The 49,641-nt window shown below is 45.2% G+C and carries 46 protein-coding genes, 1 tRNA gene, 1 pseudogene and 1 riboswitch (1 of these 49 cut by a window edge); of the genes and pseudogenes, 26 read left to right on the top strand and 22 right to left on the bottom strand.

Going from position 1 to position 49,641, the window contains the following annotated elements; genetic code table 11:
• Nucleotides 1-80: 80 nt before the first annotated feature.
• The 3 genes from BCT11_RS22300 to sodB all read right to left on the bottom strand — a co-directional run bounded on the left by BCT11_RS22300 (nt 81) and on the right by sodB (nt 2,203).
• A complete protein-coding gene (locus BCT11_RS22300) occupies nt 81-824 on the bottom strand; it encodes an SDR family oxidoreductase (protein WP_042601271.1) in 744 nt (247 codons plus the stop codon).
• Between the two features lie 134 nt (nt 825-958).
• Entirely contained in the window at nt 959-1,462 is a 504-nt protein-coding gene (locus BCT11_RS22295; protein WP_102389317.1) for a VC2046/SO_2500 family protein, read from the bottom strand.
• Nucleotides 1,463-1,618: 156 nt separating this feature from the next.
• Nucleotides 1,619-2,203 carry a superoxide dismutase [Fe] gene (sodB, locus tag BCT11_RS22290; protein ID WP_102389316.1) on the bottom strand — a complete coding sequence of 195 codons (585 nt, stop codon included), beginning with the start codon at nt 2,201-2,203 and terminating at the stop codon, nt 1,619-1,621.
• 242 nt (nt 2,204-2,445) lie between these two features.
• Between sodB and BCT11_RS22285 the strand changes: the two genes are divergently transcribed.
• On the top strand, nt 2,446-2,781 hold the full coding sequence (locus BCT11_RS22285) for a Grx4 family monothiol glutaredoxin (RefSeq protein ID WP_038869223.1): 336 nt from the start codon (nt 2,446-2,448) through the stop codon (nt 2,779-2,781).
• 75 nt (nt 2,782-2,856) lie between these two features.
• The gene (locus BCT11_RS22280; RefSeq protein ID WP_039974569.1) at nt 2,857-3,486 is read left to right on the top strand and encodes a DsbA family protein; all 630 of its coding nucleotides are present in this window, start codon (nt 2,857-2,859) and stop codon (nt 3,484-3,486) included.
• A gap of 106 nt (nt 3,487-3,592) precedes the next feature.
• Here BCT11_RS22280 and BCT11_RS22275 read toward each other — a convergent pair whose 3' ends face one another.
• The gene (locus BCT11_RS22275) at nt 3,593-4,918 is read right to left on the bottom strand and encodes a Na+/H+ antiporter family protein (protein ID WP_102389315.1); all 1,326 of its coding nucleotides are present in this window, start codon (nt 4,916-4,918) and stop codon (nt 3,593-3,595) included.
• Between the two features lie 28 nt (nt 4,919-4,946).
• On the bottom strand, nt 4,947-5,591 hold the full coding sequence (gene rnt / locus BCT11_RS22270) for a ribonuclease T (RefSeq protein WP_038869335.1): 645 nt from the start codon (nt 5,589-5,591) through the stop codon (nt 4,947-4,949).
• Between the two features lie 307 nt (nt 5,592-5,898).
• On the opposite strand from rnt, the gene BCT11_RS22265 reads away from it, so the two are divergent.
• Nucleotides 5,899-6,780, top strand: coding sequence for an OmpA family protein (locus BCT11_RS22265; protein ID WP_038881582.1), 882 nt, complete (start codon nt 5,899-5,901; stop codon nt 6,778-6,780).
• A 112-nt stretch (nt 6,781-6,892) separates the two neighbouring features.
• Here the strand turns inward: BCT11_RS22265 and BCT11_RS22260 are convergent.
• The 11 genes and pseudogenes from BCT11_RS22260 to BCT11_RS22210 form a co-directional block, all read right to left on the bottom strand.
• Nucleotides 6,893-7,329 (bottom strand): annotated as a pseudogene (locus BCT11_RS22260) (DUF2753 domain-containing protein).
• A gap of 140 nt (nt 7,330-7,469) precedes the next feature.
• Complete coding sequence (gloA, locus tag BCT11_RS22255) at nt 7,470-7,886, bottom strand: lactoylglutathione lyase (protein WP_020196364.1); 417 nt, start codon at nt 7,884-7,886, stop codon at nt 7,470-7,472.
• A gap of 31 nt (nt 7,887-7,917) precedes the next feature.
• Nucleotides 7,918-8,559 (bottom strand): endonuclease III, encoded by a 642-nt coding sequence (gene nth / locus BCT11_RS22250; RefSeq protein ID WP_038881585.1) that lies wholly within the window; start codon nt 8,557-8,559, stop codon nt 7,918-7,920.
• A 79-nt stretch (nt 8,560-8,638) separates the two neighbouring features.
• Nucleotides 8,639-9,331 carry an electron transport complex subunit E gene (locus BCT11_RS22245; RefSeq protein ID WP_102389314.1) on the bottom strand — a complete coding sequence of 231 codons (693 nt, stop codon included), beginning with the start codon at nt 9,329-9,331 and terminating at the stop codon, nt 8,639-8,641.
• Complete coding sequence (rsxG, locus tag BCT11_RS22240; protein WP_102389313.1) at nt 9,324-9,962, bottom strand: electron transport complex subunit RsxG; 639 nt, start codon at nt 9,960-9,962, stop codon at nt 9,324-9,326. Before rsxG ends, BCT11_RS22245 begins: the two co-directional genes overlap by 8 nt.
• A gap of 7 nt (nt 9,963-9,969) precedes the next feature.
• On the bottom strand, nt 9,970-11,016 hold the full coding sequence (gene rsxD, locus BCT11_RS22235; RefSeq protein ID WP_038869340.1) for an electron transport complex subunit RsxD: 1,047 nt from the start codon (nt 11,014-11,016) through the stop codon (nt 9,970-9,972).
• A complete protein-coding gene (gene rsxC / locus BCT11_RS22230) occupies nt 11,016-13,631 on the bottom strand; it encodes an electron transport complex subunit RsxC (protein ID WP_102389312.1) in 2,616 nt (871 codons plus the stop codon). Before rsxC ends, rsxD begins: the two co-directional genes overlap by 1 nt.
• Before the next feature lie 8 nt (nt 13,632-13,639).
• The gene (gene rsxB, locus BCT11_RS22225; protein WP_005439677.1) at nt 13,640-14,233 is read right to left on the bottom strand and encodes an electron transport complex subunit RsxB; all 594 of its coding nucleotides are present in this window, start codon (nt 14,231-14,233) and stop codon (nt 13,640-13,642) included.
• 3 nt (nt 14,234-14,236) lie between these two features.
• Nucleotides 14,237-14,815: an electron transport complex subunit RsxA gene (rsxA, locus tag BCT11_RS22220; RefSeq protein WP_005425202.1), complete on the bottom strand. Its 579-nt coding sequence runs from the start codon at nt 14,813-14,815 to the stop codon at nt 14,237-14,239.
• 312 nt (nt 14,816-15,127) lie between these two features.
• Nucleotides 15,128-17,425 carry a formate C-acetyltransferase gene (gene pflB, locus BCT11_RS22215; RefSeq protein ID WP_102389311.1) on the bottom strand — a complete coding sequence of 766 codons (2,298 nt, stop codon included), beginning with the start codon at nt 17,423-17,425 and terminating at the stop codon, nt 15,128-15,130.
• Between the two features lie 354 nt (nt 17,426-17,779).
• Nucleotides 17,780-17,855: transfer RNA gene (locus tag BCT11_RS22210), tRNA-Asn, on the bottom strand.
• 559 nt (nt 17,856-18,414) lie between these two features.
• Here BCT11_RS22210 and uvrB point away from each other — a divergent pair.
• The 3 genes from uvrB (at nt 18,415) to luxU (ending at nt 22,503) form a co-directional block, all read left to right on the top strand.
• On the top strand, nt 18,415-20,445 hold the full coding sequence (gene uvrB, locus BCT11_RS22205; RefSeq protein WP_102389310.1) for an excinuclease ABC subunit UvrB: 2,031 nt from the start codon (nt 18,415-18,417) through the stop codon (nt 20,443-20,445).
• A 313-nt stretch (nt 20,446-20,758) separates the two neighbouring features.
• Nucleotides 20,759-22,162 carry a quorum-sensing sigma-54 dependent transcriptional regulator LuxO gene (luxO, locus tag BCT11_RS22200; protein WP_038869346.1) on the top strand — a complete coding sequence of 468 codons (1,404 nt, stop codon included), beginning with the start codon at nt 20,759-20,761 and terminating at the stop codon, nt 22,160-22,162.
• Nucleotides 22,159-22,503 (top strand): quorum-sensing phosphorelay protein LuxU, encoded by a 345-nt coding sequence (luxU, locus tag BCT11_RS22195; RefSeq protein ID WP_080869631.1) that lies wholly within the window; start codon nt 22,159-22,161, stop codon nt 22,501-22,503. The genes luxO and luxU overlap by 4 nt, the downstream gene beginning before the upstream one ends.
• Before the next feature lie 98 nt (nt 22,504-22,601).
• Here luxU and BCT11_RS22190 read toward each other — a convergent pair whose 3' ends face one another.
• Nucleotides 22,602-23,495, bottom strand: a complete 894-nt coding sequence (locus tag BCT11_RS22190; RefSeq protein WP_038869348.1) for a YvcK family protein — start codon at nt 23,493-23,495, stop codon at nt 22,602-22,604.
• A gap of 173 nt (nt 23,496-23,668) precedes the next feature.
• A riboswitch (molybdenum cofactor riboswitch) is annotated at nt 23,669-23,820 on the top strand.
• Between BCT11_RS22190 and moaA the strand changes: the two genes are divergently transcribed.
• From moaA to BCT11_RS22125, 13 genes are all read left to right on the top strand, one after another.
• Entirely contained in the window at nt 23,809-24,798 is a 990-nt protein-coding gene (moaA, locus tag BCT11_RS22185; protein ID WP_038869349.1) for a GTP 3',8-cyclase MoaA, read from the top strand. Its footprint overlaps the riboswitch before it by 12 nt.
• Nucleotides 24,799-24,894: 96 nt before the next feature.
• Complete coding sequence (moaB, locus tag BCT11_RS22180; RefSeq protein WP_038869350.1) at nt 24,895-25,407, top strand: molybdenum cofactor biosynthesis protein B; 513 nt, start codon at nt 24,895-24,897, stop codon at nt 25,405-25,407.
• Nucleotides 25,408-25,433: 26 nt separating this feature from the next.
• Nucleotides 25,434-25,913 (top strand): cyclic pyranopterin monophosphate synthase MoaC, encoded by a 480-nt coding sequence (moaC, locus tag BCT11_RS22175; RefSeq protein WP_038869352.1) that lies wholly within the window; start codon nt 25,434-25,436, stop codon nt 25,911-25,913.
• Complete coding sequence (gene moaD / locus BCT11_RS22170) at nt 25,910-26,167, top strand: molybdopterin synthase sulfur carrier subunit (protein WP_038869356.1); 258 nt, start codon at nt 25,910-25,912, stop codon at nt 26,165-26,167. Before moaC ends, moaD begins: the two co-directional genes overlap by 4 nt.
• Before the next feature lies 1 nt (nt 26,168).
• Nucleotides 26,169-26,624, top strand: a complete 456-nt coding sequence (gene moaE / locus BCT11_RS22165) for a molybdopterin synthase catalytic subunit MoaE (RefSeq protein WP_042604462.1) — start codon at nt 26,169-26,171, stop codon at nt 26,622-26,624.
• A gap of 561 nt (nt 26,625-27,185) precedes the next feature.
• Nucleotides 27,186-28,817 (top strand): ABC transporter substrate-binding protein, encoded by a 1,632-nt coding sequence (locus BCT11_RS22160; RefSeq protein ID WP_038869516.1) that lies wholly within the window; start codon nt 27,186-27,188, stop codon nt 28,815-28,817.
• 106 nt (nt 28,818-28,923) lie between these two features.
• A complete protein-coding gene (gene oppB / locus BCT11_RS22155; RefSeq protein WP_038869362.1) occupies nt 28,924-29,844 on the top strand; it encodes an oligopeptide ABC transporter permease OppB in 921 nt (306 codons plus the stop codon).
• Nucleotides 29,845-29,859: 15 nt separating this feature from the next.
• Nucleotides 29,860-30,762 (top strand): oligopeptide ABC transporter permease OppC, encoded by a 903-nt coding sequence (gene oppC, locus BCT11_RS22150; RefSeq protein ID WP_038869373.1) that lies wholly within the window; start codon nt 29,860-29,862, stop codon nt 30,760-30,762.
• 30 nt (nt 30,763-30,792) lie between these two features.
• Nucleotides 30,793-31,764, top strand: coding sequence for an ABC transporter ATP-binding protein (locus tag BCT11_RS22145; RefSeq protein WP_038869383.1), 972 nt, complete (start codon nt 30,793-30,795; stop codon nt 31,762-31,764).
• Nucleotides 31,761-32,753 carry a murein tripeptide/oligopeptide ABC transporter ATP binding protein OppF gene (gene oppF / locus BCT11_RS22140; RefSeq protein WP_038869392.1) on the top strand — a complete coding sequence of 331 codons (993 nt, stop codon included), beginning with the start codon at nt 31,761-31,763 and terminating at the stop codon, nt 32,751-32,753. The genes BCT11_RS22145 and oppF overlap by 4 nt, the downstream gene beginning before the upstream one ends.
• 184 nt (nt 32,754-32,937) lie before the next feature.
• Complete coding sequence (locus BCT11_RS22135) at nt 32,938-33,882, top strand: glutathione S-transferase family protein (protein WP_102389309.1); 945 nt, start codon at nt 32,938-32,940, stop codon at nt 33,880-33,882.
• A gap of 136 nt (nt 33,883-34,018) precedes the next feature.
• The gene (locus BCT11_RS22130) at nt 34,019-35,290 is read left to right on the top strand and encodes an MgtC/SapB family protein (protein WP_042604464.1); all 1,272 of its coding nucleotides are present in this window, start codon (nt 34,019-34,021) and stop codon (nt 35,288-35,290) included.
• Nucleotides 35,291-35,450: 160 nt separating this feature from the next.
• Nucleotides 35,451-36,071: a hypothetical protein gene (locus tag BCT11_RS22125; protein ID WP_039974574.1), complete on the top strand. Its 621-nt coding sequence runs from the start codon at nt 35,451-35,453 to the stop codon at nt 36,069-36,071.
• Nucleotides 36,072-36,131: 60 nt separating this feature from the next.
• Here BCT11_RS22125 and pta read toward each other — a convergent pair whose 3' ends face one another.
• Together pta and BCT11_RS22115 are read right to left on the bottom strand one after the other, a co-directional pair.
• Nucleotides 36,132-38,297 carry a phosphate acetyltransferase gene (gene pta, locus BCT11_RS22120; RefSeq protein WP_042604465.1) on the bottom strand — a complete coding sequence of 722 codons (2,166 nt, stop codon included), beginning with the start codon at nt 38,295-38,297 and terminating at the stop codon, nt 36,132-36,134.
• A gap of 135 nt (nt 38,298-38,432) precedes the next feature.
• On the bottom strand, nt 38,433-39,629 hold the full coding sequence (locus BCT11_RS22115; protein WP_038869402.1) for an acetate kinase: 1,197 nt from the start codon (nt 39,627-39,629) through the stop codon (nt 38,433-38,435).
• A 344-nt stretch (nt 39,630-39,973) separates the two neighbouring features.
• Here BCT11_RS22115 and yfbV point away from each other — a divergent pair, with 344 nt between their 5' ends.
• From yfbV to BCT11_RS22085, 6 genes are all read left to right on the top strand, one after another.
• Complete coding sequence (yfbV, locus tag BCT11_RS22110) at nt 39,974-40,426, top strand: terminus macrodomain insulation protein YfbV (protein ID WP_038869403.1); 453 nt, start codon at nt 39,974-39,976, stop codon at nt 40,424-40,426.
• A 319-nt stretch (nt 40,427-40,745) separates the two neighbouring features.
• A complete protein-coding gene (locus tag BCT11_RS22105) occupies nt 40,746-41,711 on the top strand; it encodes an ABC transporter substrate-binding protein (RefSeq protein WP_038869404.1) in 966 nt (321 codons plus the stop codon).
• 54 nt (nt 41,712-41,765) lie between these two features.
• Complete coding sequence (locus BCT11_RS22100) at nt 41,766-42,701, top strand: ABC transporter permease (protein ID WP_102389308.1); 936 nt, start codon at nt 41,766-41,768, stop codon at nt 42,699-42,701.
• Complete coding sequence (locus BCT11_RS22095) at nt 42,698-43,492, top strand: ABC transporter ATP-binding protein (protein WP_038869408.1); 795 nt, start codon at nt 42,698-42,700, stop codon at nt 43,490-43,492. Before BCT11_RS22100 ends, BCT11_RS22095 begins: the two co-directional genes overlap by 4 nt.
• A gap of 139 nt (nt 43,493-43,631) precedes the next feature.
• Complete coding sequence (gene malZ, locus BCT11_RS22090; RefSeq protein WP_039974577.1) at nt 43,632-45,458, top strand: maltodextrin glucosidase; 1,827 nt, start codon at nt 43,632-43,634, stop codon at nt 45,456-45,458.
• Between the two features lie 113 nt (nt 45,459-45,571).
• Nucleotides 45,572-47,032, top strand: coding sequence for a sensor domain-containing diguanylate cyclase (locus BCT11_RS22085; RefSeq protein WP_102389307.1), 1,461 nt, complete (start codon nt 45,572-45,574; stop codon nt 47,030-47,032).
• A gap of 76 nt (nt 47,033-47,108) precedes the next feature.
• Here BCT11_RS22085 and dusC read toward each other — a convergent pair whose 3' ends face one another.
• Nucleotides 47,109-48,068, bottom strand: a complete 960-nt coding sequence (gene dusC, locus BCT11_RS22080; RefSeq protein WP_102389306.1) for a tRNA dihydrouridine(16) synthase DusC — start codon at nt 48,066-48,068, stop codon at nt 47,109-47,111.
• Nucleotides 48,069-48,255: 187 nt separating this feature from the next.
• Between dusC and BCT11_RS22075 the strand changes: the two genes are divergently transcribed.
• Nucleotides 48,256-48,864, top strand: coding sequence for an SEC-C metal-binding domain-containing protein (locus BCT11_RS22075; RefSeq protein WP_063344667.1), 609 nt, complete (start codon nt 48,256-48,258; stop codon nt 48,862-48,864).
• A gap of 79 nt (nt 48,865-48,943) precedes the next feature.
• Here BCT11_RS22075 and dsbB read toward each other — a convergent pair whose 3' ends face one another.
• Nucleotides 48,944-49,480: a disulfide bond formation protein DsbB gene (dsbB, locus tag BCT11_RS22070; RefSeq protein WP_038881615.1), complete on the bottom strand. Its 537-nt coding sequence runs from the start codon at nt 49,478-49,480 to the stop codon at nt 48,944-48,946.
• A gap of 86 nt (nt 49,481-49,566) precedes the next feature.
• Nucleotides 49,567-49,641, bottom strand: the final stretch of a protein-coding gene (gene nhaB, locus BCT11_RS22065; protein ID WP_102389305.1) for a Na(+)/H(+) antiporter NhaB. Its footprint extends 1,512 nt past the window's final position; the window shows 75 of its 1,587 coding nt (coding positions 1,513-1,587); its start codon lies off the right edge, out of view; its stop codon occupies nt 49,567-49,569.

Here is a 49,641-nt window from a genome sequence, read left to right as displayed (position 1 = left end):
AAGCCGCGATGAACCTTTTTTTATGCTTTTCAAATTATGAGAAGTTCTGCTCGAAGAGGTGTTTTGGTTAGGAGGTTTACTCAGACTTCGGTCGTTACGACTCGACCGCTAAAGTACTCGTTAGCAACAATATAAGCCGTATTCCTCACTAGCTCGTCTTGAATTTGCGCCCAATGTCGTTCATCTACATCTTCACTCGTATGATTTACTGAAGGGATGACACCACCAACCCGGATGTTGAAAGGGGTCAGTTCTTTTGCCCAGCTGTGCGTAAAACCAGAGACTAATGCCGCCATGCTTTCCACACCCGTAAGATCTTCATGATTATCATGAGAAATGACATTGACGATTACGCCTTTCTTTTCTCTGGAGCGGAAGCGCTCTGCGCTCACTTGACCATAGGTATAAAGAAAGCGAGCCGCAGATGAAAGATGATCGATATAAGTACTCATTGGTTCTGGAGCCATCAAACTTGGCATTGGTGAACTGGTCCAACAATTGACGATGACATCTGGTGTCGCACCAAGCTGAGATTCTATTTGGTCAAACAATAAATTGATGGACGTGGTGTTATCACTGCACACATTAATGGCGTACACCTTATCTGAAAAGGCGCTAATTTGCTCATAACTGGCTCTCAAGGCCGTTGGATTCTGGTCGCAAAGAACAATCGTTGCCCCTAAGTGGGCAAAGTGACTAGAGCATGTTCTGCCGAGGATAGTTCCTGCGGAAGTGACGAGAATGATTGATTCTTTAATATCCATAGCACCTACACTGTCATTTCTTGTGTTAAACAATACATCAGTGGTTTGTGCTAACAGCATGGATGAATTTTTATGAGCTCAGTGTGAAAAGCTTCAAAGTAACGCTTTTGAACCGCAACTATTGTTTGGGAATTTGTAAGGCGTCACATTTCTGACGTGTGCAAAATGCAATCTGTTGGGGTGAACACGGAGCGTTAAGCTTGCGCTTGGATTTGATACTGACGCTGTACCGTCACTAATTGATTGTAAAGCCCTGCGTCAGGAATCAGTGTTTTGTTACGTTCGCCTAAACTACGGCGCTCATGACCGGAAAGGTTGTGATAGACGTTTTCCGGTAGGTTGAACGTGTCTTGAGGCAAATAGGTTAGTGCATCAGGTTTAAGGTAGTGGCTTAGCTTAGCAGACGGTAAACCCGCATCATGAAACTGCTTTGCTTGCTCTGCTGCAAGTTCGTAGCTGCTGCTATCAGAACGAAGTGCTTGAGGTTGAGATAACCCGAACTGTTGGCGAAGAATGTCATCACTCGTGAGTACTTCTTGGACTTCTTCAACCGGAACCACATCGCGAACATCATTAGAGAACATAGACAGAATCAGCGAGAAATCAGCGCGACGACCTTCGTGTACGGCATGGTTAATACCATTCCCGAACTGAAGTTCGTTGATGATTGCTGCTTTGTCTAAAGTATGGATTTGCATGATGTTCCTCGCTTGATGCACTTTTAACGGCAACAACGGAAAGAACTTTAGGAAAAAGAGGGGATTAATTGAATAAACTGGTTTTAGGAGCAATAAAAAAGCCCGCAATAATGCGAGCTTTTAAATATGACTAAATTGAACTTAGGGGGAAGTAAATTACTTCGTTAGGTTCTCGGCTACGAAGTCCCAGTTTACAAGAGCCCAGAAGCCGTTCATGTAATCAGGACGTACGTTGCGGTAATCGATGTAGTAAGCGTGTTCCCATAGGTCAACAGTTAGAAGTGGAGTAGTACCTTCTTCTGTTAGAGGAGTCGCTGCGTTAGACGTGTTAACGATCTCTAGAGAACCGTCAGCTTTCTTAACTAGCCAAGTCCATGAAGAACCGAAGTTATTGATTGCTGAATCAGTGAATTTTGCTTTGAATTCTTCGAAAGAACCGAATGCTGCGTTGATCGCGTCAGCAACTGCACCTGTTGGTTCGCCGCCTGCGTTTGGCGCTAGACAGTGCCAGTAGAACGTGTGGTTCCAGATCTGTGCTGCGTTGTTGAATACGCCACCAGTAGAAGTCTTGATGATTTCTTCTAGTGTTTTGCCTTCGAAATCAGTACCAGGGATAAGACCGTTTAGCTTAACTACGTAAGTGTTGTGGTGTTTACCGTGGTGGAAATCTAGAGTTTCAGCAGAGATGTGTGGTTCTAGTGCGTCTTTCGCGTAAGGTAGAGCTGGTAGTTCAAATGCCATTGCTCAATTCTCCATAGATATGAAAGGGTTACCTTTCGATTGCTTCCAGTGTTTTTATTTATATGTAGTCTTTACGACTGACTTGAAAAGTATTTTAGCAAGTTTTTACTTTATTAAAACCCCGATATGAAAATATTTTAAGATAAAACCCACAAAGACTTACTAATTATATGGTTTTTATTCTGTGGTTATTGAGTAAAATGTGGCAATAATTAAAGTTCACATCCATGAATGAGGAAGCGATGGAAACTATCGATAAAATCAAACAGCAGATCTCTGAAAACACAATCTTGCTGTACATGAAAGGTTCACCGAAACTGCCTAGCTGTGGTTTCTCTTCTCAAGCTGCACAGGCGCTAATGGCTTGTGGCGAGAAGTTCGCTTACGTAGACATTCTACAAAACCCAGACATCCGTGCTGAGCTACCAAAATACGCTCAATGGCCAACATTCCCACAACTATGGATTGAAGGCGAACTGATCGGTGGTTGTGACATCATTTTGGAAATGTTCCAGAAAGGTGAGCTTCAGCCTCTTATCAAAGAAGCGGCAGCACGCGTTGAAGGTGACGCTGAGTAATTCGTAAATACTCAAATTTGGCGATAGAATACAAAGGAGCCGCATTGGCTCCTTTTTCTTTTTTAGGTTAGTGGAATGAACATAAAGCTTTACTACGTACATGACCCAATGTGCAGTTGGTGTTGGGGTTACAAACCAACCATTGAAAAATTGAAACAACAGCTGCCGGGTGTCATTCAGTTTGAGTATGTGGTGGGTGGCCTTGCGCCAGATACTAATCTGCCGATGCCTCCAGAAATGCAACAAAAGATCGAACAAATTTGGAAGCAGATCGAGCGCCAGCTTGGCACCAAGTTCAATTATGATTTCTGGACCTTGTGTACGCCAGTAAGAAGTACATACCAATCATGCCGTGCGGTTATCGCCGCGGGGTTCCAAGATTCTTATGAGCAAATGTTAGAAGCAATTCAGCATGCGTACTACCTGCGAGCTCTTCCTCCTCACGAAGAAGCAACGCACCTGCAATTGGCAAAAGAGATTGGTTTGAACGTTCAACAGTTCAAAAACGATATGGATGGCGCTTTGTTAGAAGGCGTGTTCCAAGATCAGTTGAGTCTTGCAAAAAGCCTTGGTGTGAACGGGTACCCAAGCTTGGTACTGCAAATCAACGATGCTTACTTCCCGATTGAAGTTGATTACCTATCGACTGAGGCGACGCTAAAGCTTATTCGAGAGCGCATCGTTGATAATATGCCCGCTCAATGATTGAATTGAAGCCTCTAAAGCGTTATTCGTAGGTATTCAAATTAACAAAAAGCCGCTCACTCGAGCGGCTTTTTCGTAACGAATTGTATCCATTCAAATGATGCGATTACAGCACCATTGCAGCAATCCAACCGAAGATGATCAGTGGAATGTTGTAGTGGATAAATGTCGGAACAACGGTTTCCCAAATGTGCTCGTGTTGGCCATCCGCATTTAGCCCCGATGTTGGACCTAACGTTGAATCAGAAGCTGGAGAGCCTGCATCACCTAGCGCAGCAGCAGTACCGACTAGTGCGATAGTTGCCATTGGTGAGAAGCCGAACGCTAGTGATAGCGGGACATAGATAGTTGCAAGGATTGGAATCGTAGAGAACGATGAACCAATGCCCATAGTGACCAATAGACCAACGATCAGCATAAGCAGAGCAGCTAGAGGTTTGTTATCGCCGATGCTTGTTGATAGTGATTGTACTAGTGTTTCAACGCCGCCAGTTTGCTTCATTACTGCCGCAAAACCTGCCGCTGCAATCATGATGAAGCCGATCATTGCCATCATGTGTACACCTTTAGTGAACACATCGTGCGTCTCTTTCCATGCGATAACACCACCGAAGGTGAATACCATAAAGCCAGCTAGTGCACCGATGATCATTGAGCCCGTGTATAGCTGTACGCTTAGCGCAGCAAGAATACCCAAGCCAGCAACCAAAATGTGTTTCTTATTTAGCTTCTCTTCAGATTCTTGAACAACGGTCAGTTCAGTTTCTTTGTATTCACGAGGTTTACGGTAGCTAAAGAAGATTGCCGTCAGAAGGCCAAACAACATACCTGCGCCCGGCAACAGCATTGCTGTCGGTACTTGGCTTGCCACGACATCTGTTAGACCATTGTCATGTAAGTTCTTCAATAGGATGTTGTTTAGGAAGATGCCACCAAAACCGATTGGTAGAATCATATAAGGCGTGATCAAACCGAAGGTAAGCACACAAGCGACCAAACGACGGTCCAGCTTCAGCTTAGCGAAAACGCCCAAAAGAGGTGGAATCAAAATTGGAATAAAGGCGATGTGTACCGGAATCACGTTTTGAGATGACATGGTGACAAGGACAAGCGCAACCAATACTGCGTATTTAAGACCAGTAGTCGACGCAGAGCTTTCTTTGCCATTTAGGCGCTTGATAACGCTTTTAGCAAGTAGGTCAGTAATCCCAGAGCGAGAAATAGCAACGGCAAATGTACCAAGCATTGCATAGCTTAATGCGATGGTTGCACCGCCGGCGAGTCCGCTTTCAAAGGCAGAAACAGTATCGGTAAGACTCATACCAGCAACAAGGCCACCAACGATGGCACTAAACGTGAGGGCAACCACCACGTTTACGCGCATCAATGCTAACACGAGCATGACGCACACAGATATAACGACAGGATTCATACTTTTCCTAATATGTTGTGTTTATTTATTATTCTTCGCTAACAAGCGGCCAACCGCCTAGGGCCTTCCATTTGTTTACGATGCCGCAGAATAGCTCTGCAGTTTTTTGTGTATCGTAAAGCGCAGAGTGTGCTTCACGATTGTCAAAGTCCATCCCTGCTGTTTTGCATGCTTTAGCCAGAACAGTTTGGCCATAAGCAAGTCCACTTAATGTCGCGGTATCAAAAGTGGCAAATGGATGGAAAGGGACTCTTTTTAGTTTGCAGCGTTCGTTGGCTGCATTAACAAAACTTAAGTCGAAAGCCGCGTTATGCGCCACCATGATTGCACGCGAGCAATCTTCTGCTTTTTGCTCTTTACGGATCAACTTATAAATTTCTTTCAGCGCTTCTTGCTCAGAGACAGCACCACGAAGTGGGCTAAAAGGGTCACGAATGCCGTTGAATTCTAGCGCTTCTTTTTCTAAATTCGCGCCTTCAAAAGGTTCGATATGAAAATGAATGGTGGAGGCAGGATGCAAATCGCCGTTTTCATCCATGCTCAACGTTACGGCACAGATTTCTAAAAGTGCATCAGTTTGAGCATTGAAACCTGCGGTCTCAACGTCAACTACCACTGGAAAATAACCACGAAAACGCTTTTTCAGGGTTAGAGCTTCATTTTCTATTGTCATGTTGGCTTATTTTTGTGTGACGAAGGCTGCATTATTGCAGATTCTATCGATGAGAAAAACCGCAATTTGGATAAATGTAGAATTCTGTTTCGTCCGTATTGGGTGAGACTTATAACTAAAAATAAGGGGGAAGGTCACCTGTTATTCTCGTGATGTTATTTCCCATTTTATGCGCTTGCCAAATCATCCCTTAAGTCCTTCTATCAAGTTGCTATTTTTATGTTGGCGGGATTTTTGCATTCTTTCACGTGTTTTTAATTCAGGCGAATAAGCGGCAATAGAGTGCCGTTTGAGAGATAGTACCTAGATGAATAAATGGCTTGTAACCAGTGGTGTCGCGTTATCTTTACTCAGTGCACATAGTTTTGCATCAATGGGTAAACGCTACGTTGCCACTCCGCAACAGTCACAATGGGAAATGGTGATGAATACGCCATTGGAATGCCAACTTGTGCATCCTATTCCTGGATTTGGTGACGCGGTATTTTCGTCTCGTGCGAGCAAAAAGATCAATTTGGATTTCGAACTGAAAATGCGCCGCCCAATGGGTGAAACACGCAACGTGAGTTTGATTTCAATGCCGCCTCCTTGGCGTCCGGGAGAGCATGCGGACCGAATCACTAATCTTAGGTTCTTTAAGCAGTTCGATGGTTACGTGGGTGGTCAAACGGCATGGGGCATTTTGTCTGAGCTAGAAAAAGGGCGCTATCCGACATTTAGCTACCAAGATTGGCAAAGTCGTGACCAACGTATTGAAGTTGCCTTGTCTTCGGTGCTTTTTCAGAGCAAATACAATGCCTTCAGTAACTGCATTGCCAACTTGTTGAAATACAGCTTTGAAGATATTGCCTTTACGATTCTTCATTACGAGCGGCAGGGCGATCAGCTAACAAAAGCGTCGAAGAAGCGTTTGGCTCAAATTGCTGATTATGTTCGTCACAACCAAGATATCGATTTAGTCCTTGTTGCAACCTACACAGATTCAACGGATGGCAAGAGTGCGAGTCAAAGTCTTTCAGAAAGAAGAGCAGAGTCACTTAGAGCGTATTTCGAATCTCTGGGTTTATCGGGTGATCGTATTCAAGTGCAGGGCTACGGCAAGCGTCGACCAATTGCTGATAATGGCTCACCAATTGGTAAAGATAAGAATCGCCGTGTGGTGATTTCGCTAGGACGAACTCAGGTTTAATTGAAATGCTAACCAAATAAAAACGCCAGAGTCAGACTCTGGCGTTTTTATATCACTGTGTTCTTGTTGAAAGTACTTATGCGCTTGTGTTGCTACCTTCATGTCACTTCAGCTAGTTTAAGCGAAATTTAGCAATGATTTCGCAATTCGTAGCCGTATCAATCTTTTCGACTTGTTTTGCAATCGCTGGATTCGGATGTCGTTTCATAAAATCAATCAGTGCTTTTGTACAGCAGCCAATCGAATCAATAAAGCTCGCGCAATCTTTGTTTGGGCACTGAGGAATCAGTGTGAGTACTTTTTCAGATGCGAGTTGCAGATATTTGAGTTCATACTCGGTATCGCCAGCCCAGCGCCAAAATTGAGCGAGGTTATGGCATGAAACCACTGAAATTAGTAAGCGTTCATCAGCTTCTATTTCCACGCATTCGCTAATATCTTCACTCAGGCTAAGGGCTTGCTGGTAATGAAGAATGCTGCGAACAGGGTCATCTAGTTGAAGAGCAGTATCGGCTAGAAGTGTGTGTGTTTTTCCCATTCACTGATCATTATCGTTTGTCCCACATATCGATGTTGCGAACAAATCTAAACGATAATTATTATCAAGTAAAGATATTTGTTTATAAATGAGCAGGCAGCTCTCAGATCTGCCTGTCATCTTTTACAGCATTTCAGAATGGGGGTTGGGTTTAGCCCTCTAAACCTGCTGATGCTTGCTTGTTTTGGATCAGCTCGATCATGTAGCCATCAGGGTCTTTCACGAAAGCGATGTGCGTTGTACCGCCTTTTACTGGGCCCGCTTCACGAGTGACATTGCCACCTGCTGCTTTGATTGCGTCACAAGTTGAGTAGATATCGTCTACGCCAATTGCGATATGGCCAAATGCAGAGCCTAAGTCGTACTCGGTTGTACCCCAGTTGTAAGTCAGCTCGATGACGGCACCTTGAGACTCATCACCGTAACCTAAGAATGCTAGCGTGTATTCGTACTCTTTATTTTCATTGGTACGAAGTAGCTGCATGCCCATTACTTCAGTGTAGAACTTGATAGATTTGTCTAGATCACCCACGCGTAGCATGGTGTGAAGAATTCGACCGTTTGACATTATTTGCTCCTAGCGATTGTTTCAGACGGGTTTATTCGTCTGGGTACACTTTTTCTTTGTATTCACAGAGATCTTCAATGATGCAGCTACCACAGCGCGGTTTTCTTGCCACACATGTGTAACGACCATGAAGGATCAGCCAGTGGTGTACATCAAGCTTAAACTCTTTTGGCACCACTTTTAGCAGTTTTTCTTCTACGTCATCGACGGTTTTACCCATCGCAAACTTTGTACGGTTAGAAACACGATAGATGTGTGTGTCCACCGCGATAGTTGGCCAACCGAAGGCGGTATTCAGTACCACGTTAGCGGTTTTACGACCGACACCCGGCAAAGCTTCTAGTGCTGCACGATCTTCTGGTACTTCACTGTTGTGCTTCTCTAGTAAGATCTTACAAGTCTTGATGGTGTTTTCGGCTTTTGAATTAAACAGACCGATGGTTTTGATGTATTCCTTTAAACCATCGACACCCAAATCAAGAATGCCTTGAGGCGTGTTCGCAACAGGATAGAGCTTGTCTGTTGCCTTGTTTACGCTTACGTCCGTCGCCTGCGCAGAAAGCAGTACGGCGATAAGCAACTCAAACGGTGTACTCCAGTTGAGCTCCGTCTGAGGATTGGGATTGTTTTCTCGGAGTCGTTCGAGAATTTCAATTCTTTTGACTTTGTTCATTGCTGACTTCCAAACCCGTCTTTGCGGTTTATGAAAAAGGCCCTACGAGTGGTAGAGCCTTGATTTTAGAATTCTTGTATTATGCGTTAGTTACGCGGGCGCGCTCAATGGCTGGTTTTTCTTCTTTCGGCTGACGTTCCTGAATTGAGCTGTCGATAACGTTTTTCAACGCAATCAAAAGTCCTACGCCGATAAACGCACCCGGCGGCAATAATGCCAGTAAGAAGCTGCTATCGAAGTGGAAAACTTGAATACGCAGTGCTGCAGCCCAGTCACCCAATAATAGGTCTGCACCATCGAACAAGGTGCCGTTACCGATAAGTTCACGCATAGCGCCAAGTACAACCAATACTGTCGTCATACCAAGCCCCATCCAGAAACCATCCAATGCTGCTGGCAATGGATCATTCTTCGATGCGTAAGCTTCCGCACGGCCGATGATAATACAGTTGGTTACGATCAATGGGATGAAGATGCCCAGTGATAGATACAATCCGTAGGCATAAGCGTTCATCAAGAGTTGAACACAAGTTACCAAGGCTGCGATGATCATAACGAAAACCGGAATACGGATTTCTTTTGGTACGTAGTTACGAATCAACGAAACGGTCACGTTCGAACCGACAAGCACTAACAAGGTCGCGATACCCAAACCAAGGGCGTTGGTTATAGTGGAAGAAACCGCAAGCAGAGGACACAAACCCAGAAGTTGCACTAGGGCAGGGTTGTTGCTCCACATGCCGTTTTTCATTAGCAGTTTATTTTCACTCATGGTTGCCTCTTGCGCAGTCTAGGGGCTGATTCAGAATCTCATCACGAGACTTATTTACGTAGTTTACTGTGTTTCTCACCGCTTTCACTACCGCACGAGGGGTAATCGTTGCGCCAGTAAACTGATCGAAATCGCCGCCATCTTTACGAACTCGCCAAGAATTCCAGTTACTTTCTGTCACTTGCTTACCAGTGAAGCTCAAGATCCAATCCGTAACGCGTAAATCAATTTTATCACCCAATCCCGGCGTTTCTTGATGGCTTAGGATACGAGTACCAAGGATTTTGCCTTGGTTATCGATGCCGGTGATGATTTTGATTTCACCGTTGTAGCCATCTGGTGCAATGGACTCAATCGCCATTGCCGTTGGTTGACCATCTTTGGTGGCAATGTAAGTTGGCATCGAGCGAACCGTACCTAGATCGGGCGCAGAGACCATAGTACATGCCGCAACAAGATTGTTGTCATGCATTTCTTCCGGAATCACTTGGTTAAGAACCGACAGCAATTGCTTTTGTTCCTGAAGCTTAATTTGATCTTTTGTTAGGTACTGAGTCAGTGCAACAAGACCGGTTGTTGCACAGGCAAAGATCGCCAATGTCAGACCATTTTTTCTAATAGCGGTTAACATGTTTACCTCAGTGACCGTAAGTTCTTGGTTTGGTGTAGTAGTCGATCAACGGTACACACATATTGGCAAGCAGAACGGCGAACGCAACGCCATCTGGGAAGCCACCCCAACTACGAATAATGAATACTAACGCGCCGATCAGAGCACCGAAAATCAAGCGACCTTTCACGGTCGTTGACGCTGAAACAGGGTCGGTTGCGATAAAGAATGCGCCTAACATCGTTGCACCTGAAAGTAGGTGGAAGATTGGTGACGCGGTTTCTCCCGGCATGATCAAGCTAAACACGGTACTAAACAGTACCAAGCTGCCTAGGAAACCAACTGGAATATACCATTGGATGATGCGCTTTTTGATCATCACTAGACCACCAACCAAGTAAGCTAGGTTTACCCATTGCCAACCGATACCCGCAAGTCCGCCAAACATTGGTTGTGATAGCACCTCACTTGGCGTTGCACCAGTATGAATACCAGTTTTGAATGCATCTAATGGGGTTGCCATTGTTACGCCATCCACACCAGCGCGAACTTGTTGCAGCGACAAACCATCAAAGTCATAGCCAGTGAAGATCAGAGACAATGCATCTGCAAAAGTCACATGCTCAGACATCAATGAAACAGGCGCGCTCCAGCTTGTCATTTGGACAGGGAAGGAGATAAGCAATACAACGTAAGCGACCATCGCTGGGTTAAATAGGTTTTGGCCAATACCACCGTATAAGTGCTTCGCAATAACGATGGCAAAAATCAAACCGATAACCATGATCCACCAAGGAGACCATGGTGGGATTGCCACAGCTAATAACCATGCTGTCACGATGGCACTGTTATCACGTAGTGCACGCATTGGAGAACGCTTACGCACAAGCATAACTAATGCTTCAAGTGACACTGCGACCGCGATAGCGAACACGAGTTGAATGATGGTACCCCAACCAAAGAAGTAGGTTTGAGCCACTAAGCCAGGAATAGCGCACAGCGCTACCCATTTCATCAAATCAGGCGTGCTGCGACGGCTGTGAGCGTGTGGTGAACTGGCAATAAAAAACGACATTACTCGTTCTCCTCAGTATTGTTCTTATTCGCTTCTTGCTGAGCTTTACGTGCTTTGGCGCGCGTAATGGCTGCGGCAACAGCAGCTTTCTTTGGATCCACTTCTGGCTCTTCAGAAGGCGTTTCTTCAACAGATTCTGTTTGCGCCTCTTGCTGCGCTTTACGTGCTTTAGCACGAGCAATAGCTGCGGCAACCGCGGCTTTCTTCGGATCCACTTCTGATTCTTCAGAAGGAGCTTCCGCTTCAACAGATTCTGTTTGCGATTCTTGCTGAGCTTTACGTGCTTTAGCGCGAGCAATGGCTGCTGCAACAGCGGCTTTCTTCGGATCCACTTCTGGCTCTTCAGAAGGCGTTTCTTCAACAGACTCTGTCTGTGCTTCCTGCTTCGCTTTACGTGCTTTAGCACGAGCAATAGCTGCGGCAACAGCAGCTTTCTTCGGATCCACGTCTGGTTCTTCAGAAGGTGTTTCTTCAACAGATTCTGTTTGTGCTTCCTGCTGAGCTTTACGTGCTTTGGCACGAGCAATGGCAGCGGCAACAGCAGCTTTCTTTGGATCTTCAGATTGTTCTGCTGGTGTCTCCGCTTCTGCAGATTCCGTAGAGTCTTCTTGCTGGGCTTTGCGCGCTTTTGCACGAGCAATGGCAGCAGCAACCGCGGCTTTCTTTGGATCTTCAGCTTGTAAAACAGGTGCTTCCGTTTCTACAGATTCGGTCGAATCTTCTTGCTGTGCTTTTTTCGCTTTAGCTCTGGCGATAGCTGCCGCGACGGCCGCTTTCTTGTCACCGGCTTCAGCAGGTGTTGATGCGTCTTCTTGTTGAGCTTTCTTCGCCTTAGCACGGGCAATCGCTGCTGCAACCGCTGACTTCTTATCGTCAGCATTATCTGTAGCTGCGTCGCCTTGTTCTTTTTGCGCTTTGCGTTCGCGAGCAAGGCGTTTGCGTTCTTCGCGTAGCTTCGCCATTTCTGAGTTATCAGGCTCGGCTGCGCCAGATTGAGCCGCTGCAGCTTGTTTCGCTTTTGCTTTGGCAATCGCGGCAGCAACCGCTGGTTTCACTGCTGGCTCGGCTTTCGCTTCAGTATTATCTTTTTGTGCTTTCACGCGAGCGATGGCTGCGGCAATCGCATCATCACCGCCAGAGGCTTTCATGTCTTTACGACGATCATCCGCGGCTTTCTTAAAGCGATTTTCACGTTCTGCTTTTTCGCGTTCCATACGCGCTTTCTTCTCTTCAAAGCGCAGCTTAGCTCGTTCAGCGGCTGCCGCTTCTTGAGCGCGTGTTCGGATTTCAGCTTTCGCTTGACGATAGTATTGAACCAGAGGGATTTCACTCGGACACACAAACGCACACGCGCCACATTCAATACAGTCTTTTAAGTTCAGCTCTTCCAGCTTTTCGTATTCTTGGCTTTTTGCATACCACTGAAGCTGCTGTGGCAATAGCGAGGCAGGGCACGCTTCCGCACATTGGCTACAACGGATACATTCCATTTCGTATTGGTCAGAAGCGATCTCACGACGCTTCGGTGCCAGAATACAGTTTGCTGTTTTAGTGATAGGAACCTGAGCGTGGGGTAGGGTAAAGCCCATCATTGGGCCACCCATGATCAGGCGCTGCAGTTTCTTATCTGATTTGTAGCCGAACTCGTCTAACAGTGCTTGTACTGGCGTACCAAGTAGCGTCCAAACGTTACGTGGTTGCTTGAAGGTCTTACCTGTCAGAGTCACGATGCGATTTACCACAGGTTCGCCATCGATCACTGCACGTTTAATTGAGTAGAGAGAACCAACGTTTTGAACCAGAATGCCAATATCAGCAGGGATAGCGCCGCTAGGAACTTCTTTGTTGGTTAAAATCTTGATGAGCTGCTTCTCACCACCAGAAGGGTATTTGGTTGGGATAACGCGAATTACGATGTCTTTGTTCATCGCCGCTTGTTCCAGCGCTTTGATTGCTGCTGGCTTGTTATCTTCAATACCAATGATGGTCAGTTTTGGCTTAAGGATATGCTCGACGATCTCGATCCCTTGGATCAGTTCGTCCGCATGCTCCTGCATGAGTTTGTCATCGGCGGTGATGTAAGGTTCACATTCAGCCGCGTTAACGATAAGAATTTCGGTACGCGCTATACCCGATTGGATCTTCTTAGCCGTCGGGAAGCCTGCGCCACCCATGCCCGAGATACCAGCAAGGCGAATCACATCGATTAACGCATCTGCAGATTCTTGGGTGTAATCGGCAACTGGCGTTTTCTCACACCAAGTATCGTTACCATCTGGCGTAATCACTGCGCACAGTTCGCTTAAACCCGATGGGTGAGCGACGGTTCGTGGCTCAATAGCTGTCACTTGCCCAGAAGTTGGAGCATGAACAGGAATAGTAAAACCACTGTCTGACGCCGTTAGCTGTTGACCTTTCAACACTGTGTCACCAACAGCGATCAATAGATTACCTGCTTTACCGATGTGTTGTTTCAGAGGTAGGACGATTTCCGACGGAATGGCTGCATGAACCAATTCAGTTTTGTTGGATTGCTTTTTGTTTTCTGCCGGATGCACGCCGCCTGGGAAATCCCATAGCGAACCAGTACGAATTTGTTCAATCAAAGACAACATACGAAACCTTATTTAATTGAATCAGTCACGTTCGCTGCATTGGCAGCATCCGTAATGTTAACTACTGGAATAGCGTTAAGCTTCCACTTCCAGCTCTCTGTGGTAGTTTCCACAGGAATCATTTCAATACAGTCAGTTGGACAAGGCGCAACGCACAAGTCACAACCGGTACACTCGTCTTTGATAACGGTATGAAGGGCTTTAGTACCACCAACAATCGCATCGACAGGACACGCTTGAATACACTTGGTACAACCGATACACATGTCTTCATGAATGAAAGCAACGGTTTTGACTTTGCTGTCGAGATCGTGTGCCGACTCTTCTGCTTCAACGCCCATTAGGTCCGCCAGTTTTTCAATGGTTGCTTGACCACCTGGAGGACATTTATTGATTTTATCGCCATTCGCGATTGCTTCTGCGTATGGACGACAACCCGGGTAGCCACATTGGCCACACTGAGTTTGAGGAAGAATAGAATCGATTTGATCGACAATCGGATCCGCTTCGACTTTGAAGCGAATCGATGCAAAACCAAGTATGGCCCCAAATACAGCGGCGAGGGCAGCAAGAGCGATGATCGCAATTAAAATCGTACTCATCGTTTACTTCACCAAACCTGTAAAGCCCATAAAGGCAAGAGACATCAGGCCTGCGGTGATCATCGCAATCGACGCGCCTTTAAATGGCACAGGTACGTCAGCAGCGGCAATACGTTCACGCATTGACGCAAATAGGATCAGTACCAAAGAGAAGCCAACCGCTGCGCCAAAACCATAAATGATCGATTCGATAAAGTTGTGGTTCTCGTTGATGTTAAGCAGAGCAACACCCAGAACCGCACAGTTCGTTGTGATCAGAGGTAGGAAGATACCCAACAGACGATACAGCGTCGGACTGGTTTTGTGCACGACCATTTCGGTGAACTGTACAACAACAGCGATCACCAAAATAAAGCTCATGGTTCGTAGATATTCGATGCCCAGTGGACGCAAAACATAGCTTTCCACCAAGTATGCACACACAGACGCGAGCGTTAGTACAAAAGTTGTAGCTAAGCCCATGCCAATTGCTGTTTCCAGTTTTTTAGACACGCCCATAAAAGGACACAAGCCTAAAAACTTCACCAGTACAAAGTTGTTCACCAGCACAGTGCCGACCAACAACAAAATATATTCGGTCATAGTTATTACGTTCTTAAAATCCGATCCCAATATTATCGTGTTTTGTGACACCAATAACAACCAGAGAACGGTGTGGTTTTATGCACCCGATGGAAAATTATACGTGTATGTGATGTGAGCGGATGAATTAATAAGAAATTGAAAAGTTTGGTGAATGGTTGTTAACAAAGAAAAACGCAATTACCGCCACTGATTTAACGCACGCGTTGTTGATGGTTTTGGTATCACTTCGTATGGTTTGCCAGAAACGACAAAAGCTCATCCCCCTAATGAGTTAGAGGCATGAGCTTCGATTATTTTACAATCTCGCGATTACAGTTTTTCTGTAAACGTTCGGCTGATCACGTCTTGTTGTTGCTCTCGAGTTAGCGAGTTAAAACGTACCGCGTAGCCGGACACTCGAATCGTCAACTGAGGGTATTTCTCTGGATGTTCAACCGCATCCAATAACATCTCTCGGTTCAGAACGTTGACGTTAAGGTGTTGACCACCTTCAATCGCAATGCCCTTGTTGCTTGCTTCGTGATGGAAGTAACCATCCATTAGCGCGGCTAGGTTTTTCTTCTGACTCAAGTCATCTTTACCCAGCGCGTTAGGCACAATTGAGAAGGTGTAAGAAATACCATCTTTCGCGTAAGCAAACGGCAGTTTAGATACCGATGCCAAAGACGCAACCGCTCCTTTTTCATCGCGACCGTGCATTGGGTTTGCACCCGGGCCAAAAGGCATACCTGCGCGACGGCCATCTGGTGTATTACCCGTTTTTTTGCCGTAAACCACGTTAGATGTGATTGTTAGGATCGATTGAGTTGGTACTGCTTCGCGGTAGGTGTGCATCTTCTGAATTTTCTTCATGAAGCGCTCAACCAGATCACAAGCGATGTCATCAACACGGGCATCGTTGTTACCAAATTTTGGATAATCACCTTCGATTTCAAAATCAACAGCGATGCCATCCTCATCACGAACAGGTTTCACGGTCGCGTATTTAATGGCCGCCAAAGAGTCAGCGACAACAGACAGGCCTGCAATACCACACGCCATAGTGCGGTGCACGTCGCGATCCATCAATGCCATCAGTGATGCTTCGTAGCTGTAACGGTCATGCGAGTAATGGATGATGTTCAACGCTGTGACGTATTGCGTTGCTAGCCATTCTAACATGTTGTCGAAGCGTGGCATCAAAGCGTCAAAGTCGAGAATTTCATCTTGAACTTTGTCCACTAGCGGACCAACTTGCGCTTTCGATTTTTCATCGATACCACCGTTGATGGTGTACAGAAGCGCTTTTGCAAGGTTGGCACGTGCGCCAAAGAACTGCATGTGCTGACCAACAATCTGCGGGCTCACACAACATGCAATCGCGTAGTCGTCATTGTCGAAATCAGGACGCATTAGATCGTCGTTTTCGTATTGAACAGAAGAGGTATCAATCGATACTTTTGCAGCGTATTGTTTGAACGCTTCAGGCAATTGCTCTGACCAAAGAATCGTCATGTTTGGTTCAGGAGCAGGACCCATAGTGTGGAGCGTATGTAAGTATCGGAATGTCGTTTTAGATACTAGTGTACGGCCATCAACCCCCATACCTGCCATTGCTTCTGTTGCCCAGATTGGGTCGCCAGAGAACAATGAATCGTATTCTGGTGTACGAAGGAAGCGAACCATGCGCAGTTTCATGATGAAGTGGTCGATCATCTCTTGCGCTTGCGATTCATCAATCAAGCCATTTGCGATATCACGTTCTAGGTAAACATCTAGGAAAGTTGATGTACGACCCAATGACATTGCTGCGCCATTTTGAGACTTAACTGCCGCCAAGTAACCAAAGTAGGTAAATTGAATCGCTTCTTGCGCTGTTTTTGCAGGTAGCGACATATCAATTCCGTATTTCAAACCCATTTGACGAATGTCTTCAAGTGCTTGAACTTGGTCTGCAATTTCTTCACGTAGACGAAGCGTTTTCTCAAGATCGCCACCGCGCTCTAGGAACGTTTGTGTCGAGTTGTATTGCTCTTTTTTGTCCGCTTTTAAGAAGTCGATACCGTAAAGGGCTATACGGCGGTAGTCACCAATGATACGACCACGGCCATAGGCATCAGGAAGGCCAGTGATGATGCCTGATTTACGACACGCTAGGATTTCTTTGGTGTAAAGGTCGAAACACGCTTTGTTGTGAGTTTTACGGTACTCAGTGAAGATCTTTTCGACTGTTGGAGCCAATTCGCGGCCATAAACTTCGCATGAGTTTTTCACCATGCGAATACCACCATTAGCGATGATTGCACGTTTTAGAGGCTGATCGGTTTGTAAGCCAACGATCTTTTCCAGATCTTTGTTGATGTAACCCGCATCGTGAGAAGTAATCGTTGATGGCAGATCGGTATCGAAATCAACAGGAGCGTGTGTGCGGCTTTCTTGTTTAATGCCTTCAAGCACTTGGTTCCATAATGCTGAAGTGGATGCGCTAACCTCGGCTAAGAAGGACTCGTCTCCCTCATAGGGTGTGTAGTTTTTTTGGATGAAGTCACGAGTGTTGACAGAGTTTTGCCACTCACCAGCAGCGAATCCAGCCCATGCGTCTAGCATATCAGTCGTCGGAATAGTCATAAGTAAATCCCTAAGTTATTGATAAATAGAATGGAGGCGACGAGTAGGACGGAACCATTCTTAACCCTGTCAATCGTATGGATTTAATCTGTATGAGTAAAATGAATGCTTTTCATTTTTTTAATGATTATTTTGCATTTATATAAAAATCAATGGATTAATTGTGTTTTAAGGCCAAAAAGAAGAAATAAATCTTTAAGAATAGAAAATAAGGCGGAATTTAAAAAGGGACGTTGCGCTAGAGTTAGTGAAGACGGTACTGGCAACGAGATGCTCTGAGGCGCTTATTGGTGCTGAGCCGTTGAATTTAGATACGAAAAAAGCCCAGTTTTTCAACTGGGCTTTTCGGGAATTTGGCTCCTCCTGCTGGGCTCGAACCAGCGACCTGCGGATTAACAGTCCGTCGCTCTACCAACTGAGCTAAGGAGGAATTGCTTTGCTTGAAAGCGGGACGCATCTTACCGAGCACCCACAAAGCTGTCAACACCCAAAAAACACATTTTGAGCAAAAAAGTTAGTTTTTACATCTTTACTTTTTTGTACTCCTTGCCAGTAAAGGGCTGGAGTTAGTTATCCACCAAAATTGTGGATAACTATGTTGATGAGATCTGAGTAAAGATCATTGTTATGCAACTGGGTGTGCTTTGTGTGAATTTTTACGCGAGAATATTCACTGATTAGTCAAGTAAAACAGTGATTTATTAAATTTACTATGAGATCAATCAAAGTGGATAAAATTTACACTTTTGGGGATAAAGGATGATTTTTGTGTTTTTTGGGGAAAACTTGTGGAAATTATGTCGTGATGAGTGCAGACGCTTCATCGACTAGGGCGAAAGACTATATCAGAACGTGTTAAATAAGGCTAGATCAAAGTAGAGAAAGCACAAAATTTAATAGTAATGAGCTATAAATCATAGATAGACGTAGATTTCATCTTTGAAGGTGTATATATATACAGCCAAAGTGCAGTAATTTTGAGGAAGGGTATGAGTAAAGTTTATGAACTGGTCTCTGATTATCAACCATCTGGTGATCAACCAACAGCCATCAAGCAGTTGCTAGAAGGGTTAGATTCCGGTCTTGCCCACCAAACACTCTTAGGTGTAACGGGGTCTGGTAAAACATTTACATTAGCGAATGTTATTGCAGAAGCGCAACGACCAGCGATTCTACTCGCACCCAATAAAACACTTGCTGCTCAGTTGTATGGTGAAATGAAGTCTTTCTTCCCCAATAACGCGGTGGAGTATTTTGTTTCGTACTATGACTACTACCAACCGGAAGCGTATGTTCCGACCACGGATACCTTCATAGAGAAAGACGCGTCAGTTAACGCGCACATTGAACAAATGCGTTTGTCCGCTACAAAAGCACTACTAGAACGTAAAGATGCCATTATTGTCGCGTCGGTATCGGCTATCTATGGTTTGGGTGACCCTGAATCGTATCTACAAATGATGTTGCACCTGCGTCGCGGTGATGTGATTGATCAGCGCGATATGCTACGCCGCCTTGCAGAGTTGCAATACTCACGCAATGACGTCGCATTTGAACGCGGTCAGTTCCGTGTTCGTGGTGAGGTGATTGACATCTTCCCAGCCGAGTCAGATCAAGATGCTGTACGCGTAGAGATGTTTGACGATGAAGTCGATTGCATCAGTGTATTCGACCCATTGACAGGTGTGGTCAAGCAGCGTGACTTACCGCGCTATACTATTTACCCGAAGACGCACTATGTTACGCCACGTGAGCGTATTCTTGATGCCATTGAAAGCATTAAAGACGAGCTTGAAGTACGTAAGAAGCAACTTCTGGATAACAACAAGCTTCTAGAAGAGCAACGCATCAGCCAACGAACTCAGTTCGATATTGAGATGATGAACGAGCTGGGTTTCTGTTCAGGTATCGAAAACTACTCTCGTTACTTGAGTGGTCGTGCCGAGGGTGAGCCGCCACCGACACTATTTGATTACTTGCCTCACGATGGTTTGTTGATCATCGACGAGTCGCACGTGACGGTTCCGCAAATCGGTGCCATGTATAAAGGCGACCGTTCGCGTAAAGAAACGCTGGTGGAATTTGGCTTCCGTTTACCTTCTGCTTTAGACAATCGTCCGATGAAATTTGAGGAATTTGAGTCGATCTCACCACAAACTATTTTCGTGTCGGCAACTCCAGGCAATTACGAATTAGAAAAATCTGCAGATGAAATTGCCGATCAAGTCGTGCGCCCAACGGGTCTGCTTGATCCTGAATTAGAAGTTCGCCCAGTGGCAACTCAGGTCGATGACTTGTTGTCTGAGATTCGAATTAGAGCGGCGAAAGACGAGCGTGTTTTGGTAACTACACTAACCAAACGTATGGCAGAAGACTTAACGGAATACCTGCATGAGCATGATGTTCGAGTGCGTTACCTTCACTCAGACATCGATACTGTCGAGCGAGTCGAGATCATTCGAGATCTGCGTTTGGGTGAGTTTGATGTGCTGGTTGGGATCAACTTGTTACGAGAAGGTCTTGATATGCCAGAGGTATCACTGGTGGCGATTCTTGATGCGGATAAAGAGGGCTTCTTACGTTCAGAGCGTTCTTTGATTCAGACCATTGGCCGTGCGGCACGAAATATCGAAGGTCGAGCGATTTTGTATGCAGACTCGATTACAAAATCGATGAAAAAAGCAATGGATGAAACGGATCGTCGTCGTGAGAAACAGAAAGCTTACAACGCAGAGATGGGTATTGAGCCTCAGCCTCTGAAACGCAATATCAAAGACATCATGGAATTGGGTGATATTACTAAATCTAAGCGCCAGCGTAATACCAAGCAGGTACCATTATCTAAGGTGGCAGAACCTTCGCAGTCTTACGACGTGATGTCACCACAGCAATTGGAAAAAGAGATCAGTCGTTTAGAAGCTGCGATGTACCAACATGCTCAAGATCTTGAGTTTGAATTGGCCGCACAAAAACGCGATGAGATAGAGAAACTACGAGCGCAGTTTATTGCCAATAGTTAACTCTTTAGGCCTATCAAAACCCGAGTGCATTTGTATTTGGGTTTTATATTTCCCCCAAAAAACAGACAAAAAAGAAGCCAATAGGCAGTCGGGTCTATTGGCTTGTTTTGTGAACATATCGTTCACTAACAACGTCAGTTGGCTAGGTGACCCGAGGGGTCATTAAACAAACAGCATGGTTTGTGCCATATTTTAACCTGTTGATATTCGGTTTAATTTGTTTAGAATACCCACAATCTAACGAATGTTTATTTGCAAAATGCAAAGCGTAATGCGATTATTATTTAAAACACAACAAAAAATCGGCTAGGCTATGCAACAAATAACAGAAGGTCAAAAGTCACGTTACCTATTAATGGTCGAAGATACCGCTTCCGTTGCGGCATTGTACCGTTCTTACCTAACGCCACTCGGCATTGATATCAATATTGTTGGAACAGGCAGAGATGCAATCGAAAGCCTGAATCACCGTATTCCGGATCTTATTCTTCTCGATCTTCGTCTGCCAGATATGACGGGGATGGACGTATTGCACGCGGTGAAGAAAAGTCACCCTGATGTGCCAATTATTTTCATGACTGCTCACGGTTCTATCGATACCGCGGTAGAGGCGATGCGTCATGGCTCTCAAGATTTCTTAATCAAACCCTGTGAGGCTGATCGGCTGCGCGTAACGGTAAATAACGCGATTCGTAAGGCAACGAAATTAAAGAATGAAGCCGACAACCCAGGTAACCAAAACTACCAAGGCTTCATCGGCAGTAGCCAAACCATGCAGCAGGTTTACCGCACCATTGACTCGGCAGCGAGCAGTAAAGCCAGTATCTTCATTACTGGTGAAAGTGGTACTGGTAAAGAGGTGTGTGCCGAGGCGATTCACGCAGCAAGTAAACGTGGCGATAAGCCGTTTATTGCGATCAACTGTGCTGCTATCCCTAAAGACTTGATCGAAAGTGAGTTGTTTGGCCACGTTAAAGGTGCGTTTACCGGAGCAGCAAATGACCGTCAAGGTGCAGCTGAACTGGCTGACGGCGGGACGTTGTTCCTTGATGAACTATGTGAAATGGACTTGGATTTACAAACCAAGTTATTGCGTTTCATCCAGACGGGTACGTTCCAAAAAGTAGGCTCTTCTAAGATGAAGAGTGTGGATGTTCGCTTTGTGTGTGCGACTAACCGCGACCCTTGGAAAGAAGTACAAGAAGGCCGTTTTCGTGAAGACTTGTATTACCGCCTTTACGTGATTCCTTTACATTTGCCGCCACTACGCGAACGTGGTGAAGACGTGATCGAAATTGCGTATTCTTTGCTGGGTTATATGTCTCACGAGGAAGGCAAGAGTTTTATTCGTTTTGCACAAGATGTGATTGAACGTTTCAACAGTTACGAATGGCCGGGTAACGTTCGTCAGTTGCAAAACGTGTTGCGTAATATCGTGGTACTGAACAACGGCAAAGAAATTACTCTGGACATGCTACCACCACCACTGAATCAACCGGTGGTTCGTCAATCGATTTCAAAATTTATTGAACCTGAAATCATGACGGTGTCAGACATTATGCCGCTTTGGATGACTGAAAAAATGGCCATCGAGCAGGCGATTCAGGCGTGTGATGGCAATATTCCACGCGCTGCGGGTTACTTAGATGTCAGCCCTTCAACCATATATCGCAAGTTGCAAGCTTGGAATAATAGGGAAGAAAAACAAAACGTATGAGCATGGATGTATTGAATCAGCAAAAAATCGACGAATTGGCCGCTGAAATTGGCCTAGATAACGTTCCTATTTTGCTGGATATTTTCCTCGGAGAAATGGATGTCTATATCACCAACTTGTCGCAATACCAAGGCAGTGAGCAACTGATCTATCTAAAGGAAATCAGTCATGCTCTAAAAAGCAGTGCCGCCAGTTTTGGGGCTGATCGCTTGTGTGATTTGGCCGTAGCGATTGATAAGAAAGCTAAATCAGGTGAGTTAGTAGAAGGGGGGGGAGACATTACTTCGATGTTAAACTTGCTTCACATTACTCGTGATGCGTATCGTTTATGGACGCAGTAGCCCTGTATTAAACCTTATAAAAACAAAGCCCTTCACGTCGGTGAAGGGCTTTGTCATTTTATACGCTCAGGTGCCTCAATTGTAGGTCACTTCTTGTGTTATTTTGCAACCAATTGGTTTTCAATCGCTAACTTAAGTTTGTCACGATCATGACGCCAGTCGCGGTTGGTAGACGCCAATGACTCGGTGACCACATTCCAGTTATCCAGAACCTCTTGATCGGTTTCCTCTGCAAGTACGACATCAATCTGTCTGCCTTGGCATGCTCGCTCACACCATTCCAGCTTTTGTTTCATCGTCATGCGACCCGCTGGACCATATTCTGGACTAAGGTTCGCCACAAAAATGACCTTTGCTTTTTGGTTCGCTGCGATTGCTTTCCCCAATTCAGGTAAGAGTAGCGGTGGCATGATACTCGTTAGGAAGCTACCAGGGCCGAGGATGATGGCGTCAGCTTCTGCAAGAGCGGTTACCGCCTCTTTTGTTGCTGGCACTTCTGGTGAAAGGTCTAATCGGCGAAGATCTTTATCCATTTCATCCACATTAGTTTCACCTGTTACCCATTGCCCATCTACAGACAAAGCAGTGAGGTCGGAAGGATGTTCAGACATAGGAAGAATGTTGACATCGACTTTCAACATATTGCGAATCAGATTGATCGCGTCTAAAGGGCGGACGGAGAGGTTATCCAATGCCGTGAGCATCAGGTTCCCCAAGTTGTGGCCATCTAATTCACCAGTCCCTTTAAAGCGGTACTCAAACATCATCGAGCTGATCGATGGCTCTGTGATCAACTGGTTGATACAGTTTCGTGTATCGCCCCAAGCTATTCCGCCTTGACAATGGCGGATACGGCCAGTTGATCCGCCGTTGTCAGTGGTTGCCACAATGCCCGTTGCATTGCTGCCAAAATCATTAAGTGCGGCCAGCATTCGACCTAAACCGTGACCACCGCCAACTGCGACCACTTTCTTATTGGTGTAGATATTCATTACGTTCTTCTAATAATCTTGTAAAAAGCGACTACAATTTATCTTAATGAGTGTCTTAACGGTACTCACTTAGCGGTAAATTGTGTTTCTAGAGAGTTTTTTATCACTCTGCTCTGGATTCCATTACAAATTTTAAGTATTTTACACGGCAAAGCTATCAGGGGGCTTTCCTCTGGTTGCCATAACTCCGAGCTCACTATGCTAAGTCTAAGTCTAAGTCTAAGTCTAAGGATAGGCGTTTTGAGCCAGTGACATACTGTCACAAGGGCATAATTGGAAATGGTTATGCCTCCCGTGTTTGGAAAGGTGTTCCGTGGCGCAACAATTCGAAGACAAATTTCATCGTAAGTTCTATTACTTGCGTCTGTCTGTGACCGACGTTTGTAATTTTAAATGTACCTATTGCCTTCCTGACGGCTACAAGCCATCGGGCAATAAAAACTCGTCTTTTTTATCTCTACCAGAGATCAATCGTGTCGTAAGAGCGTTTGCAGATTGTGGTACCTCAAAGGTACGCATCACTGGTGGTGAGCCGAGTTTACGCAAAGACTTTACTGACATTATCCACTCTGTCGCAACCACGCCGGGTATCAAAAAAGTCGCAACAACGACAAACGGTTACCGCATGGCGAAGCACGTTGCTGACTGGCGTGAAGCTGGCTTGACCAACATCAACGTAAGCGTGGATAGTTTAGACCCTCGCATGTTCCATCAAATCACGGGTGAAAATAAGTTCACTGAAGTGATGAATGGTATCGAACGTGCGTTTGAAGTGGGTTACGAGCAAGTCAAAGTTAACGTGGTACTAATGAAAGACCTCAACCATAACGAGCTGCCCGCATTCCTTAACTGGATTAAAGATCGTCCAATTCAACTGCGTTTTATCGAATTAATGCAGACTGGTGAAATGGATGATTTGTTTGCGAAACACCATGTTTCTGGTGTTGCTATTCGAAATCAATTAATTGCTAACGGTTGGTTACTCAAAGTTCGTTCTCATAATGATGGCCCTGCACAAGTGTTTGTTCATCCGGACTATAAGGGCGAAATCGGTCTTATCATGCCTTATGAAAAAGACTTCTGTGAGAGCTGTAACCGACTTCGCGTCTCTGCTAAAGGTAAACTGCACCTGTGTCTGTTCGGCGATCATGGCGTAGAGTTACGGGACCTATTAGAACGTGATGACCAAGAAAATGAATTGATTGAGCGTATTCAAGCCCAGCTGCAAACAAAATCGGTCAGTCACTTCTTGCATGACGGCAATACGGGTATGACGCCACATCTTGCGTCTATCGGCGGTTAAATTCAGATTTTACATTGGGAGCTGACGTGGCTTCCGATGACTTTTCCAGAATCGATACTTTGCGTATCAAAATCAAATTAAAGAATAGGTGAACAAATGGGTCACGCTGAAAGCAAATTTCAACCTGCAAATATTGCCGTTCTAACGGTATCTGACACGCGTACAGAAGAAAACGATACTTCAGGCGGCTATCTAGTTGAGCACGCAAAGGAAGCGGGTCATAACGTTGTTGATAAACAAATCGTTATCGATGATATGTACAAGATTCGTGCAATCGTTTCTCAATGGATTGCTGACGAAAACGTACAAGCAATTATGATCACTGGCGGTACAGGTTTTACTTCACGTGATAGTACTCCAGAAGCGCTTAAGCCACTATTTGACAAAGAAGTGGAAGGCTTTGGTGAATTGTTCCGTCAGGTGTCTTACGAAGAGATTGGTACATCAACCATTCAATCTCGCGCCATTGCGGGCTTTGCTAACCACACGGTTATCTTTGCAATGCCTGGTTCTACAGGTGCATGCCGCACGGGTTGGACGAAGATCATCAAGCAGCAGCTAGACGCGAGTCACCGCCCTTGTAACTTCATGCCACACCTATCTGTATAACCTTTCCTAAAAGCGAAGGAACAACAATGACCCAATTTACACATATCAATGCGTCTGGCGAAGCTAACATGGTCGACGTGTCTGCAAAAGCGGAAACCGTTCGTGAAGCGCGCGCAGAAGCATTTGTACACATGGCGCCAGAAACACTGCAACTGATAGTTTCAGGCCAACACCACAAAGGTGATGTGTTTGCAACCGCGCGTATTGCTGGTATTCAAGCGGCAAAGAAAACATGGGACCTGATCCCACTTTGTCACCCTTTATTGCTTTCTAAAGTTGAAGTCCAGCTAGAAGCGATTGAAGCGGAGAATAAAGTACGTATCGAATCAGTATGTAAGCTGGCGGGTAAGACAGGTGTGGAAATGGAAGCGCTTACTGCTGCTTCTGTTGCTGCACTGACAATTTATGATATGTGTAAAGCGGTGCAAAAAGACATGGTTATCGAGCAAGTCCGCTTATTAGAGAAAACGGGTGGCAAATCTGGGCATTTCAAGGCGGAATCATGATTAGAGTACTTTTCTTTGCTCAAACACGAGAGTTAGTTGGCATCGATGGTCTTGAGCTCGAAGGCGCGTTTGATAACGTTGAAGCGATTCGTGCACATTTAGTGGATGCTGGTGTAAATAAAGAGGGTAAATGGGACCTTGCGCTTGAGCCGGGTAAACTGCTTGCCGCAGTAAACCAGTCTATTGTTCCGCTAGACGCTGAAGTGAAGTCAGGTGACGAAGTTGCCTTCTTCCCACCAGTAACAGGGGGCTAAAATGGATCCTCGCGTTTTAGTGCAAGCTGAAGACTTCTCTGTTGATCAAGAATACCAGCGTCTATCAGAAGGGACAGCCTCTGGTGCTGTGGTCACTTTCATCGGTAAAGTTCGTGATATGAACTTAGGTGATAATGTCATTGGCCTTCATTTAGAACATTATCCTGGCATGACAGAGAAAAGCCTGATCGATATCTGTGACGAAGCCGAATCGCGTTGGCCGTTATTGGGCATCCGTGTAATTCATCGTGTTGGCGATCTCGACACTGGTGATCAAATCGTTTTTGTTGGTGTTTCTAGTGCCCATCGAGGTGCTGCCTTTGATGCTTGTGAGTTTGTTATGGACTATTTAAAGACCAAAGCACCTTTCTGGAAAAAAGAACGCACGACCAGTGAAAATCGCTGGATCGAGTCACGTGATACGGACCATCAAGCAGCGCAACGCTGGGAGAAGTAGAACTCTTATTTGTTCTACAGCTTAATCCTAAAAGGTCAGATGTATAGAGCAGCTGGCCTTTTTTCTTTTTTACTCTGCCAAGTTATCTCCAATCCAATTCTCCAGCGTGCGTAAAAGCCGTGTATTCCTCCATTTTTGCTCCCGGTGACCTTGTTCACAATAAAAAATATCAAACAAGATATATGCAATTATTAATTAGACTCAATGTGTCATAAATGTTAATTTTTGTTCATATATCTAGCATAAGATGCTATCAAAGAGTTTGATTTTAGAGTTATCGAAAGTTTAAGCTGCCAAATGGATGCTTGAATCCTTATTTCGCTAGGCAATACTTTTTGATTAGTATTTATTGCTAAATATGAGCACTAAATACAGAATTATTAGTTTTTTTGCTACATTTTTATGGCAAATTACTTTGAGGATTGCTAATGTGTGCCGCAGTCTTTGTAAGGTTTTAGACGTTTATGCTCAAAAAGTGCACTAAAAAGTTCTAAAATGCTGACCGTTCCAGTCCCTTGCAAAGAAGTCATGGATGCTAATGAAAAACTTGGAGTTTTACGCATGTATAAGAACAAAATCACTAAAGCCCTTCTTCTAGGTGCTGGTTTGGCAGTGGCTGCCACTTCAACTACCGCTTTCTCTGCTGATGTTCCAGCAGGCACTAAACTTGCTGACAAACAAGAACTCGTTCGTGGTAACGGTACTGAAGTTGCGACAATTGACCCGCATAAATCTCAAGGTGTTCCTGAATCTCATGTGATTCGTGATCTTCTTGAAGGCTTAGTGAATCAAAATGCAGATGGCGATACTATCCCAGGTGTTGCAGAAAGTTGGGAAACGACAGACAACAAAACGTTTACTTTCCACTTACGCAAAGATGCAAAATGGTCTAACGGCGACCCTGTAACAGCGCAAGATTTCGTATACAGCTGGCAGCGTGCTGTCGATCCAGCAACGGCTTCGCCTTACTCTTGGTACATGGAATACACCAAGATGAAAAATGCGAAAGACATCGTTGCAGGTAAAAAAGACAAGAGCGAGCTGGGTGTTAAAGCGACTGATGATCACACGCTTGTCGTTGAGCTAGACACTGCGGTTCCTTACTTCGTAATGATGGCTGGCCACACAACAATGAAGCCAGTGCACAAAGCAACAGTCGAAAAGTTTGGCGACCAATGGACAAAACCTGAAAACTTCGTAGGTAACGGTGCATACGTCGTAAACAAGTGGGTAGTGAACGAGCGTCTTGAACTTGTACGTAACGAACAGTACTGGGATAACGATAAGACCGTTATCAACAAAGTTACGTACCTTCCAATCGAGAACGGCGTTGCTGAAATGAACCGTTTCCTATCTGGTGAAATCGACTTCACGTCTAAACTGCCAACTGAGCACTTTAAGCGTTTGAAGAAAGAATACCCAGAGTCAGTATCGGTTGAAGGTAGCCTATGTACTTACTACTACTCATTCAATACGAAGAAAGAACCATTTAACGATGTTCGTGTACGTAAGGCGATCTCTTACGCGATTGACCGTAACATCGTAGCAAACGCAATTCTTGGCCAAGGCCAGAAACCTGCTTACTTCCTAACGCCTGAAATTACAGCGCACTTCAACCCTGAGCTACCAGCTTACGGTAAGATGACGCAAAAAGAGCGCAACGAAGAAGCGGCACGTCTACTTGCAGAAGCGGGCTACGGCAAAGACAACCCTCTTAAATTCTCTCTTCTATACAACACAGATGAGAACCACAAGAAACTGGCGGTAGCGCTAGGTTCAATGTGGAAGAAAACTCTTGGTCTAGACGTAACGCTAGAAAACCAAGAGTGGAAAACATACCTATCTACTAAAGACCAAGGTGATTTCGAAGTAGCACGCGCAGGTTGGTGTGGTGACTACAACGAAGCATCTTCATTCCTAACCCTTATGGTTAGCTCGAACACTACGGGTGGTCAGCACTGGGGTAATAAAGAGTACGATGCTCTGATCGACAAAGCGATTAAATCGACTTCAGAAGAAGAGCGTACAAAAATTTACCTAGAAGCTGAGCAGCTAATGGCGAAAGATATGCCTATCGCGCCTATCTACCAGTACGTTCGTTCTCGTCTACTAAATCCGCATGTTGGTGGTTTCCCAGCAAATAACGCGGAAGAAAAGATCTACTCAAAAGATCTTTACATCAAAGCAGACTAATAAAGTCGCTTCAAGACTATAAGAAAAAGGCCCACACGTCCTAATCACTGGACGTGCGGTGCCTATCATCAAATTTTTAACTGTCACAGACTGAAAGAGTGAGTTTATGCTTAAATTCATCGCAAAAAGGATATTTGAGGCGATCCCAACTATGTTGGTTTTGATCACCGTATCTTTCTTTCTCATGCGTTTCGCACCGGGTAACCCATTCTCGAGCGAGCGTCCATTACCGCCAGAAGTTATGGCGAACATCGAAGCTAAATACGGCCTAGATAAGCCAGTATTTGAGCAATATACGACTTATTTGACCAACGTTCTCCAAGGTGACTTTGGTCCTTCATTTAAATACTTAGACTACACAGTAAACGAGCTGATCTCGGTTGCTCTTCCTGTGTCAGCAAAGGTAGGTTTCATTGCCTTTATCTTTACTGTCATTCTTGGGGTAAGCATAGGGACGATCGCAGCCCTCAAACAAAATACTTGGGTGGATTATGTGATCATGTCGACCGCCATGCTCGGGGTGGTTATGCCCTCATTTGTATTGGCGCCCGCTTTAATCTATCTGTTCTCGTTGCACTGGAACTTATTCCCTGCCGGCGGTTGGAATGATGGCGGATGGCAATACCTCGTACTCCCAGTTATCGGTATGTCACTGCTCTATGTCGCGACGTTCGCTCGTATCACCCGTGGTTCGATGATAGAAACGTTGAACAGTAACTTTATTCGTACAGCACGTGCGAAAGGTCTAAGCTACCGTTACATCGTTATCAAACACGCGCTAAAACCAGCACTACTTCCTGTTGTGTCATATATGGGGCCTGCCTTCGTAGGTATCATCACAGGTTCGGTTGTTATCGAGACCATCTTTGGTCTACCTGGTATCGGCAAGTTATTCGTCAATGCTGCTTTCAACCGTGACTACTCGCTAGTAATGGGGGTAACCATCCTGATTGGTTTCCTATTCATTCTATTCAACGCCATCGTTGATATTCTACTAGCAATGATTGACCCGAAAATTCGCTACTAACAGGGAAGTATGGTTATGTTAACGAAAAAAGAGAATCTTGAAGCGGTCGAGAAATTTGCAGAGAATCTGGAAGTTGAAGGCCGTAGTTTGTGGCAAGACGCCCGTATCCGCTTTATGCGTAACAAAGCGGCAATGGTGAGCTTGTTCATTCTTACATTGATGACACTGGCGGTAATCTTTTTACCAATGATTGCCCCATACACATTTGATGATACTGACTGGTATGCGATGCACGTCGGTCCAAGTGCTGAACACTGGTTTGGCACGGACAGCTTAGGCCGTGACCTTTATGTGCGTACGCTGATTGGCGGTCGTATCTCTCTAATGGTTGGTGTTCTAGGTGCATTGGTTGCGGTTGTGATTGGTACGCTTTACGGTGCGGCTTCTGGTTTCATCGGCGGTAAAGTTGACCGTATCATGATGCGTATTCTTGAAATCCTATACGCGGTTCCGTTCATGTTCCTAGTTATCGTACTGGTAACATTCTTCGGTCGTAATATTGTTCTTATCTTCGTCGCTATCGGTGCTATTGCGTGGCTAGATATGGCTCGTATCGTACGTGGCCAAACGCTAAGTCTACGTAGTAAAGAGTTTATTGAAGCGGCACACGTTTGTGGTGTGAGTAATTGGAAAATCATCACTCGCCATATCGTTCCAAACGTACTGGGTATTGTCGCGGTTTACTCGACACTGCTTATCCCAAGCATGATTCTGACAGAATCATTCCTTTCATTCCTTGGTCTTGGTGTTCAAGAACCGATGACAAGTTGGGGCGCACTTCTACAAGAAGGTTCGCAAACAATGGAAGTAGCAATCTGGCAGCTGGCGTTCCCAGCAGCGTTCATGGTTGTGACTCTATTCTGCTTCAACTACGTCGGTGATGGCCTGCGCGATGCGCTGGATCCAAAAGACAGATAATTAAAAATAGAAAGAATAAAGGAAGCAATGATGAGTTTATTAGATGTCAAAGATCTGCGCGTAGAATTTACCACTCAAGATGGTATCGTGACCGCAGTAAACGATTTGAACTTCTCTCTAAACCAAGGTGAAACCCTAGGTATCGTAGGTGAGTCGGGTTCAGGTAAATCACAAACCGTATTCGCTATCATGGGTTTGCTAGCGAAGAACGGTATCATTTCTGGTAGCGCGAAGTTTGAAGGAAACGAGATCCTTAATCTGCCAGAAAAAGCACTGAACAAGGTTCGTGCAGAACAGATCGCGATGATCTTCCAAGACCCAATGACGTCTCTTAACCCATACATGAAAGTTAGTGATCAGCTGATGGAAGTTCTGATGCTACACAAAGGTATGGGCAAGGCAGAAGCGTTCGAAGAGTCTGTTCGTATGCTTGAAGCGGTAAAAATTCCAGAAGCTCGCAAGCGTATCACTATGTACCCACACGAGTTTTCAGGCGGTATGCGTCAGCGTGTAATGATCGCCATGGCGCTGCTGTGTCGTCCAAAACTGCTTATTGCGGATGAACCAACCACGGCATTGGACGTAACGGTTCAAGCGCAGATCATGGATCTGTTGAACGAGCTTAAATCCGAGTTCAATACCGCAATCATCATGATCACACACGATCTTGGTGTTGTAGCGGGCTCTTGTGACAAAGTACTCGTAATGTACGCTGGTCGAACTATGGAGTACGGCACAGTAAACGAAATCTTCTACAACCCAAGCCACCCGTATGCGGAAGGTCTGTTAAAAGCGATTCCTCGTCTAGATACAGAAGGCGAGATCCTGCCAACAATTCCAGGTAACCCGCCAAACTTACTGCGTCTGCCACCTGGTTGCCCTTACCAAGAGCGTTGCCACCGCGTGATGGATCGTTGTAAACGCGAAGCACCAATCTTGACACCATTTGGTGATGGTCGTCAGCGTGCATGTTTTTCTGAATGGGAGGCTTGGAGCAAATGAGTACAGATAAAAAACTAATTCTGGATGTGTCTGATCTGAAAGTTCACTTCAGCATTGCATCGAAATCAGCGTGGCCTTGGTCAAAGCCTTCGAGCCTAAAAGCGGTAGACGGCGTAAATGTTCGTCTGTACGAAGGCGAGACTCTTGGTGTAGTAGGTGAATCTGGTTGTGGTAAGTCTACGTTTGCTCGCGCGATCATTGGTCTTGTTGAAGCTACCGACGGTGAAGTGGTTTGGTTGGGTCAAGACCTGACGAAAATGAAAGACGTTCAACGCCGCGAAACGCGTAAAGAAATCCAAATGATTTTCCAAGATCCTTTGGCTTCTTTGAACCCGCGTATGACAGTGGGCGACATCATCGCTGAGCCGCTAGAGACATTCTACCCAGAACTGACTAAGCAAGAAGTGAAAGACCGCGTTAAAGAGATGATGGCGAAGGTAGGTCTATTACCTAACGTGATCAACCGTTACCCACACGAATTCTCAGGCGGTCAGTGTCAGCGTATCGGTATTGCTCGTGCTCTTATCCTAAAGCCTAAGATGATCATTTGTGACGAGCCAGTATCGGCACTTGATGTATCGATTCAGGCTCAGGTAGTTAACCTACTGAAAGAGCTACAAAAAGAGCTTGGTCTTTCTTTGGTATTTATCGCGCACGATTTGTCCGTTGTAAAGCACATCTCTGATCGTGTATTGGTTATGTATCTTGGTAATGCGGTTGAGCTCGGTGAATCAGACGCTTTGTTTGCCGATCCAAAGCACCCATACACTCGTGCCTTGATGTCAGCGGTTCCAATTCCTGATCCGGAGTTAGAGCGCAACAAAAAGATTCAAATGCTAGAAGGGGACTTACCGTCACCTATTAGCCCACCATCGGGTTGTGTTTTCCGCACTCGTTGCCCACAAGCGACGGATGAGTGCTCGAAGACTAAACCAAATATCCAAGGTTCTGATGTTCACGCAGTTTCCTGTTTGAACGTAGCGATATAATCTAATTCAGCCTGTGACGGGCTTAAGCGCGGCTCCTTTTATAGGGTCGCGCTTTTTTTATGCCTACGATTTTTGTTGGTTTAAGTTCATTCGAAATTCTTGAACAAGATGTACTAAGTGAACGGATTCTAAGCTCAGTATGAATCGCTAATATAGTAGAAGACAAGATATGAGGAGAGCAGTTATGGGTAAGTTAGTTGAAGGCGTTTGGCAAGACGTATGGTATGACACTAAATCAAGCAGTGGTAAGTTCGTTCGTGAAGATTCGGGTTTTCGCCAGTGGGTAAAGAATAAACCGGATGCAACATTCCAACCTGAGTCAGGCCGTTACCACCTTTATGTTTCGCTTGCTTGTCCGTGGGCACATCGCACATTGATCTTCCGCAAACTCAAAGGTTTGGAAAAACACATAGACGTCACGGTCGTTTGCCCAGATATGCTAAGTGAAGGCTGGCAAATGGGGTTGCCAGAGCCACTGTTTGGCCATACTCGAATGCACCAAATCTACACTCAAGCCAAGTCTGATTACACAGGTCGCGTTACTGTTCCGGTTTTATGGGATAAAAAGACCAACACCATCGTGTCGAATGAATCGTCTGAAATCATCCGAATGTTTAACACCGAGTTTAACGATTTAACGGGGAACAAAGATGACTACTACCCGGAGCAACTTCAAAGTGTTATCGACCAGTGGAACGACTATATTTATCCTAACGTGAATAACGGTGTTTACCGTTGTGGGTTTGCGACAACGCAAGAGGCGTACGAAGAGGCGTTTGATTCATTGTTCGCAGCACTGGATAAAATCGATGCTCATCTTGCGACGCATCGCTACCTAGCGGGCAAGAAAATCACCGAAGCCGACTGGCGCTTGTTTACGACTCTCGTTCGCTTTGACGCAGTATACGTAGGCCATTTCAAATGTAATAAACAACGCATTGCCGACTACGCAAACATTCAAGGCTATTTGAAAGAGCTATACCAAGTAGAAGGCGTGGCAGAAACTACTGACTTCTACCACATTAAGCGTCACTACTATTTCAGTCATACGGGTATCAACCCTACGCAAGTGGTACCAAAAGGCCCGGCGATAGATTTGGATTTGCTCCATGGTCGGGACCTAATTTAAAATTTAAGCTCTCCGAGAAACGCGTCATTTGATGTGGCGCGTTTTCTTTTTCTCAATATCTTCCCACCGTCACACCTTATTCCTTATGAACACATAAACTGATGATATAACAACCGATCTTGGACTGAGGTGGGGTATGGACGTCAATGAGTTTGTCAGTGGTGAGCATATAATTTGGAATCTGTTTATTGCCCTGTTATTAGGCGCAATTGTCGGAACGCAACGCGGTTGGGTAATGCGTAACAGTGTTGAAGGCAGTCGAGTTGCGGGGATTCGCACTTTCTCTTTGGTGGGGCTACTTGGCGGCCTGATCGGTATTCTTGCTAAGATCTACACGCCTTTGTTACTTGGCTTTGCTCTTATTGCTTTGGTTATTCTTGCTTGTATTGCATTTGTGATTCAGCAAAAAAAGAGTGAGGACATCAGCATTACAGGTGTGGTCAGTTTAGTGATTACGTTTGTACTCGGTAGTCTGGCTGTTTCTGGTGAGGCCGTTCTTGCAGCAGCGGCGGCAGTTATCACTGCAGTTGTGCTGGACAATAAGAAAGAGCTTCATCAAGCGTTGCAGCGTTTACAAGAATATGAGTTGGATGCGGCTTTGCGTCTTCTGCTTATTTCCATCGTTTTATTGCCTCTTCTACCTAACCAAGCGTACGGTCCTTGGAAGGCTCTGAATCCTTATGAGATTTGGTGGATGGTGGTGCTGATTGCCAGTATTTCGTTTGTCGGCTATTTCGCGATTAAGATCGGTGGAGCGAAGCGGGGCATTTTGTTTACGTCTGTCTTTGCTGGGCTAAGTTCTTCTACCGCACTTACGTTGCAGTTCTCTCATCTTTCACGTGAGCAGGAAGGTATCAGCCCTCTGCTTGCAAGCGGAATCTTATTGAGTTGCGGCACTATGTTTCCTCGCTTGTTGATTGTCCTATCTGTTCTCAATCCTCAATTAGTTAGTTTGTTATGGCCGATTGTCTTGGTCATGATGGTTGCGCTTTATTTGCCGGCTTGGTGGATATGGCGTCGAAGTGAAGCCGAGAAAATAGAGCAATCGAACAAACAGACTAACCCGTTGGCGCTTCAATCGGCACTGTTCTTTGGTGTTGTATTAGCGATCATTATGTTGTTATCTCATGCGCTTTCAGATTGGTTTGGTAGTGCGGGTATCTTAGTTCTATCTGCGGTGTCAGGGATTACGGATGTTGATGCTATTTCACTGACTTTAGGGCGTCAAAGTACTCAGTCATTGGCGATAGAGGTTGCTGTGCTCGGGATATTTATCGCGGCGTCAGTGAATACTATCGTTAAGATGGGCATGGTACTTATGATAGGCGCTCGTCAATTGTGGGCTAAGGTTGTTCCACCTATGTTGAGTGCGGTTTGTTTGGGTGGGCTTGTCTATTTGGCGCTTTAGAACAAATAACCGTCTGATGCAAAAACAATTTATTAGGTCGCGAGCTAGGTTCCAATCTGTACTTATCAATCAAGTAAAACTCATTCCTTTTTCTATACTGATTCACCAAGTGCTGAGCTTTCGTTCCAAGCGCTAGGAATCTGAACAAGGAAGAAACGATATGATTACTGTATTTCCAGGAGTGGTCGAAGGTACGGGCTTTAAATGGAAAACCGTGGGACAACCTATCACTAAATATAACGACGCTGTGGCCTATTTACGTCAATCTAGTGCGGCGGCAGCACTATTAGATTTTCTTTCGGGAGGCGAAGAGGTCACGTTGCTTTGTACAACTGATACTACCAGCAGCTTTTTTCCTGCAGAAATCGTAAAACAAGCAGGCTGCAATGTTCGCGGCAGTTTAGTGACTTGGAATCCTTTTGATAGCTTGAATGTAAACGACATTAAGCGCAATAAACCCGTTGGACGCAGTCGTGTGCCAAATAACAATGTATCTAGAGGGACGCAGTCACCAGCGGTTGGGCTTATTCATGAGTTTGGCCACGCGCGCCAATACATGTTGAAACGAGATTGGTTCATGACGCACTATCGCGCTGCCTCAAGTGGTAGCGATAGCGATCGACTCATCATAGAAAATGATAACTTGCTTACCGTAGAGTCCGTTGTTGCTCGCCAGCTCAATGAAGGTGTTCGTTGGAAGTATAGGGACATCGGATCGAGTAATACGAATTTGAACGTGCAGTATCAATTGAATCGTCCAATGGACCCGATTCTCGTATAGCAACATGAAATAAAAAACCTCGCCGTGGCGAGGTTTTTTCATTCAGAAAGGTGCGGTTAATTAGTTAACTGCTTTTTCTTTTGCTTGGTCAGCTTGATCTGCCTGAATCGCAGTTAGAGCAACTGTGTATACGATATCGTCTACTAGTGCACCGCGAGATAGATCGTTTACAGGCTTGCGCATACCTTGCAGCATTGGACCGATAGAAACTAGGTCTGCTGAACGTTGTACCGCTTTGTAAGTCGTGTTACCAGTGTTTAGGTCTGGGAATACGAATACTGTCGCTTTACCTGCAACTGGAGAGTTTGGTGCTTTAGAAGCAGCAACGTTTTCCATGATAGCCGCGTCGTACTGTAGAGGACCGTCGATTACTAGGTCTGGACGTTTCTCTTGAGCAAGTCTTGTTGCTTCACGTACTTTATCTACGTCTGCACCCTTACCAGATTCACCAGTAGAGTAAGAGATCATAGCAACGCGAGGGTCGATACCGAATGCCGCTGCAGAATCAGCAGATTGGATAGCGATTTCAGCAAGCTGTTCCGCTGTAGGATCTGGGTTGATCGCACAGTCACCGTAAACCAGTACTTGGTCAGGTAGCAGCATGAAGAATACAGAAGATACGATAGACGCATCAGGTGCAGTCTTGATGATTTGGAACGGAGGTACGATAGTGTTCGCTGTGGTGTGAACCGCACCAGAAACTAGACCGTCAACTTCGTCGTTCTCAAGCATCATAGTGCCTAGGAATACTGAATCTTGTAGCTTCTCACGAGCAACAACTTCAGTCATGCCTTTCGCGCCACGTAGCTCAACTAGACGAGCAACGTAGTTTTCACGAACTTCATCAGAGTTGATGATCGTTACGCCAGCACCTAGTGTTACACCTTGCTGCTCAGCAACGCGACGGATTTCGTCTGGGTTACCTAGAAGCACACATTCTGCAATGCCGCGCTCAGCACAGATCGCTGCAGCTTTCACTGTACGTGGCTCGTCACCTTCAGGAAGAACGATACGCTTGCCTGCTTTACGAGCGAATTCAGTTAGCTGGTAACGGAATGCTGGTGGGCTTAGACGACGAGACTTCTGAGTGCCCTCAGTCATAGACTCGATCCAGTTACCGTCGATGTGACCCGCAACGTGTTCGTTGATGAACTCGATACGCTCTTTATCGTCAGCAGGAACTTCGATGCTGAAGCTCTGTAGGTTTAGAGAAGTCTGCCAAGTGTTACCTTGTGCTTTGAAGATCGGCAGACCTGTTTCGAATGCTGGCTTACATAGACCAGAAATCTCTTCAGGGATGTCGTAACCGCCAGTCAATAGAATAGCACCGATATCAACGCCGTTCATTGCTGCAAGCGCTGCTGCAACGATAACGTCTGGACGATCTGCTGAAGTAACAAGTAGAGAACCTGGTTTGAAGTGCTCAATCATGTTTGGCAGAGAACGTGCACAGAAAGTGATGCTTTTAATACGACGAGTCGCAATGTCACCTTCGTTGATGATGTCAGCATTTAGGTGCTGAGCCATATCAATAGCACGAGTAGCGATCAGATCGATGCTCCATGGCACACAACCTAGTACACGAATTGGAGAAGTGTTGAAGATTTCCATCACTTTCATTTCGTTTTGCTTCGCGCTGTCTGCATCGTCAAAGATTTCAGATAGGTCAGGGCGAGTACGGCCAGCTTCGTCAACAGGTGCGTTTAGCTTGTTGATGATAACGCCAGAGATGTTCTTGTTCTTAGTACCACCGAAGTTAGAACATGCTACTTCGATGCGCTCTTTAAGTTGAGCTGGGTTATCGGTACCTGGAGTTGCAACAAGAACGATTTCCGCACCTAGAGTTGCTGCGATTTCCGCATTCACTTGGTTAGCGAATGGGTGCTTACGAGTTGGTACTAGACCTTCGATAAGCGTCACGTCTGCGTCTTTGTTGATTTGGTTGTAACGTTCAACAACCGTTTCTAGCAGCTCGTCCATGTTGTCGTTACCGATTAGGCTTTCTGCAACAGACATCGCTAGAGGTTGACCGATCTTCATATCGCTGTTGTAACCAACGATTGTTGAAGTTAGATCAGGTTGATCGCCGCCAGAACGTGGCTGTGAAATTGGTTTGTAGAAAGAAACCTTAACGCCTTTGCGCTCCATAGCGCGAAGAACACCCATGCTTACGCTAGTTAGACCAACACCAGCACTTGCAGGGATAAGCATAATAGTACGAGACATTCGTAGAGTACCTTTAGCTATTGGGGGATAAAAGCTCAACTCTTATTCCATGAGGTTCAGAGAATAGGAGTTGAGCCCCTAAGAAATTCGTTTGGAAGAAAAACTGGCTAGCCGAGGGCTAGCCAGTTCATTCTATTAAAGACCTGCTAGGCGTGCAGTGTCTTCAGCAATTACTAGCTCTTCGTTAGTAGAGATAACCATTGCTGGGATACGGCTGTTTGCTGTAGTGATAGTACCTTCGCCGCCGAAACGCGCTTTAAGGTTAGCTTCACCATCAACTTCGATACCGAAGATACCTAGACGGTTTAGAACCATTTCACGGATAGGGCCAGAGTTCTCGCCGATACCGCCAGTGAAAGTGATTGCGTCTAGACGACCTTCCATAGAAGCCGTGTAACCCGCTACGTATTTAGCTAGACGGTGACAGAACACGTCCATTGCACGAGTTGCTTCTTCTTTCTCACCGTAGTTGTCTTCAACGAAACGACAGTCAGAAGTCACTTCAGTTAGACCTTGTAGGCCAGACTCTTTAGTTAGCATGTTGTTGATTTCTTCAACAGAGTAACCTAGAGCGTCGTGTAGGTGGAATACGATAGCTGGGTCGATGTCACCACAACGAGTACCCATTACTAGACCTTCAAGAGGAGTAAGACCCATAGAAGTATCTACAGATTGACCGTTCTTGATCGCACAAACAGATGCACCGTTACCTAGGTGACAGTTGATGATGTTAACTTCTTCAACTGGCTTGTTTAGTAGACCTGCAACTTCACGAGTGATGAATAGGTGTGAAGTACCGTGCATGCCGTAACGACGGATACCGTGTTCTTTGTATAGTTTGTAAGGAAGAGCGTATAGGAAAGACTCTTCAGGCATAGTTTGGTGGAACGCAGTATCAAATACAGCAACGTTTTGAAGCTCTGGGAAGTTGTGCTTAGCAGCTTCGATACCGATGATGTGCGCTGGGTTGTGAAGCGGTGCGAAAGTCGCAGCGTCTTGAATACCCTTAAGTACTTCGTCAGTGATCAGTGCAGATTGAGTGAACTGTTCGCCACCGTGAACGATACGGTGACCGATAGCGCCTAGGTTAGCTTTAAGCTCTGGCTTAGAAGCAAGAATAGTTTCAACCATGAACGCTAGCGCTTCTTCGTGTGCTGCACCGTTGCCTAGTTGAGCTTCGTGTTTACCATCAAGTTTCCACTTGATACGTGCTTCAGGAAGGTGAAGACATTCAGCAAGACCTGATAGGTGCTCTGCACCTGTTTCTGCATCAACAACAGCAAATTTAAGAGAAGAACTACCGCAGTTTAAAACTAAAACTAGCTTAGACATGTGTGACTACCTGTTATTCGTCTGATCAAAATCAGTTAAAGGATGAAAAATTAATCACAAGAATAGACGATACCATCGAGGGTGCGTACTAATCTTGGTCAAAAATCGTTCTAATTCCGTATAAAAGAATAGTGATGAACCCATCCATCACTATGATGCGATCCGTGCAGATAGGAATCTCAAGTTGCTTAAATTGTAAATAACGGCAACAATGAGATTGAGGGTCTGCAAAGGATAGCGATAATAGGCAATGATAACAAAAAAATTTTGAAAGAATATTAACTTTCATCAATTTTTTGCGCCTTCAGTTGAAATGTTCAACTATTTTTTAGTGAGAGAGTGGTATGAGTAATAAAGTCGGATTGTTCCATAGCCTGAAAGATGGCCAAAACTACATGGAGATCTGGCCGGTTCGTAAAGAGCTGACCGCCATTTTTCCCGAACAACGCATTATCAAAGCAACGCGTTTCGGCATTAAAGTGATGCCGGCAGTAGCGGCGATCAGTGTTCTCACTCAAATGGCTTTTAACAATTACAATGCGTTACCGCAAGCCATTGTCGTCGCATTATTTGCCATCAGCATGCCTTTACAAGGGATGTGGTGGTTAGGCAGTCGTTCTAATACCAAATTGCCTCCAGCACTTGCGTCTTGGTACCGAGAACTGCATCAAAAGATCACTGAGACTGGCTTTGCACTTGAGCCAGCAAAAGCAAAACCAAGATACAAAGAATTGGCGATTATCTTGAACAGAGCTTTCCGTCAGTTAGATAAAACTGCGCTGGAGCGCTGGTTCTAATCTCGACAACAACAACCCTCAAGTCAATGTTATGAAAATGGAGTGAGCCTTTGTCACTCCATTTCTGTCTGTTCTAGATTTCTCCATCCCACCGTTTTCTGTGCTGTCAAAACTATCTTTATAGCGGCGTCGCGATCACAAATGTTACTTTGTTGTTAAATCTTACTTTTATTTACCGAGAGTTAGCGTTAATAATGAAAACGAGATGCACAAAAAGTGCACAGAAAACACGACATCCCATCTTCTGAATAACCATGCTGGCATCATAATTTTTACGAACGCTCGTGGTACAAGGATGAAGAGACATCAAGGAGTAATGATGAGAACGAAACGTTTACTAGCCACCGCCATTTTAGCTGCTACGGCGACTTTTTCTTCCGCCAGCGTGTTTGCCAACACCGCAACCGTAGCGGTGTCCCAAATCGTTGAGCATCCAGCGTTAGATGCTACCCGACAAGGCTTATTAGACGGTCTAAAAGCCAAAGGTTACGAAGAGGGCAAAAACCTCGAGTTTGATTATAAAACTGCCCAAGGTAACCCCGCGATTGCCGTACAGATCGCTCGCCAATACGTCGGTGAGAATCCAGATGTTTTAGTGGGTATTGCAACGCCCTCTGCTCAAGCTCTGGTTTCAGCGACACGTTCAATTCCTGTGGTATTTACTGCGGTAACGGATCCGGTGGGCGCAAAGCTTGTGAAATCCATGCATCAGCCGGGGAAAAACGTCACTGGCCTTTCTGACTTATCACCTGTGGCACAGCATGTTGCTTTGATTCAAGAAATACTCCCAGCCGCTAAAACCATTGGTGTGGTTTACAATCCAGGAGAAGCAAACGCGGTGACGCTGGTACAACTGCTAAAAGAAAGTGCAGCAGCAAATGGATTAGAAGTCGTGGAAGCGACAGCATTGAAGAGTGCGGATGTTCAATCGGCGACGCAAGCCATTGCCGCTAAGTCGGATGTGCTTTATGCGCCAACAGACAACACAGTCGCAAGTGCGATAGAAGGGATGATTGTTGCGGCAAATCAGGCGAAGAAGCCAGTGTTTGGTGGTGCAACGTCTTACGTCGAAAAAGGTGCCATTGCCAGCCTCGGGTTTGACTACTATCAGGTCGGTGTGCAAACCGCGGATTATGTTGCTGCGATATTAGAAGGTAAAGAACCGGGTGAGCTAGATGTCAAAGTTGCGACGGGCTCTGACTTAGTGGTGAATGAAGGTGCTGCGACCAAACTCGGTATCCAGTTACCTAGCGCTGTAGTGAAACGTGCAACTAGCATGCAATAAGAGTCCTTATCAGGTCGGTAAAATGCTGACCTGATTTATGCAGAGGGAGCAGTTATGTCTGCATTTGCTTTTTTTGGTGCGCTTGAGATCGGCTTGATTTATGGCTTGGTTGCATTAGGCGTTTACCTAACTTTCCGTGTTCTCGACTTTCCCGACTTAAGTGTTGATGGCAGCTTTCCAATGGGGGCTGCCGTGGCTGCAACTGCGATTGTTGCGGGCATCAATCCTTGGATTGCCACCGGAATGGCTGTTATTGCTGGTGGGATGACAGGGTGGGTAACGGCTTTTCTAGCGGTTCGATGTGGCATTCTTCACCTATTAGCTTCCATCCTTACCATGATTGCGGCGTTCTCTGTCAATATTCGCATCATGGGCAAGCCCAATATGGCCCTTCTAGGTGAAGACACCATTCTTACCCCGTTTGAAGCCATAGGGGACTCTATGTACATCCGGCCGTTAGTTGTCGGTGTACTGGTCTTGTTCTCTGCTTGGTTTGTGGTGCGTTTACTGAACAGTGATTTTGGCCTTGGTTTAAGGGCTACAGGCGTCAATGCGCGTATGGTTGCAGCGCAAGGAGCCAGTACAGGGTTTTACACCTACTTTGGCTTGGCGCTATCTAACGGTTTTGTTGGCTTTGCTGGGGCCTTGTTTGCTCAGACCAATAGCTTTGCTGATGTGACCTCTGGTGTCGGTACGATAGTGGTTGGTCTTGCGGCAGTGATTCTTGGCCAGACACTCATTCCAGGTCGCAAAATATGGGTGGCGGTATGTGCGGTCATTATTGGCTCGGTTTTATACCGACTTGCTGTCGCGTTTGCTCTGAGCTCTGGCATGTTTGGCTTACAGGCTTCCGACCTGAATCTCGTTACGGCGGTGCTTGTAGCTGTAGCTCTAATTGCACCAAAGCTAAAACAAAAAATGAAAGCCAAACAACGCGTTAATGACGCCAAACAAACGGCATCTAAAAATGGTTCAGGGGAGGCGCTATGATTGAGTTAAGTAATATCCAAGTAACCTTTAACCCCGGAACGATTTTGGAAAACCGAGCGTTAAAAGGCGTATCTCTGGATGTGCCTGAGCACCAGTTCCTCACTGTGATTGGGTCTAACGGTGCGGGAAAGTCGACTCTGCTTGGTGCGGTGACTGGTGAAACACCGATGATTGGTGGGCAAGTCATTATCAACGGGCAAGACGTAACACGAAAGAGTGTGGACCAACGTGCTACGCAGTGTGCGAGAGTTTTCCAGGATCCTTTAGCAGGGACTTGCGGGGACTTATCCATCGAGGAGAATATGGCTCTAGCGTACATGCGCGGTAAGCGTCGTGGTTGGGGAATGGCGATTTCTTCCAAACGACGTAAACTTTTCCAGGAGAGAATCAGTATTCTTGGTTTGGGTTTAGAGGACCGGCTAGGAGACAGTATTGGTCTGTTGTCAGGCGGCCAACGTCAAGCCGTGAGTTTGGTCATGGCAACACTATCAGACAGTAAGCTGTTGTTGTTAGATGAGCATACTGCTGCGTTAGATCCGCGCATGGCGGCTTTTGTTATCGATCTAACCAAGCGTATCGTCAGCGAGTTCAATCTCACAGTGATGATGGTGACGCACTCAATGAAAGACGCGCTGGCTTGTGGTGACAGAACGGTCATGCTGCACCAAGGTGAGATTGTTCTTGATGTCGCAGGTGAGCAACGTGCCAATATGCAAGTTCCGGATCTCCTAGAGATGTTCTCAAAGGTGCGAGGAGAGGAATTAGCGGACGACAGTTTATTGTTGAACTAATCTAAGCAAACACAGAACTACGCCTACCAAACGTGATCCTCCTTGAGAAATAACCTAAATGGTCGTTTTAAAAGGAGGATTTTTCGGTAAATACTCTTAATTAAAATAGTGGAATATTCCAATACTAAGAGCACTTGCCATGACCCTTCCATTTATCTTCCATAGCCAAACTGATGATGGCCTCACTTTTGATGGCGATTTGCTAACCGTCATCCTGAAAACCGAGAACACTGATTTTGATAGCGTGCACGTTCGTTGTGAACCGGATAATGAAGAATACCTGATTAGCATGTCACGCAGCGGAGAAGCTGGTGAGCTTACTCTCTGGAAAGCTCAGTTTGCGTCAAATAAAGATCGTGATGTGACTCACTATGTCTTCAAACTGCTCAAAGGCAAGCAGCAGTTTTGGCTCGATGGCAGAGGTGTACATAAACGTATGCCGCCCAAAGAGTTTCACTTCAAACTCAACACTCAATCTCAACCGCCAAGTTGGGTACAAGAGCAGGTCTTTTACCAAATTTTCCCGGACCGTTTTGCCTCAAGTCGTTCTGAGCAAGTCACCCAAGATGATTATGCTGCCTATGACCCAGACGCACTGGTTAAGTCATGGGGAGACCCTGTTGGTTCTCATAAAAATACGGGTGCGCGCGAGTTCTTTGGTGGCGACTTAAAAGGCGTAGAGAAAAAACTGGATTATTTGGCCGAACTTGGTGTAACAGCACTTTACTTCAACCCAGTTTTCACAGCGCCAAGCAACCATAAATACGACACCACAGACTACTTCAAGATTGATCCAATGTTTGGCTCGAATGAGCAGTTTGCGCAGTTGTGTGAGCAAATTCGTGGTAAGAAGATGAAGATTGTTTTGGATGCGGTGTTTAACCACACATCTGTTCATCACCCTTGGTTTGATCTTAAACAAGAAGGCCAAGGGGCTTATGGGAATCCAAATTCTGACTTCCGTGATTACTACTTCTTCGAGGGGCAAACCAACAATTACATTGGATGGAAAGGTATTGGCAATCTACCGGTTCTTAACTTTGAGAATGAACAAGTTCGTGACCATATCTACCAAGGTGAAGAGTCGGTCATCAAATATTGGCTTAAACCGCCTTATGCTGTCGACGGTTGGCGCTTCGATGTGATTCATATGTTAGGTGAGGGCGATGGCGCAAAGAACAACGCACACTATGTGGAAGCTTTTCGCAAGGCCACAAAAGAGGTCAATCCCGATGCCTATGTGTTAGGGGAGCATTTCTTTGAAGCGACACAATGGCTTCAGGGGGGACAAGAAGATGGCGCGATGAATTATTACGGCTTTGCTCATCCGGTTCGCGCTTTGATTGCCAAACAAGACATCATGTATGACCCAATTGATATTGATGTCATGGAGTTTAAAGAGTGGATAGATGAAGCTCGGGCTAAAATCCCATTTGCAAACCAACTCTCTCAACTTAATCAGTTAGATAGCCATGATACTGCCCGTTTTCTGACGCTTTTGAATGGTGATGAAGAAAAAATGCGAGTGGCATTGTTGTTGTTAATGACTTATGTCGGTACTCCATGCCTTTACTATGGTAGCGAAGTGGGGTTAGAAGGGAGTTTAGATCCGGACAATAGACGTTGCTTCCCTTGGGAGGAATTAGATGGTTCTCAGTGGTTTCCTTTCTATCAGCTATTAATTGGAATTCGTAATAAATACAAGTCATTACAGTCAGGGGGTATACAATGGTTGCACTGTGATGAAAGCACAATGGTGTATGCCAGACAGTGGAAAGAAGAAACAATAGTTGTGGCATTTAACTTAAGCGAATACGACAAAATTGTTAATTTACCTTTATGGCAACTTGGCTTAAATGCAAAGCACTTGCATCAATTATTAGACAATGGTGAAGTTATCGATGCGCAACGTCATTTTTCTGTCAATATCCCAGCAATGAACTGCAAATTATGGCAGTTGGAGTGACACGTTAGCTCAGATTTATTAAAATTTATGAATACATAAATGAAAAACTATAAATAGCCCTTTGGTAACTTACGCTGTCGAAGGGCAAATAATAACTGAAACAATGGTGTTTAATGGGTAATAAAAGGCGATTTAGCCTCAAGTTTGTCATCTTCTTCCCGCTATTTTTGTTTATCGCGGTCATGATTGTGACGGCGAAAAACTACTACGATGCGATAAATCGTTACATCACCATTGAATATGGGCAAGTCGATCGTGCTATCGACCGAGCGATAAAGGTGTTGACTGCTCTTGACTACAGTTTCGTTAATTACTCCAATCCGGCACACCCATTGTTCAAAGAGCATAACCATATGGAAAAAAATGGTTTATGTTACGTGTGGCCAATTGATGTTCTGCTATTAGAGAATAAGCACTCCGGAGGCTTACCTGCGGTGGAGTTGGATTATATGATTGTCGGACAAAAAGAACTCTGCCAACCCGACACGAAGTTATTTAAGCTTGCGGAGAAAAAAGCAGGCTTTGCTCCGTCCCTTTCTTTTCTTCATGATATTGAATCCCACATTGTCGCGATTCATTACATTGATCAGCGCGGCTACATCATCTCCTCGCCAGATACTTATGCGCAGTATTTTACTCAACAACTTTGGGAGACACTTAAGGCGAGACCTTTCTGGCAGAGAACGGCTCAAGAAACGGTAAAAGTCACCTTGTCTGGTCCCGCTCCAATGTTGGATCGACACGATGGGCAAATTGTGAGTTTGACAGTGCCTATCTATGAAAATGATAACCATCAAGGTGTTTTATCGATTGATTTTGATGTTGATGGTTTACTAGAGGCAAATGAAAACCTAGCAGGTAAACTACACATCATTTCGGCATTAATGGACGTTCCTGATAATGTCATGCGTTTAAAGTCTATTGAACATGAACGTTTGAGTGCAAATCATCGCATTTTCTATGAGTATAACCTTTGGAATGAATTCAAAAACTTATTAGCGTTCGAAAAATACAGCGTTGCGGTGGCTTTCTTTATTTACGTTTTGAGTACAGTGGCGTTGTTCCTAGTGAATACACAAACAGAGCGCCGTTACTTCAAGGAATTGGCCGCTAAAGACCCGATGACAGGACTATTAAACCGCCGCGGTATTCAAGCGGTGTGGCGAAACAAAATGACCAAAAAGCACGTTGCTTTAGCAGTGTTTGATATTGATGATTTTAAGGCGATTAACGATACTTATGGTCATGATGTAGGTGATGATGCGATTCGCTTAGTCGCCAAATGCATTCGAGATAACATTCGACATTCTGATGTTGCGTCACGCTTTGGTGGAGAAGAGTTTGTCTTGGCTATCTATGATGAAGACTTTGACAGCATGCTAAGAATTTTAGAGCGTGTAAGAAAAGCGATTGCCAAACACTCCATTAAAATCGTCGACGGAGGCTTTACGGTTTCGGGTGGGGTTGAATTTAAGTCTGCGGCTCAATTGGAAGGTTTTGATGAGCTGTTTAAGCTTGCTGATGAAAAGCTTTATGAAGCGAAGAGTACAGGTAAGAACAAAATCTGTTATTAAGCGACTTAAGCAATTTTTTGTTGGAAATTAGACATAAAAAAGGGCGAATTGATCGCCCTTTTTTAATGTCGGTAGGTTAAGCGACGCGCGCGTGCAATTCATCTCGATAACGTTGAATGTACTCGACAATAGGGGCGGCTTTGTTAAACGTACGGATTTCTCGGAACAGTTCTTTCGCTTCTGGATACGCTTGTCGCAGATAAGAGAACCATTGTTTTACGCGATTCGGGTAGTACAAGCCTTTGTCGCCCTTCATTTCAAACTGTGAGTAGTAAATCAATAGATCAACCACTTCTGACCAAGGCATAGGCTGGTGGTTGTGTTTAACCATGTTTCCAAGGTTAGGAATGTTGAATGCACCTCGGCATACCATCAGAGAATCAACGCCTGTGGTCGCAATGCAACGTTGGCCATCTTCATAATTCCAGATTTCGCCGTTAGCGATTAATGGGATATCGAAACGCTCACGAATCTTCGTAATGTATTCCCACTTAATTTCAGAAGCTTTGTATCCGCCTTCTTTGGTACGAGCATGAACCGTGAGCTCATTCGCTCCAGCTGTTTGAATTGCGTCTACAATCTCAAAACAGTCTTCAGGGTTCTCCCAGCCAAGGCGAATCTTTGCGGTCACTGGAATATCATTAGGCACGGCATCGCGACATGTTTTAACCACATTGTGGATGAGTTCAGGGTGCTGTAACAAGGCTGCACCACCTTTACTCTTGTTCACCAACTTTGCTGGGCAGCCAAAGTTCAAATCAATACCGCGCGCGCCAAGCTCCGCTGCTTTTATCGCGTTTTCAGCCATCCAGTTTGGTTCTTGCCCAAGTAGTTGGACATGGACAGGTACACCAGATGCAGTTTGAGAGCCTTGCAGAAGTTCAGGGCATAAGCGATGGAAAACATGATCTGGAAGAAGCTGATCGATCACACGAACAAACTCTGTCACACAAAGATCATAGTCGTTTATTTCAGTCAGGATTTGACGCATCAAATGGTCCAAAACCCCTTCCATCGGGCCTAATACAACTCGCATAGTTTGCCTAATACAGTTTGGTGAGAAAAAGGAGGGCGATTGTAGCGATGTGAGTGAAGTTTGTCATTAAAAGAGTCATCCGCTTGGAGTGACATCAACTTGCATTCTATATACCCAAGCATCTCGAGGTTACTTGGGTATAAGCTCTGAGGTATAATGCCGCCAAATTCATGGGAAACCAGATGTCATGCAATATACATTGATAGAAAAAGGTGAAGTCCAGCTAGATGAGTCTTCACTTTTTATTGAAGGCGCGGTACTCGCAGCCAACTTAACGACGAAACCTTTAGCTCCAGAAACTTGGTTAGAGCCGCTATTAGGTGAGGGTTTTAAAGCGATTCAACCAGCAGTAGAAGAACAGATTCACAAGCAGCACAACTATATCCTGCGTAATGAATACTCGATTCTAGAGTTAACAGATAGCAATACAGAGCAGCTAGCAGACTTTGCAGAAGGCTTTATGTCTGTATGGGCAACCATTGAGGAACAATGGCATGACGTTGCGCTTAATGATGGCTTAGAGCGCATGCTGCAAGCATTATTGACGACAATGATGTTGACGATTGATGAAGAGCAAACACAGCAACAAATGCGTGATGCTGGCATCGTAACACCGCCTGCGCTTTCTGATTTTGTGGACCAGCTTGACTTGATGATCAATGAAGTCGCATTAGGCGCTGATGAGCTGATGGTCGGTAAAAAGTCGAAGAGCTTAAATCCATTCAAAGGTGTAGGCCGTAATGATGCATGCCCATGTGAGAGTGGTAAGAAATTTAAGCAGTGCTGTGGGAAGTAGATTTCACTCGCTGACTTGACGTGAAAAAGCCGACCTGAGGTCGGCTTTTTCATAACTATCGCCTGGTTATTGAACCGTGTTATTGGATCGGGTTCTTTCTTTTTGGGCTTACAAATTGAGCAATAAGAACGAAAGCAAAAGCGATCAAGTTACCGGCAAAAATAACCACGAGCCATTGTGGCATCGATAATCCAAAGAATTGCCATACGATTTTTGCACAATCACCATACGCTTCAAACATCCATGGTGCCCATTGATTTAATGGCGCCCAGCTTGGGAACGTAACAAAGAGATCGCATGTAGCAAACGGCGATGGATTAAATTGGTAATCGACATGCTGCATTGCCAGCATTAAACCCTTATATGCACTTGCTCCCCAAGCTGCAAGCGCAATCCAACGCGTGATTGGGTTGTTTGGTGCAATAAGGCCGAGCATTGCAGCTGCCCCAATACCTAGCATGGCTACGCGTTCATAAATACACATAACACAAGGGGCGAGCATCATAACGTGCTGGAAAAATAGGGCACAGGCTTCAAAGAAGACAATAGCAAGAAGAAGTAGAAGCCAAGATAAGCGTCCCTTCGAAAACTGGTTTAGTGATGCGAAAATAGTCACGGGTTTCAATCCTGTCTGAAATATAAAAAAGCTCTGATTACTCAGAGCTTTTTAACGTGGATAAGTTTCCTAATCAACTCATATTTTTAGTGTCCACCTGACACAACGGGTGCTAGATCACTACTACTAGGCACAATCCAACCAGCATCGTAGAAGAATGC

Source organism: Vibrio sp. 10N.222.52.B12 (assembly GCF_002875385.1).
In the GTDB taxonomy this organism is placed as follows: domain Bacteria; phylum Pseudomonadota; class Gammaproteobacteria; order Enterobacterales; family Vibrionaceae; genus Vibrio; species Vibrio jasicida.
The sequence above is the reverse complement of the archived record's forward strand: the minus strand, read 5'-3'. Positions and strand labels throughout refer to the sequence as shown.

Bases quoted from the DNA above. Each gene is read 5' to 3' on its own strand.
- BCT11_RS22300 (WP_042601271.1), bottom strand. From the start codon at position 824: ATGCTGTTAGCACAAACCACTGATGTATTGTTTAACACAAGAAATGAC.
- BCT11_RS22295 (WP_102389317.1), bottom strand. From the start codon at position 1,462: ATGCAAATCCATACTTTAGACAAAGCAGCAATCATCAACGAACTTCAG.
- sodB (WP_102389316.1), bottom strand. From the start codon at position 2,203: ATGGCATTTGAACTACCAGCTCTACCTTACGCGAAAGACGCACTAGAA.
- BCT11_RS22285 (WP_038869223.1), top strand. From the start codon at position 2,446: ATGGAAACTATCGATAAAATCAAACAGCAGATCTCTGAAAACACAATC.
- BCT11_RS22280 (WP_039974569.1), top strand. From the start codon at position 2,857: ATGAACATAAAGCTTTACTACGTACATGACCCAATGTGCAGTTGGTGT.
- BCT11_RS22275 (WP_102389315.1), bottom strand. From the start codon at position 4,918: ATGAATCCTGTCGTTATATCTGTGTGCGTCATGCTCGTGTTAGCATTG.
- rnt (WP_038869335.1), bottom strand. From the start codon at position 5,591: ATGACAATAGAAAATGAAGCTCTAACCCTGAAAAAGCGTTTTCGTGGT.
- BCT11_RS22265 (WP_038881582.1), top strand. From the start codon at position 5,899: ATGAATAAATGGCTTGTAACCAGTGGTGTCGCGTTATCTTTACTCAGT.
- gloA (WP_020196364.1), bottom strand. From the start codon at position 7,886: ATGTCAAACGGTCGAATTCTTCACACCATGCTACGCGTGGGTGATCTA.
- nth (WP_038881585.1), bottom strand. From the start codon at position 8,559: ATGAACAAAGTCAAAAGAATTGAAATTCTCGAACGACTCCGAGAAAAC.
- BCT11_RS22245 (WP_102389314.1), bottom strand. From the start codon at position 9,331: ATGAGTGAAAATAAACTGCTAATGAAAAACGGCATGTGGAGCAACAAC.
- rsxG (WP_102389313.1), bottom strand. From the start codon at position 9,962: ATGTTAACCGCTATTAGAAAAAATGGTCTGACATTGGCGATCTTTGCC.
- rsxD (WP_038869340.1), bottom strand. From the start codon at position 11,016: ATGTCGTTTTTTATTGCCAGTTCACCACACGCTCACAGCCGTCGCAGC.
- rsxC (WP_102389312.1), bottom strand. From the start codon at position 13,631: ATGTTGTCTTTGATTGAACAAATTCGTACTGGTTCGCTATGGGATTTC.
- rsxB (WP_005439677.1), bottom strand. From the start codon at position 14,233: ATGAGTACGATTTTAATTGCGATCATCGCTCTTGCTGCCCTCGCCGCT.
- rsxA (WP_005425202.1), bottom strand. From the start codon at position 14,815: ATGACCGAATATATTTTGTTGTTGGTCGGCACTGTGCTGGTGAACAAC.
- pflB (WP_102389311.1), bottom strand. From the start codon at position 17,425: ATGACTATTCCGACGACTGATATGCTAGACGCATGGGCTGGATTCGCT.
- uvrB (WP_102389310.1), top strand. From the start codon at position 18,415: ATGAGTAAAGTTTATGAACTGGTCTCTGATTATCAACCATCTGGTGAT.
- luxO (WP_038869346.1), top strand. From the start codon at position 20,759: ATGCAACAAATAACAGAAGGTCAAAAGTCACGTTACCTATTAATGGTC.
- luxU (WP_080869631.1), top strand. From the start codon at position 22,159: ATGAGCATGGATGTATTGAATCAGCAAAAAATCGACGAATTGGCCGCT.
- BCT11_RS22190 (WP_038869348.1), bottom strand. From the start codon at position 23,495: ATGAATATCTACACCAATAAGAAAGTGGTCGCAGTTGGCGGTGGTCAC.
- moaB (WP_038869350.1), top strand. From the start codon at position 24,895: ATGGGTCACGCTGAAAGCAAATTTCAACCTGCAAATATTGCCGTTCTA.
- moaC (WP_038869352.1), top strand. From the start codon at position 25,434: ATGACCCAATTTACACATATCAATGCGTCTGGCGAAGCTAACATGGTC.
- moaD (WP_038869356.1), top strand. From the start codon at position 25,910: ATGATTAGAGTACTTTTCTTTGCTCAAACACGAGAGTTAGTTGGCATC.
- moaE (WP_042604462.1), top strand. From the start codon at position 26,169: ATGGATCCTCGCGTTTTAGTGCAAGCTGAAGACTTCTCTGTTGATCAA.
- BCT11_RS22160 (WP_038869516.1), top strand. From the start codon at position 27,186: ATGTATAAGAACAAAATCACTAAAGCCCTTCTTCTAGGTGCTGGTTTG.
- oppB (WP_038869362.1), top strand. From the start codon at position 28,924: ATGCTTAAATTCATCGCAAAAAGGATATTTGAGGCGATCCCAACTATG.
- oppC (WP_038869373.1), top strand. From the start codon at position 29,860: ATGTTAACGAAAAAAGAGAATCTTGAAGCGGTCGAGAAATTTGCAGAG.
- BCT11_RS22145 (WP_038869383.1), top strand. From the start codon at position 30,793: ATGAGTTTATTAGATGTCAAAGATCTGCGCGTAGAATTTACCACTCAA.
- oppF (WP_038869392.1), top strand. From the start codon at position 31,761: ATGAGTACAGATAAAAAACTAATTCTGGATGTGTCTGATCTGAAAGTT.
- BCT11_RS22135 (WP_102389309.1), top strand. From the start codon at position 32,938: ATGGGTAAGTTAGTTGAAGGCGTTTGGCAAGACGTATGGTATGACACT.
- BCT11_RS22130 (WP_042604464.1), top strand. From the start codon at position 34,019: ATGGACGTCAATGAGTTTGTCAGTGGTGAGCATATAATTTGGAATCTG.
- BCT11_RS22125 (WP_039974574.1), top strand. From the start codon at position 35,451: ATGATTACTGTATTTCCAGGAGTGGTCGAAGGTACGGGCTTTAAATGG.
- pta (WP_042604465.1), bottom strand. From the start codon at position 38,297: ATGTCTCGTACTATTATGCTTATCCCTGCAAGTGCTGGTGTTGGTCTA.
- BCT11_RS22115 (WP_038869402.1), bottom strand. From the start codon at position 39,629: ATGTCTAAGCTAGTTTTAGTTTTAAACTGCGGTAGTTCTTCTCTTAAA.
- yfbV (WP_038869403.1), top strand. From the start codon at position 39,974: ATGAGTAATAAAGTCGGATTGTTCCATAGCCTGAAAGATGGCCAAAAC.
- BCT11_RS22105 (WP_038869404.1), top strand. From the start codon at position 40,746: ATGAGAACGAAACGTTTACTAGCCACCGCCATTTTAGCTGCTACGGCG.
- BCT11_RS22100 (WP_102389308.1), top strand. From the start codon at position 41,766: ATGTCTGCATTTGCTTTTTTTGGTGCGCTTGAGATCGGCTTGATTTAT.
- BCT11_RS22095 (WP_038869408.1), top strand. From the start codon at position 42,698: ATGATTGAGTTAAGTAATATCCAAGTAACCTTTAACCCCGGAACGATT.
- malZ (WP_039974577.1), top strand. From the start codon at position 43,632: ATGACCCTTCCATTTATCTTCCATAGCCAAACTGATGATGGCCTCACT.
- BCT11_RS22085 (WP_102389307.1), top strand. From the start codon at position 45,572: ATGGGTAATAAAAGGCGATTTAGCCTCAAGTTTGTCATCTTCTTCCCG.
- dusC (WP_102389306.1), bottom strand. From the start codon at position 48,068: ATGCGAGTTGTATTAGGCCCGATGGAAGGGGTTTTGGACCATTTGATG.
- BCT11_RS22075 (WP_063344667.1), top strand. From the start codon at position 48,256: ATGCAATATACATTGATAGAAAAAGGTGAAGTCCAGCTAGATGAGTCT.